At 38.8% G+C, this 57,671-nt stretch carries 48 protein-coding genes (2 of these 48 running past the window's edge); 37 read left to right on the top strand and 11 right to left on the bottom strand.

All coding sequences use genetic code 11. The features are described from left to right. Positions 1-758 carry the 3' portion of a Y-family DNA polymerase gene (locus tag G7B18_RS01155; protein ID WP_164121909.1) on the top strand. The gene continues 499 nt to the left of window position 1, outside the view, so only the last 758 of its 1,257 coding nucleotides appear in the window; its start codon lies off the left edge, out of view; the stop codon is at positions 756-758. A 200-nt stretch (positions 759-958) separates the two neighbouring features. Further along, positions 959-3,379, top strand: a complete 2,421-nt coding sequence (locus tag G7B18_RS01150; protein ID WP_164121908.1) for a S8 family peptidase — start codon at positions 959-961, stop codon at positions 3,377-3,379. Between the two features lie 24 nt (positions 3,380-3,403). Here the strand turns inward: G7B18_RS01150 and G7B18_RS01145 are convergent, their stop codons facing one another. After that, positions 3,404-4,429, bottom strand: coding sequence for an AAA family ATPase (locus G7B18_RS01145; RefSeq protein ID WP_164121907.1), 1,026 nt, complete (start codon positions 4,427-4,429; stop codon positions 3,404-3,406). A gap of 162 nt (positions 4,430-4,591) precedes the next feature. Beyond that, on the bottom strand, positions 4,592-5,773 hold the full coding sequence (locus G7B18_RS01140; RefSeq protein ID WP_164121906.1) for a PD-(D/E)XK nuclease family protein: 1,182 nt from the start codon (positions 5,771-5,773) through the stop codon (positions 4,592-4,594). A 125-nt stretch (positions 5,774-5,898) separates the two neighbouring features. Between G7B18_RS01140 and G7B18_RS18905 the strand changes: the two genes are divergently transcribed. The 16 genes from G7B18_RS18905 (at position 5,899) to tnpA (ending at position 26,373) form a co-directional block, all read left to right on the top strand. Next, entirely contained in the window at positions 5,899-6,135 is a 237-nt protein-coding gene (locus G7B18_RS18905) for a hypothetical protein (RefSeq protein WP_205601688.1), read from the top strand. A 19-nt stretch (positions 6,136-6,154) separates the two neighbouring features. After that, entirely contained in the window at positions 6,155-7,498 is a 1,344-nt protein-coding gene (locus tag G7B18_RS01135; RefSeq protein ID WP_164121905.1) for a DUF6998 domain-containing protein, read from the top strand. A 116-nt stretch (positions 7,499-7,614) separates the two neighbouring features. Beyond that, a complete protein-coding gene (locus tag G7B18_RS01130) occupies positions 7,615-9,177 on the top strand; it encodes a type I restriction-modification system subunit M (protein ID WP_164121904.1) in 1,563 nt (520 codons plus the stop codon). After that, positions 9,170-9,580 carry a hypothetical protein gene (locus G7B18_RS01125; protein ID WP_205601687.1) on the top strand — a complete coding sequence of 137 codons (411 nt, stop codon included), beginning with the start codon at positions 9,170-9,172 and terminating at the stop codon, positions 9,578-9,580. Before G7B18_RS01130 ends, G7B18_RS01125 begins: the two co-directional genes overlap by 8 nt. Next, positions 9,570-10,748 carry a restriction endonuclease subunit S gene (locus G7B18_RS01120; protein WP_164121903.1) on the top strand — a complete coding sequence of 393 codons (1,179 nt, stop codon included), beginning with the start codon at positions 9,570-9,572 and terminating at the stop codon, positions 10,746-10,748. The genes G7B18_RS01125 and G7B18_RS01120 overlap by 11 nt, the downstream gene beginning before the upstream one ends. Positions 10,749-10,752: 4 nt before the next feature. Continuing rightward, the gene (locus G7B18_RS01115) at positions 10,753-13,362 is read left to right on the top strand and encodes a TrlF family AAA-like ATPase (RefSeq protein ID WP_164121902.1); all 2,610 of its coding nucleotides are present in this window, start codon (positions 10,753-10,755) and stop codon (positions 13,360-13,362) included. A 7-nt stretch (positions 13,363-13,369) separates the two neighbouring features. Next, positions 13,370-16,576: a type I restriction endonuclease subunit R gene (locus tag G7B18_RS01110; protein WP_164121901.1), complete on the top strand. Its 3,207-nt coding sequence runs from the start codon at positions 13,370-13,372 to the stop codon at positions 16,574-16,576. Between the two features lie 8 nt (positions 16,577-16,584). Beyond that, a complete protein-coding gene (locus G7B18_RS01105) occupies positions 16,585-17,202 on the top strand; it encodes a hypothetical protein (protein WP_164121900.1) in 618 nt (205 codons plus the stop codon). A 253-nt stretch (positions 17,203-17,455) separates the two neighbouring features. Continuing rightward, positions 17,456-18,070: a GIY-YIG nuclease family protein gene (locus tag G7B18_RS01100; RefSeq protein WP_164121899.1), complete on the top strand. Its 615-nt coding sequence runs from the start codon at positions 17,456-17,458 to the stop codon at positions 18,068-18,070. Positions 18,071-18,131: 61 nt separating this feature from the next. Then, positions 18,132-19,478 (top strand): hypothetical protein, encoded by a 1,347-nt coding sequence (locus tag G7B18_RS01095; RefSeq protein ID WP_164121898.1) that lies wholly within the window; start codon positions 18,132-18,134, stop codon positions 19,476-19,478. 85 nt (positions 19,479-19,563) lie between these two features. Then, positions 19,564-21,144, top strand: a complete 1,581-nt coding sequence (locus G7B18_RS01090; RefSeq protein ID WP_205601686.1) for an Eco57I restriction-modification methylase domain-containing protein — start codon at positions 19,564-19,566, stop codon at positions 21,142-21,144. A 6-nt stretch (positions 21,145-21,150) separates the two neighbouring features. Next, the gene (locus tag G7B18_RS01085) at positions 21,151-22,791 is read left to right on the top strand and encodes an AAA family ATPase (RefSeq protein WP_164121896.1); all 1,641 of its coding nucleotides are present in this window, start codon (positions 21,151-21,153) and stop codon (positions 22,789-22,791) included. A 9-nt stretch (positions 22,792-22,800) separates the two neighbouring features. Then, positions 22,801-23,472 (top strand): hypothetical protein, encoded by a 672-nt coding sequence (locus G7B18_RS01080; RefSeq protein WP_164121895.1) that lies wholly within the window; start codon positions 22,801-22,803, stop codon positions 23,470-23,472. Between the two features lie 45 nt (positions 23,473-23,517). Beyond that, complete coding sequence (locus G7B18_RS01075; protein WP_164121894.1) at positions 23,518-24,744, top strand: hypothetical protein; 1,227 nt, start codon at positions 23,518-23,520, stop codon at positions 24,742-24,744. 3 nt (positions 24,745-24,747) lie between these two features. Then, positions 24,748-25,944: a hypothetical protein gene (locus tag G7B18_RS01070; RefSeq protein ID WP_164121893.1), complete on the top strand. Its 1,197-nt coding sequence runs from the start codon at positions 24,748-24,750 to the stop codon at positions 25,942-25,944. 162 nt (positions 25,945-26,106) lie between these two features. After that, a complete protein-coding gene (gene tnpA, locus G7B18_RS01065) occupies positions 26,107-26,373 on the top strand; it encodes an IS66 family insertion sequence element accessory protein TnpA (RefSeq protein WP_164121892.1) in 267 nt (88 codons plus the stop codon). A 280-nt stretch (positions 26,374-26,653) separates the two neighbouring features. Here tnpA and istB read toward each other — a convergent pair whose 3' ends face one another. From istB to G7B18_RS01040, 5 genes are all read right to left on the bottom strand, one after another. Next, entirely contained in the window at positions 26,654-27,385 is a 732-nt protein-coding gene (istB, locus tag G7B18_RS01060) for an IS21-like element helper ATPase IstB (RefSeq protein WP_164111992.1), read from the bottom strand. 29 nt (positions 27,386-27,414) lie between these two features. Continuing rightward, positions 27,415-28,959 (bottom strand): IS21 family transposase, encoded by a 1,545-nt coding sequence (istA, locus tag G7B18_RS01055; RefSeq protein ID WP_205601685.1) that lies wholly within the window; start codon positions 28,957-28,959, stop codon positions 27,415-27,417. Between the two features lie 484 nt (positions 28,960-29,443). Beyond that, positions 29,444-30,169 (bottom strand): hypothetical protein, encoded by a 726-nt coding sequence (locus tag G7B18_RS01050; RefSeq protein ID WP_164121891.1) that lies wholly within the window; start codon positions 30,167-30,169, stop codon positions 29,444-29,446. A 99-nt stretch (positions 30,170-30,268) separates the two neighbouring features. Continuing rightward, positions 30,269-31,489 (bottom strand): hypothetical protein, encoded by a 1,221-nt coding sequence (locus G7B18_RS01045; RefSeq protein WP_164121890.1) that lies wholly within the window; start codon positions 31,487-31,489, stop codon positions 30,269-30,271. Between the two features lie 11 nt (positions 31,490-31,500). Then, complete coding sequence (locus G7B18_RS01040) at positions 31,501-32,775, bottom strand: DUF6161 domain-containing protein (protein ID WP_164121889.1); 1,275 nt, start codon at positions 32,773-32,775, stop codon at positions 31,501-31,503. Between the two features lie 500 nt (positions 32,776-33,275). Between G7B18_RS01040 and G7B18_RS01035 the strand changes: the two genes are divergently transcribed. Both G7B18_RS01035 and G7B18_RS01030 read left to right on the top strand, forming a co-directional pair. Further along, entirely contained in the window at positions 33,276-34,010 is a 735-nt protein-coding gene (locus G7B18_RS01035) for a hypothetical protein (protein WP_164121888.1), read from the top strand. 254 nt (positions 34,011-34,264) lie between these two features. Then, positions 34,265-35,287 (top strand): DUF4917 family protein, encoded by a 1,023-nt coding sequence (locus tag G7B18_RS01030; protein ID WP_164121887.1) that lies wholly within the window; start codon positions 34,265-34,267, stop codon positions 35,285-35,287. 388 nt (positions 35,288-35,675) lie between these two features. Here the strand turns inward: G7B18_RS01030 and G7B18_RS01025 are convergent, their stop codons facing one another. Both G7B18_RS01025 and G7B18_RS01020 read right to left on the bottom strand, forming a co-directional pair. After that, complete coding sequence (locus G7B18_RS01025) at positions 35,676-36,146, bottom strand: hypothetical protein (protein ID WP_164121886.1); 471 nt, start codon at positions 36,144-36,146, stop codon at positions 35,676-35,678. Positions 36,147-36,740: 594 nt separating this feature from the next. Continuing rightward, positions 36,741-37,316, bottom strand: coding sequence for a hypothetical protein (locus G7B18_RS01020; protein WP_164121885.1), 576 nt, complete (start codon positions 37,314-37,316; stop codon positions 36,741-36,743). A gap of 609 nt (positions 37,317-37,925) precedes the next feature. Between G7B18_RS01020 and G7B18_RS01015 the strand changes: the two genes are divergently transcribed. The 3 genes from G7B18_RS01015 to G7B18_RS01005 are packed head-to-tail and all read left to right on the top strand — an operon-like array spanning position 37,926 to position 43,194. After that, the gene (locus G7B18_RS01015) at positions 37,926-38,633 is read left to right on the top strand and encodes a TlpA family protein disulfide reductase (RefSeq protein ID WP_164121884.1); all 708 of its coding nucleotides are present in this window, start codon (positions 37,926-37,928) and stop codon (positions 38,631-38,633) included. Further along, positions 38,630-41,824 (top strand): SusC/RagA family TonB-linked outer membrane protein, encoded by a 3,195-nt coding sequence (locus G7B18_RS01010; protein ID WP_164121883.1) that lies wholly within the window; start codon positions 38,630-38,632, stop codon positions 41,822-41,824. Before G7B18_RS01015 ends, G7B18_RS01010 begins: the two co-directional genes overlap by 4 nt. An 11-nt stretch (positions 41,825-41,835) precedes the next feature. After that, positions 41,836-43,194, top strand: a complete 1,359-nt coding sequence (locus tag G7B18_RS01005) for a RagB/SusD family nutrient uptake outer membrane protein (RefSeq protein ID WP_164121882.1) — start codon at positions 41,836-41,838, stop codon at positions 43,192-43,194. A 50-nt stretch (positions 43,195-43,244) separates the two neighbouring features. On the opposite strand, the gene G7B18_RS01000 is transcribed toward G7B18_RS01005, so the two are convergent. Beyond that, a complete protein-coding gene (locus tag G7B18_RS01000) occupies positions 43,245-43,559 on the bottom strand; it encodes a hypothetical protein (protein ID WP_205601684.1) in 315 nt (104 codons plus the stop codon). A gap of 217 nt (positions 43,560-43,776) precedes the next feature. Beyond that, complete coding sequence (locus tag G7B18_RS00995; RefSeq protein WP_164121880.1) at positions 43,777-44,778, bottom strand: helix-turn-helix transcriptional regulator; 1,002 nt, start codon at positions 44,776-44,778, stop codon at positions 43,777-43,779. Between the two features lie 266 nt (positions 44,779-45,044). On the opposite strand from G7B18_RS00995, the gene G7B18_RS00990 reads away from it, so the two are divergent. From G7B18_RS00990 to G7B18_RS00925, 14 genes are all read left to right on the top strand, one after another. Next, positions 45,045-45,200 (top strand): hypothetical protein, encoded by a 156-nt coding sequence (locus tag G7B18_RS00990; RefSeq protein WP_164121879.1) that lies wholly within the window; start codon positions 45,045-45,047, stop codon positions 45,198-45,200. A gap of 443 nt (positions 45,201-45,643) precedes the next feature. Next, positions 45,644-46,282, top strand: coding sequence for a hypothetical protein (locus G7B18_RS00985; RefSeq protein ID WP_164121878.1), 639 nt, complete (start codon positions 45,644-45,646; stop codon positions 46,280-46,282). Between the two features lie 74 nt (positions 46,283-46,356). After that, positions 46,357-46,695 carry a hypothetical protein gene (locus G7B18_RS00980; RefSeq protein ID WP_164121877.1) on the top strand — a complete coding sequence of 113 codons (339 nt, stop codon included), beginning with the start codon at positions 46,357-46,359 and terminating at the stop codon, positions 46,693-46,695. An 87-nt stretch (positions 46,696-46,782) separates the two neighbouring features. Further along, the gene (locus G7B18_RS00975) at positions 46,783-47,418 is read left to right on the top strand and encodes a hypothetical protein (RefSeq protein ID WP_164121876.1); all 636 of its coding nucleotides are present in this window, start codon (positions 46,783-46,785) and stop codon (positions 47,416-47,418) included. Continuing rightward, the gene (locus G7B18_RS00970; RefSeq protein ID WP_164121875.1) at positions 47,402-48,193 is read left to right on the top strand and encodes a LytR/AlgR family response regulator transcription factor; all 792 of its coding nucleotides are present in this window, start codon (positions 47,402-47,404) and stop codon (positions 48,191-48,193) included. The genes G7B18_RS00975 and G7B18_RS00970 overlap by 17 nt, the downstream gene beginning before the upstream one ends. A 28-nt stretch (positions 48,194-48,221) precedes the next feature. Further along, positions 48,222-48,500 carry a helix-turn-helix transcriptional regulator gene (locus G7B18_RS00965; RefSeq protein ID WP_164121874.1) on the top strand — a complete coding sequence of 93 codons (279 nt, stop codon included), beginning with the start codon at positions 48,222-48,224 and terminating at the stop codon, positions 48,498-48,500. A 380-nt stretch (positions 48,501-48,880) separates the two neighbouring features. Next, entirely contained in the window at positions 48,881-49,585 is a 705-nt protein-coding gene (locus tag G7B18_RS00960) for a DUF6266 family protein (RefSeq protein ID WP_164121873.1), read from the top strand. Positions 49,586-49,860: 275 nt separating this feature from the next. Further along, the gene (locus tag G7B18_RS00955; RefSeq protein WP_164121784.1) at positions 49,861-50,127 is read left to right on the top strand and encodes a hypothetical protein; all 267 of its coding nucleotides are present in this window, start codon (positions 49,861-49,863) and stop codon (positions 50,125-50,127) included. After that, positions 50,124-50,564, top strand: a complete 441-nt coding sequence (locus tag G7B18_RS00950) for a DUF5675 family protein (RefSeq protein WP_164121872.1) — start codon at positions 50,124-50,126, stop codon at positions 50,562-50,564. The genes G7B18_RS00955 and G7B18_RS00950 overlap by 4 nt, the downstream gene beginning before the upstream one ends. 300 nt (positions 50,565-50,864) lie before the next feature. Further along, positions 50,865-51,434 carry an RNA polymerase sigma factor gene (locus G7B18_RS00945; RefSeq protein ID WP_164111971.1) on the top strand — a complete coding sequence of 190 codons (570 nt, stop codon included), beginning with the start codon at positions 50,865-50,867 and terminating at the stop codon, positions 51,432-51,434. 58 nt (positions 51,435-51,492) lie between these two features. Further along, complete coding sequence (locus G7B18_RS00940; protein ID WP_164121871.1) at positions 51,493-52,656, top strand: FecR family protein; 1,164 nt, start codon at positions 51,493-51,495, stop codon at positions 52,654-52,656. 29 nt (positions 52,657-52,685) lie between these two features. After that, positions 52,686-56,024: a SusC/RagA family TonB-linked outer membrane protein gene (locus G7B18_RS00935; RefSeq protein ID WP_164121870.1), complete on the top strand. Its 3,339-nt coding sequence runs from the start codon at positions 52,686-52,688 to the stop codon at positions 56,022-56,024. A 7-nt stretch (positions 56,025-56,031) separates the two neighbouring features. Next, complete coding sequence (locus G7B18_RS00930; RefSeq protein ID WP_164121869.1) at positions 56,032-57,465, top strand: RagB/SusD family nutrient uptake outer membrane protein; 1,434 nt, start codon at positions 56,032-56,034, stop codon at positions 57,463-57,465. 68 nt (positions 57,466-57,533) lie between these two features. Continuing rightward, a protein-coding gene (locus G7B18_RS00925) for a DUF4843 domain-containing protein (protein ID WP_164121868.1) crosses the window boundary here: on the top strand, positions 57,534-57,671 show its 5' end (the start). The gene runs 672 nt beyond the window's last position; the window shows 138 of its 810 coding nt (coding positions 1-138); its start codon is at positions 57,534-57,536; its stop codon lies beyond the right edge, outside the window.

Here is a 57,671-nt window from a genome sequence, read left to right as displayed (position 1 = left end):
CACAACAGCAGATCGACAAAGCACTGAGATGGCTCGATGTCGAGGATGTATGGGGCATAGGGCGCAAGCATGCCGTTAGGCTGTTCAAGCTCGGTATAGATACCGCCTACGACTTCGTACATATGGACCCCAAGTGGGTACAGAAGCATATGTCCATCGTAGGGCTGCGGTTGCAGCGCGATCTATCGGGCGTACCCACCTTAGATCTGGAAGAGACCGCTGCCAAACAGAATATCGCCACCACCCGTAGTTTCGATAATAATCTGAGTGCGTACGAGCCCATCCGCGAGCGTGTAGTCACCTTTGCCGCCTCCTGCTCGGAGAAGCTGCGCAAGCAGCATAGCCGTTGCAGCTCCATAACCGTATTTCTCCAGACCAATAGACACCGCCAAGACCAGCAGCAGTACAATCCCAGCATCACGGTCGACCTGCCCTTTGCGAGCAATTCTGCCATCGATCTAGGGCGCTATGCTACTATAGCGCTAAAGAAGATCTATCGAGAAGGCTATGGGTATAAAAAGGCAGGCGTTATTGTACAGGACTTTAGTCCTGCCGATATCGAGCAGACCACCTTATTCAGCCAGCGGGATACACGGCACGACGCACTGATGCAAGCTTTTGACAAGATCAATCGGCAGTACGGGCAGAATAGCGTACGGCTGGGAGCACAGGGCCAGCGCATGTGGCGCATGAAGCAGGAGCGGCTGTCACCTCGGTATTCGACCGATATCAGTGATATTATTGTAGTGAGACTGTGATTGTATAATCTGGTTTCTCCGCCAAATGCCCCATCCATTCACCAATTGATTCTTTTTTAGTAGAACCAATAGCGCTACGGTTTTCCGTACAAAAGTTATCTATCAGTCTTGTATTTTTATACAATATAATTTGTTTAACTGTTCGTTTTCAGCTATATTGGAGAATAACCGATTAATAAACTATAAGCTTTTCAAAAATTATGAGGAAACCACATGTCCTGCTCAACACCCGCATCCAAAAGAATGATTCGGTAAAAATGAAATACAACTACGGCTTCGGTGATGACAAGAAAGACAACGGAGAAAATGAAAAACCTGATGATTATGTGCGGATAGGCCAAAACTTACAAAGATCCTATACAAAGTTCAATGATGATAGATCTGCACGGATCTTGCGCAGAAATCCGGCCTTAGCCCTACCTCTACATGTAGATTTCGTACGTATCAACTTTTGGGGGCAGTTTGCCGTACATGATTACTTTGGTCGGTGGTATCAAGAATTTGGACTGGAGGCAGTTGAAGTTACTAATTTCGGAACTTCTGTGTTGTTTGCTGTGACGGATAATAATATCGACAAGTTCAATGCATTTTTAACAGCGGTCGATTCTGCAATCCGTAATGGGCAAGATCATCAAGGTAGACAATACCCCAAACTCATACACTATATACAAGATTTTGAACTGCTCACTTCAGAAGACATCATAAAAACAGATGCTACAGCAGACGTCTTTATTTTAAAGATAGGAGACCTTATGGTCCACAATCGTGAACTAGAGACTTTAATACAAAGTTTAGAAGACTATCTTAACACGCAGGGGGTTGCGTATATCATAAATAAAGAAATCGGTATTATCGAGATATACAATACCGAAGCGTTCGACTTAGAAGAGATCGTCGATAACTTCGATATCTTTTTACAGGTTACCTCAGGGAGAGCCACAATAATCCGCCCTAATGCGTTCAATGCACCAGATAGAGATTACGGATTCGAAATCGCTGCCGGGGACAATCTTCCTTTAGTAGGAGTCATAGATTCGGGTATAGACGATCGTACTCCCTTAGCACCATTGATTGTGGTAGACGAAGAGCTAAATCTGACGACTACATCAGTTCGAGAAGACAACGTAGATGACGGTCGAGGCCATGGTACGGCCGTAGCAGCTCTAGTAGCTTTAGGCGCAGAAGCGGTCAGTAGCGAATATAGAGGTATCCTTGCTCCACATTGTCTATTGCTCCCTATCAAGATTATTGATAACGATAACGCTGCAATATCGATCAGCCGTACCTTAGAGTTATTGACTATAGCCAAGCAAAAACATCCCCAGATTAAGATATTTACGCTAACCATTAACTTCCATCAAAGTAAGAAGTTTAACGAACACTATTCAAGCTACGCATTCGCTCTGGACAAATTTTCCTTTGAGTACGACTGTTTAATCTTTATATCAACAGGTAATAATTCGGATGCCATCTTTCGGACGAATGAAGCTTATGATACAGCGTATTTCGCTCAAGAGGAGTCCAACCTTTGCAGCCCAGCAGAATCGCTTAACAATGTGACGGTAGGAGCTTGTTCCGATTCTTTAGGTACAGGCGAACATGTAGGTATATCCAATGGGTCCGAGTACCCCGCGCTTTATAGTCGAACGGGGCATTACCATCATGAATTGCTAAAAAGCAAAGCCAAAGTCAACAAGACTTTGTTCAAGCCAGACCTCATTATGGCCGGAGGGGACTATTGCTATGAGAGAGATAGGCTTACCGATATAGGCGAGGGAAGCATGCTCTTACTCTCGGCTGATCCTACTGAAAGCTTCTATCGCATGTTAGGTACTAGCTTTGCAACACCGTTAACCGCCAACGTAGCTGTACAGATCCAAAAGCACTATCCCAACCTTACAGCCTCCTCAATTAAAGCACTCATGCTCAACCATTGTTCAGACAAAAAGATCGATGATTTGATCGTGAACAAAAGCATGTTAGTGGGCCACGGGTGTCTACATTCAGAACGAGCCATATATTCCGATAGCGATATTATCAATTTTATCGTAGAGGATACTATAGACAATGGGGATCTGAAGGTGATACCTTTGAACTTTCCTAAATATTTAGTGAAAGACGATTTAAAGAAAAGAAATCGGATTTTAAGAGTTACAGCCACTATTTCCTACCAGTTCCTTCCTGTCAGAGAGAGCCAACTAGGCTATTGTCCCGTTTTGATAGCGTTTGGCTTCTTTAAAAATCATGAAGGAGCAGGTATTGTGATCAAAGAAAAAGATAATAAATCCAAACTGAAATCAGGACCACTATGGAGTCAGAATAGTCGTTTCAAACAAAAGCCCAATCCCTTTTCCAATACTCAGAAATTAAGTTTTGTTGTCAATGTCGATGAATTGTTAAATGAAAGTGGAGTATTTAAAATAGGAGTTCATTGTTTTACCCATCCGCAATTAAGACCAGGAGAGGATACAGCTTATCAAAAAGATAATAGATTTTCTATTGCTATAGCTATTGAAGAGACATTGAGAAAGCCAACAGGCAAACTATATGATGAGATGTCGGCGATAAATGAAATAGAGAATATCCTATCAGCAGACCAAGATCTCGAGGCCGAAGCATAAAGCGCTTTCAAAAAAAGCCTTGGCTTATTCAACGGCCAAGGCTTCTTTTTCCTGTATCAGCAGATCATACCAGATCTGCGTATCTATCGTAGGCTTTATAGTCTTCTTATCCTTCATTGCGAAGAGGCTCCTCTTTATCGCATTGATCAGCGTCTTCTGTATACTGTAGTAGGAGAGACCCTGCGCTATTTCGATAAGCTTTTCAAGAGATACCTTACGGTCAAATCCAAACTGCCCCTCTTTCAGTACCAGTCTGATCAGTTCGTGTATCTGCTTTTGATCCGGTAGCTCCAAGGAGATCGCCAGATCAAACCGACGCAACAGCGCCTCATCCAGCATATCCTTTTGGTTGGTCGCACATACTACCATACTGCTTTGTGGCAAGTAGTCGAAGAGCTGCAATATGGTATTCACCACACGCTTCATCTCGCCATGATCCTGGCTATAGTCGCGTACCTTACCCAATGAGTCAAACTCATCTATGAAGATGATACAATCCTCCTGTGCCGCCTTACGGAATATCTTCGCCAGGTTCTTGCTTGTCTCACCCAGTTTGGACGATACAATAGCACCTAGATTGACCACGATCATCATCTTTTGCAGTTCACCTGCTATCACATATGAGGCTAAGGTCTTGCCACAGCCCGATGGTCCATATAGCAGTAGCTTGTTCGATATCGGCAATTGATACTTAGATAGCAGTTCGCTGTTGCGGTGTTCTTCTAGAAAGTTGACCAGTTTATCCTTAGCAGATGGCGTACATACCAGATTATCCAGATTATAGTCCGATGTCAGCTTTTCTAGGATAAGCTCATCTGTCTCCCTGTCCTGTATCTGCTGGTAGTGCGATGGTGATCCCACCTTTTGCAGCGGGCTATGTTGCTGCTTGCGGATGCTATCCTTCAATAACGACTGCAGCTGTAAGGCAAAGTTTACCTTTTTACTATTCTTATTGTGCTCGATAAATTCGTTCAACGTAGACAATAGCTTTTCCTGGTCGTTTTCCAACCCAAAGCGTGCGATGTCTTTTATATAATCCTGTTGTCCCATTTTATCGATTGCTATCAATTCGCGACTGCAAAGATACGAAATAGTTCAGTTGTACTAAACTCATTTAAGTTTACTTAATAAATATAAACAAATTGGAATCAATATACAATAGTACGGTATAATAATTTCAATTTGCCTAATTCTCCGTCGCCTTCCGGTATATTAACACCTTTTGTCTATTACAGGTTTAAAATCTTTTTTTAGTTTATTGTAATTTTCTAAAGTAAAGCTTACTATTTCCGAAATGACTTTTTCCCTATGCTCAATGTCAATCATAAGGAAAGTATTTTCTTTGCTAAATTCATTTAATTTCACATCCACACCTTTGATGTTATCCCATTGTGAAGTACTCATATTACCTAAAGTAAGGCCTTTGGAATCACTTACGATCTGCATCGAGTTACCGTTCAGAACAAAACTAAGGATTAGCATATGCGTAGATTTTCCTTTACTATGTGCTACTTTGGTGATACTTTCCGGATCTGGTCTATATCCTACATTACAGTTTTCCAGTTGCTCCAAAGCATAGGCCAATTCGTTAAAAAAGTCATCTATCGTATGCCATTTCACATGGTTGAATATCGGAGCCATATCTCTTGTGAAAAACTTGTCACTATTTTCTAGTTGCCAAGCAATATCAATCTTATCCGAAATTATAGCCTTATTCTTTAAAACCTGAGGAACCTCGCTCGTCAGTTTTATCACCAGTTGTCGATATTGTCGGATGTCAGCACTTAATTTAGGAGAGGTACTACCAATCATTGCAGCACACTGCTCCAACCATTTACTGATATCATCTATATAAGAGATCTTTTTTGGTTTCATTGGGAGCATTCCGGTACTCTTATCTGTAGGAGAATGACCAGCTAGCGTCAAGTACGCTACTTGAATAACATTTAGTTTGAGGCCAGTCTCTTTATCATTCTTGTTAATGCCTGTAGCTACCGTATTATAATATCTTTCCAGTTGCCCTTTATAACCCTTTTTTAAAATTGACTGCTTTACAAGATCTTCTTCATCCTCGTTATGATTACTGTCACCGGCATAAATCTTGTTTTCGACGATGATAGCATCACTATCATTATGGATTAATATATCGATATACTCAAACTCTTTTCTTACCTCATAGTTGGTATAGTCAAATTCTATATTCAAGACCTGCTCCAAAAATAGTTTGAAAAACATGTCACCTACATTGTGAGACTCCTTCGGGTCTAGCAAAAACGCAAGAAATCTAGAATGTAGACGTGTTTCATCATCTTCTCTATGCAGAACAGAAAAAATATTGTACTCCTTCGTTTGCTTTATCAGTTGTTGTTCAAAATAGGATTTTAGATCATTCATCGGCTATAAATTATAATGTTTATTTGATTGGGAGCAAAGATAGTATAGTTATTCGTACTAACGCCAATCATCAGTATTGTATTTTTATACAATATTATTTGATTCATTGTTAGATTACAGGTATCTTGGAGGAGACTTCAATACACATGACACCGGGACAGACAGAACTATTTGTTATTAACCAGGATTCTTTGGAGCAGGAGTTCCAAGAGCAGCTTGCTGACATAGACAATCACCATATCTTGTTCTTCAGTCCGTTGGGGCAGGGAAGACCACATTCCTTGATGAATTATTTACGAGTGTGTGCATTCGCTATTATGATTTTTTTGAAAAGAAATAATCGTACATTTTATAATAAATAACTAAATCCAAAAAATGTATATGCTGGGACAGAAAGAATCAAAATTACTCAAGGAATTAGCTCTTGCACATGACACACTTGTCGATATAGGTATAGCATACACAGATAATTACACGGGTGAATTTGGCGAATTCTATGCCATTAGATTGTTAGGGCTTACTCGCTATGCTCGCAGCCACAAAGGTGCTGATGCTTACGATAGTAAAGGAAAGACATATCAGATCAAAGCGAAGGTTATGACCAATCCTGATCGCAGCTATACCATACGCGGATTAAACCCCACCTGCTTTGACTATTTATTAGTTGTACATCTCAATACAAAGTTTGAGTTAATTGCTATCTATCAATTTGATTCAAACCTTGGTATGACAAGTCTAATAGTCTCTCCAGCCAGTACTGAAAAATCGCATTTGAATGCTGCTAACTTATTGTTATCTAAAGAAGAGAGACTTGCTATCAGCCGATTTGGCGCAGTATATGATCAAATAAAAGCGTTAAAAGTATTTGAGTCAGGTAATTTGGTGGGGAACATTGGCGAGCTCATGGCAGCTAAACAGCTCGATTTGACATTGGCACCTACCAATCAAAAAGGTTATGATGCATTAGACAAGCTCGGGAATAAGTACGAGATAAAAACACGACGAGTCTATGATTCCACACGTCGTAATTTTGAAAATAGACGCATCAACAATCTTGTTGGAAAGGATACAGACTTCTTGGTTATTGTAGTATTGGATCATTCATTTGAATGTGCTGGAATGTGGCTATTAGATCCACAAGAGATTTCCAATCCAAAATCTGCAAACCTAAAGATAGTCAACACCACAAAAGGCGTGAAAAATTTAGTGCCTAGCAAGATATCCTATCTAAATGATAGAGATCCATTTATACACAAATTTCGTTCAGACAAAATAGAAATGACCAAATCTGTTCGACAAAAGATAAATACAGCTGGCACTCCAATAAAAAAACAAAGCAAAAAGAAGTATCCGGCCTATTACTTTGTTATTGCAGTTTTCTTCATTTATTATTGTATCATAAAGCCCAACACTAGCTCTGAATTAGGTGTATTGTTTTATGCCCTAGTAGGTCTTATTGCTTATTATCTTTATCGGCAGGCAAATGCAGATTCGCAGTCACGAGAAGGTAGGATAAAGAAACCAACAGATCATCCTAAAGAAAATGAGAAACGATTAGACGAGATCGAAGTTCCGATAGAATTGGAACCTTCTCGAAGAGTAAAACGAAATTACACGTCATTTCGTTTTAATGGCAACAACACCAGTAAACGTGAGCGAAGAGATGTTCATATAGATTGTGAGTGTGATTCAATATATCATGAAAATTGCAACTGTGATACATAATTATGTTATATTTTTGCAGTGAAGATAAATACTAATTAAAGCACTTAAAATTTTAATTATATTACCATATTGACTGACATACATTAATTACTAAAAGGAAGAAGTAAAATTATATAATGGCAAAGAAGAAAGAAGCTGTAGAGGAAACAATTGAAAAGACGCTGTGGAAAGCAGCAGATAAGTTACGTAAGAATATAAATGCAGCCGAATATAAGGATGTCGTATTGGGATTGATTTTCTTAAAGTACATATCCATTGCCTTTGAGAAGATGCATGCCGATCTGACGGCACAGATTGATGAGGGAGCAGATCCAGAAGATAGAGAAGAATACACAGCAGAGAATGTATTCTTTGTGCCGCCATCAGCACGATGGACATTTTTGCAAAGCAGTGCAAAGCAACCTAATATCGGTAAGATTGTGGATGACGGCATGGATGCCATCGAATCGGAGAATGCACAGTTGAAGGGAATCCTTCCGAAAGTATACGCCAAGCAAAATCTAGACCCGACCAGTTTAGGAGAGTTGATCGATCTGATCGGTAATATCAACTTTGGCGAGACCAAAGAACGATCCGCAGATGTGCTGGGACACGTGTTCGAATACTTCTTAGGCCAATTCGCTCTAGCCGAAGGGCAAAAAGGAGGACAGTTCTACACCCCTCGTTCGGTTGTAGAGTTATTGGTAGAGATGCTAGAGCCTTACCAGGGACGCGTATTTGACCCTTGTTGTGGCTCGGGTGGTATGTTTGTACAGTCCGAGAAGTTTGTGGAAGATCACCAAGGAAAGATTTCTGATATTTCTGTATATGGACAAGAGTCCAATCAGACCACTTGGCGCTTAGCCAAGATGAATCTAGCCATTCGTGGTATCGATTCTACGCAAGTAAAATGGAATGCCGAGGGATCGTTTCTGAACGATGCCCATAAAGATCTAAAAGCCGATTATATCATAGCCAATCCACCGTTCAACGTCAGTGATTGGGGCGGAGAGCTATTACGAACCGATGCACGTTGGCAGTTCGGTGCCCCCCCTGTTGGAAATGCCAACTTCGGGTGGTTGCAACACTTTATCCATCACCTCGCACCGACTGGTCAGGCCGGTGTTGTATTGGCCAAGGGAGCCTTAACCTCCAAAACATCCGGCGAAGGAGAAATCCGTAAACGAATGATTGAAGAAGGCCTGATCGATTGCATAGTCAATTTACCCGCAAAGTTATTCTTAAATACGCAGATTCCAGCTGCGCTATGGTTCTTGCGTCGTAAGAAAGTTGCCAATGCAAAATACCGCGATACGGCAAATGAAATACTTTTTATCGATGCTCGTAATTTAGGGCATTTGATCAACCGTCGTAATCGAGAACTATCCAACGGCACTGTAGATCCTAATGATAACGATATTGCGCAAATTGCTTCTACCTATCACAACTGGCGCAATGTCGATAGTACCTATCAAGACGTTGCAGGATTCTGTGCATCTGTTCCGGTTAGTAAAGTAGCCGAGTTAGATTATGTCTTGACACCAGGCCGTTATGTGGGGCTGCCTGATGAGGAGGATGATTTCAATTTTGTAGAGCGATTCACAGAACTTAAAGCGACATTGGAAGCACAATTGGCCAAAGAGGCCGAGTTGAATGCTGTCATTGCGGAAAACCTATCTAAAATCAATATCCATGGCTAAAGAGTCATCAAATAATACAAACACTACATTCCAATATTTAGACTATGCCATCTTTCAAAACCATGGTTACATGGGATTGTATGGAGGGCTCGATGCTAAAGGTATATATGCTAAGAAGGGGTTAAAGAAGAGCCAGCAGATACTGGACCACATGGGCAGTACGGAGTTAGCGGCTAATCTCTTCCGTGCTACCCAAACAGAAGATAAACTACGCCGAGAGAATATTCAAGGCAAGCACAATGCCAATAAAGCTCATTTTGAGGTAGGTAAAAAAGTCCATAAAACCATTGAAGAATTGGGGGGTACCATGCCCGAAGATCTACCAACGGTAGATAGTGTGAAGAAATTAGAAAGACAGCAGGCTAAGCAGTTGAAAAATAGAAAGGACGAGGATGGAGAATAGAGATTGGTATATTAAAACATTAAATGAAATTTCCTCCAAAATTGGCGATGGGTTACATGGAACTCCAAAATATAGTAATAATGGAGAGTATTTTTTTATCAACGGGAATAACTTAGTTAATGGAGCTATAGTATTTAAGCAAGACACAAAGAAAGTTAATAAGGAAGAGTTTTTGAAATATCGCAAAGAACTTAATGAGAGTACAATATTTGTTTCAATTAATGGGACTTTAGGAAATCTGTCGTTTTATAAAGAAGAAAAGGTTGTTTTAGGAAAAAGTGCGGCATATGTTAATTTACTCGATACAGTTGATAAAATTTTTGTTTACTATAATTTCAAAAGTAAATATTTTCAAAATTATTTAATAGATATTGCGACTGGTACTACAATACCGAATGTACCTTTAAAAGGGTTAAGAGAATATGATATTCAACTCCCACCATTATCCGAACAAAAAGCTATTGCAGGGGTATTATCTAGTTTAGATAATAAAATAGATCTCTTACATCAACAAAACCAAACTTTAGAAGCTTTAGCAGAAACGTTGTTTCGTCAATGGTTTATCGAAGAAGCGAAAGAGGATTGGGGGGATTGTTTAATTGGTGATTTAGCAACGCATTCAAAGGTATCAATTCATCCAAAGAAAAATTTGGATACTTTGTATCACCATTACAGTATTCCATCATTTGATGCAAATAAAACACCTGTAACCGAATTTGGAAATGAGATTCAAAGTAATAAATACAAAGTTGGAATAAACTCAATATTATTTTCAAAACTTAATCCTCATAAAGATAAAAGGGTTTGGTTAATTCTTGACGAAATAGAAGATAATGCTATTTGCTCTACTGAATTTCAAGTTGTAAAGCCTACTAATGATAAGTATTTATATTTTTTATTTGGTTGGCTAACAAATTCAGCTTATTACAATGAAATTGCATCTGGTGTTGGAGGAACTAGTGGGAGTCATCAACGAATAGATCCAAAAGCAATTTTTACAGCGCCATGCGTTAAAATTGAGGAACAAATCATTATAGATTATAATATTCAAGCCGAGCCTTTATTTAGAAAACAGTTTGAAAATCAACAGCAAATCCAAACTCTAACTCAAATTCGCGATACTCTATTACCAAAGTTGATGAGTGGCGAGGTAAGAGTGAAATATTAAAATTATGAGCGAGCATATCAATAAATACCATAAAGGATCGGAATGGCGCAAGTGGGACTTGCACTTTCATACACCTACATCATATGATTACAAGAATAAGTCTATTACTAATCAAGAAATTATTGACAATTTAATTTCTAATGATATTGCAGTCGTTGCAATTACTGATCACCATGTAATTGACGTTGAAAGAATTCAAGTACTTCAAAAATTAGGGAGGGATAAAGTTACCATTTTACCAGGGATTGAGTTTTTGTGTGAATCTAGGGGAAGCGATCCTATACATTTTATTGGGATTTTTCCTGAAAAATGTAATCTTCAGTTTATATGGGAACAGATAAAAAATCAAACTAATATTAAGCGGATTTATGGTGAAGGAAAAAGTGAAAATGAGGTCTATTGTGAATTAGAAGACACAGCTAACTTAATACATGAATTAGGTGGCATTACAACCATACATGCTGGATCGAAAACTAATACATTAGATAATATAACACACTCACTTCCTCATGGAGTAGCTCAAAAAGAAGATATCTCTCGCCATATAGATGTTTTCGAACTCGGTAGTGAGAACGATATAGAACCGTACAATAAATATGTAAACCCCCATTTAAAAAAGAGTATTAATAAATCACTTCCTTTAGTTATTTGTTCTGATAATCATAATGTAAAGGATTATATTGTAAAGCAAAATCTTTGGATAAAAGCAGATCCTAATTTTGAAGGATTGAAGCAGGTTATTTATGAACCTGAGGATCGAGTATTCATTCAAGCAAATAAACCTGAAGAAAAAGCGGGCTATCAAATCATCGATCATATCGAGATTGTAAATGAATCAATTTTTAACGATAAGCTTCATTTGAATCAAAATCTCAATTCCATAATCGGTGGTAGGTCATCTGGAAAATCTGTTTTATTGGGCACTATAGCAACCAAGTTAAAGACAACAAGACCTATTGAGTTTTTGGATAAAGACTATCAAAATTATGTCCAATCTATCTCTGATACAATTAAGGTCATATGGAAAGATGGGCAGGAAGAAAATAATCGAGAGGTTGAATACTTCGAGCAGGGCTATATGCATAAAATCGCTCGAGACGGATCTCAACTTAATAAAATTGTAAACGACATACTAATTCAGAAAGGTAAAGAACCAATTCTTGATGAGTATAAGCGATTTGTGACAGATAATACAAAGTCAATAGCTGGTTCTGTAAGTGATTATTTTTCACTGCTAGCAGATATTCAAGAAAAAGAAAATAAAGCTAGAGACAAAGGCGACAAAAAAGGAATAGAAGATGAAATTGCAAAACTTAAGGAAGAATTGCAAAAACTATCTATTACAGCTATAACAGACGAAGAAAAGGCCCACTATGAACAAGTCAAATCTTCTATTTTAGGTCATAATCAACACATACAATTTATCGCTAGGGAGACCGGATTAATAGAAAGACTTAAGTCAGTTAGTATAATCAAAGATAATCTGGACTATGAATTGACATCTTTATCTGGAGAAGTGAAAAATCAACTTTCTATTTACCTAAATGCGATTAAGGCAGATGCTCAAAAGAAATGGATAGACGAGCTGGATAGAATGTTGGGTTTAGGGCAAAATGCAAAAATGGATTCGGATCAAAAGATAGCCGATTTTGAAAATGATGTAGTGTATTTGAAGGTTCTTCAAGCTTATAAAGATAATTCTCAACTCTCCGAATACGAAGCCAAAATCAAAATTCAAACAGATAAGTTATTTGAAATAACGAACTTATTAACAGAGATTGATAATCTTAAAACTCAAGTAACTGAAACGAAAGGCAAAATTATTGAAGCTCATAAATCATTTTACAATAACATTAATGATATTTTATCAAACCTTTCAGATCATCAGGACGGCTTAGCTATTAACGCGAAATATAAATTTGAGGGTGAACAATATAGAGGACTTTTGAATGCTGGATTAAACTTGCAGGGATATGCGAATAGAGATTTAGCCGAGTACCAATATGATGACTTCACTGGATTTGAAAGACATCAACTTAATCTGTTTGAGAAATTAGAAAATAGACAATTGACCTTAAAGGGGGGATATGATAGTCAAAGTCTTACATCGGCATTGTTATCGACAAATTTTTTTAGCTTAAGTTATGATATTGAGTATGAGGGGGACGACTTCAAAAAGATGTCAGATGGGAAAAAGGCATTTGTTGTACTCAAGTTGCTATTGGATTTTAGTGACAAAAACTGTCCTATTTTAATTGACCAGCCAGAGGATGATTTGGATAACCGTGCAATTTATAATAATCTCGTTCAATACCTACGCAATAAGAAAAAACTTAGACAGGTCATCGTGGCCACGCATAATCCAAATATTGTTGTGGGGGCAGATAGCGAATTGGTTATTTGCGCCAATCAACATGGAGAGAAGAACCTAAATAGTGAGGCAAAGAAGTTTCAGTATGTAAGCGGTAGCTTAGAACATACGTTCCCACGTACTGTGAAAAAGGATGAAATTATTCTTGAAAATCAAGGTACGAGAGAACACGTGTGCGAGGTTTTAGAAGGGGGAAATATTGCTTTCAAGTTGCGTGAGAAAAAATATTCGATAAAGGAATAAATATAAAATGACCGAAAACGAAATTGAATTGCTAGCGCTTGACCTGTTACAGGGTCAAGGATATGAATATATAAACGGGGTCGATATCGCACCGGACAGTGTATCGCCAGAGCGCCATACTTTCGAGGAGGTAATCCTGAGAGAACGCTTAGAGAAAGCGGTACGTCGGATAAACAACACTATTCCGGCAGATACCCAACAGGATGCCATAAAACAGGTGATGCGTATTGCATCGCCGGATCTATTGGCCAATAACGAAGCCTTCCACCGATTATTAACGGAGGGTATCCCAGTAACGAAACGTATAGACGGGCAGGAGCGGGGCGATCGCGTATTCTTAGTGGATTTTGATAATCCATCGCACAATGAGTTTTTGGTCGTCAATCAGCTTACCGTTATCGAGAATGGTGTTAATAAAAGACCCGATATCATTCTTTTCGTCAACGGCTTGCCATTAGTAGTGATTGAGCTGAAGAATGCTGTCAACGAAAAGACTACTGTTGGTGCGGCTTTTCGACAGATAGAGACTTATAAAGCAATGATACCTTCATTGTTTACCTTCAATTCATTTTCGGTTATATCAGACGGATTAGAGGCCAAGGCAGGGACGATATCCGCAGGACTGAGTCGTTTTATGGCTTGGAAATCGGTAGATGGAACTATCGAAGCATCCCATCTCATCAGTCAGTTGGAGACATTGATCAAGGGTATGTTGAATCCAACTACCATGTTGGATTTGATTCGTCATTTTATCGTTTTTGAGGAATCAAAAAGAGAAGACGCCGATGGTATTGTCTCGGTACAAACCGTTAAAAAAGTAGCAGCCTATCATCAGTACTATGCCGTAAACCGTGCTGTTGAATCCACAAAACGAGCATCCGGTTTTACGAACAAGCAACATTATTCTGGCGCTAAAGAAGCTCCCGAGAGCTATGGACTGCCCGGGGTAAAACAACAGCCAGCAGGAGACCGTAAAGGCGGTGTGGTATGGCATACCCAAGGATCCGGAAAATCCTTGTCCATGGTCTTCTATACTGGTAAGATTGTACTGGCTTTAGACAATCCGACCGTACTTGTGATTACAGATCGTAATGACTTGGACGACCAGCTGTTTGACACCTTTGCTGCATCAAAACAATTGCTACGCCAGGACCCAATACAGGCGACCGACCGTAAGCAGTTAAAAGAACTTTTAAAAGTCAATTCAGGAGGCGTCATCTTCACGACAATACAGAAATTCCAGCCCGAAGAAGGCAATATATATGAGACACTTTCCGAACGCGAAAATATAATCGTCATAGCAGATGAAGCGCACCGTACGCAGTATGGATTTAGCGCCAAGACGGTAGATGATAAAGATGAAGAAGGAAATGTCATCGGTAAAAAGATTGTCTACGGTTTTGCCAAATACATGCGCGATGCTTTACCTAAGGCAACCTATCTTGGATTTACAGGTACACCTATCGAAAGCACTGATGTCAATACACCAGCAGTATTTGGTAATTATGTCGACATCTATGACATAGCCCAAGCCGTAGAAGACGGAGCGACGGTACGTATATTTTATGAAAGCAGATTGGCTAGAGTCAATTTGAGTGAAGAAGGCCGTGAGCTAGTAGAAGAATTGGACGACGAGCTGGATCAGGAAGAACTGACTACCACCCAAAAAGCCAAAAGCAAATGGACACAGCTAGAAGCCCTGATAGGCGGTAAAAACCGTTTGCAAAATATTGCTTCAGATATCGTGACACACTTTACCCAGCGTCAGGAAGTTTCTCAAGGAAAAGGAATGATTGTCTCCATGAGTAGACGCATTGCTGCAGAGCTGTATCAAGCTATTGTGGCTATAAAACCCGAATGGCATTCGGACGATCTGAAGAAAGGGAAGATCAAAGTGATTATGACTTCTGCATCCTCGGACGGACCTGCGATGGCCAAGTTTCATACGACCAAAGACCAACGTCGGATGTTGGCCGAACGTATGAAAGATCCGAATGATGAATTGGAGTTGGTTATTGTGCGTGATATGTGGTTGACAGGATTTGACGCACCAAGTATGCATACCTTGTATATCGATAAGCCGATGAAAGGACACAATCTGATGCAAGCTATTGCTCGCGTAAACCGTGTCTATAAGGATAAGCCAGGAGGCCTTATTGTCGACTATTTAGGTATTGCCGCAGACTTAAAGAAAGCACTGTCCTTTTATTCCGATGCCGGCGGTAAAGGTGATCCAGCTGTTGCTCAGGAGCAAGCGGTGTCATTGATGCTCGAGAAAATCGAAGTACTATCTGCCATGTACCACGGCTTTCCTTATGAAGACTATTTCGACGCAGACACCTCTACCAAACTATCTTTGATCCTGGGTGCCGAGGATCATATTTTGGGATTGGAGGATGGTAAGAAACGCTATATCGATGAAGTGACAGCTTTATCGCAAGCATTCGCCATCGCCATACCGCACGACCAAGCTATGGATGTCAAAGATGAAGTGGCCTTTTTCCAAGCCGTCAAAGCCCGATTGGCCAAGTTTGATTCTACAGGAACAGGTAGGACAGATGAGGAATTGGAGACGACCATTCGGCAGGTCATCGATCAGGCACTTATTTCGGATCAGGTCATCGATGTATTTGATGCCGCTGGGATTAAGAAGCCAGACATCTCTATTTTATCCGATGAGTTCTTAATGGAACTCAAAGATCTGCAGCACAAAAATGTTGCATTAGAGGTCTTGAAGAAATTATTGAACGACGAGATCAAAGCCCGAACGAAAACCAACCTAGTCCAGAGTAAAAAACTTTTAGAGATGTTGGAGTTATCCATCAATCGCTATCATAATAAAATTCTGACTGCAGCTGAGGTAATCGATGAATTGATCAAGCTAAGTAAGGACATTGTGGAGATGGATAATGAGCCCAAGAAAATGGGCTTGAGCGATTACGAGTATGCATTTTATACGGCAGTGGCTAGCAATGACAGTGCAAAGGAGTTGATAGAACAGGACAAGTTGAGGGAGTTGGCAGTAGCTTTGACGGAAACAATTAAAAAGAACACGTCTATAGATTGGACTATCAAAGAAAGCGTACGTGCTAAATTGAAAGTGGCGGTAAAGCGCCTTTTAAGAAAATATGGCTACCCGCCTGATATGCAGCTTTTGGCTACTGAAACGGTGTTGAAGCAGGCGGAGTTATTGGCTAAGGAGTTGACTTCATAAATGTAATCATGGCTATAGATTTGAATTCTACACTTATATACAATCAAAAATCTATTGACTATGCGAGAATTTGCCTACATACAGCTTGGCAAATCGCGACTGCAGGTTATTTTGATGAATTATTTGAACGTAATGGCGGAAGGTATGAGAAAATATTATACTTGGAAAAAAGATCTAATTTTGTTCATCAAATCGTATTTACAAATTGGAGGATGTTTGTGATCGAGGTATGTAAGCTTTTTGATAAAAATAGCTCGCAAAGTATACAGAAATTAATCAACAAACTTTTACACAAAGAACAAGGATTTAAACTTGTTAACTATAATCGTGAGAAATTAGAAATAATAAATAACAAATTCAAAGATCAGTTAGAAAGTAATCAGGGGCTTTTTGAAAGAATTAAGCATTTGAGAGATAAATTTTATGCTCATAGAGATGATGAGTTTTATACACAGCTAGACATTGAAGTAAAATTTAATGAAGGGAATGTGATATTAGAAATTGCTAAAAATACTTTAGTAGAAATTGCAGAATTCTGTAATGAAAGAGTCGTATTTATTGATTCAGAGGGCCTTTTTAAGAAAACAGGAGTTAAGGAATTGATATTTTTAAGTGAGCAGCAATGATATATCCCTTTTTTTGCTCACTATGTAAGTTTCAAATGGAATTTGCGAAACGATTACAAGGAGGAATTTAGAAATATTACTCTGCGTTATTTGGATAGGTAGTGAAGCCTCCGTTTAGATTATCCTATAACTAAGAAAAAATATCAGGTTTAAATCAAAATGATTTTAAGAGCAATTGAAGGAAAAATTTTTAATTCTAGATATTAATTAGATGGTTTGTATTAATTAGGTGTGATATTTTAAGTGAATCAATATGGATAAATTTACAGCCGATTTTTTAAACAAGCATAAGATTGATAAAAAATATGTTATAGATGCGAAAGGTGTTACGATAAATGATATCAAAGCGCAAATGAAGACCAATAATAAATATTTTGCCTACAATAGCACTAAATGTAAACAGGGGGGGCACACTATAAGATCAAGATCAGGGCATTGCATTGTATGTGATGTAACCCGTATTGCATTTGTAAAGAGACAATATGCTGTAGGTAAAATTTATGTTTTTGGTTCTAAATCCAAGCAGTTTGTCAAGGTAGGGATGACCACTGATCATATTACATCCAGATTGCAAAAATTAAATAGCAGGAAGGTTGGGGGGGCAAATGATTGGGAGGCATTGTGTTCTTTAGATGTAGAAGACCCTAATAATATGGAGTTAAGTCTTCATAAATTGTTAAAAGACTACCGGGTTACCGGCGCACTTTATGAAGGAACTGAAAGCAAAGAGATATTTCGATGCAGTATTTTTAAAGTTTTAGATCTCATCAATGATTATTTGGTATCAAAAGGAGTAGAGGGGGTAATTAGCAAAGATTATTCAGGTATTCTTAGTGATTTTAACTTTAAAAACTTGAGGAGTATTTAGTATAGAATTAATTGCTTTTTAACGGCAGGATATTATATGCTATCTTATCAACCATACAATTATGCACTCAAGTAACGACCATGAAAGAGAACTAGTAGCTAGTTTGATAGATTTTTCTTTAGAGGTGGATCTCATTGCTATTACCTTAGTCAACAATGAAAATCCTGATGACCAATATCAGGGCAAGGGCGTTCTGTATATGAAAGCGGATGGCCAATTCTACCTGAAATTCTTCAACGACGAATATTTGAGCCAGAGCCAAACTATGAGAAAGTTATTTGCTGAGCCTAGGACATATCCTATTTATAGCATGGAAGGGAAAGATTACAATGGCAAGAAATATTCGTGCAACTACCTCTCTACAGACAGCCCTATACTTAATGTTAGCGAACTCGAGTTAAGCGGTAAAATACACGCAAAACATTCTATGAGCTTCAACTCAAAGATAATATTTGCTGGGGAATATCAGTTCCCTATGGATAAGATATCAAATATTGAGACTAGCTATGATGGAGAGTTATGGTATACTGATTATAAGAAGATATGGGAAATACCATTAAATGAAGGCCTTTCCGTATTGTTCAGTAAATTTAACAACTATACAGAGGCTCTTCTTGTCGGAAAATCTGCTGACACAGTAGATAACGATATACTGGAAAGGGTAGTGGCCGCATTTGATTTTTTAACAGGAAAGGAAACCGAGCCCGTACTGGTAAGTCTGGGGATGCGGAGCCATTATTTTTATGGACGTAGGAATATGCTGTTGGCCAACTCTACATTTGAATCGCCTTTGCCCATGAGTCATAATAGAGGAGCAGAATTTACTACGAATCACAATAGTTTATTTCGATTATACTACGACTTCATAGGCACGCCTGAAGGAGTAATATTAACAGATATTCACAAAAGGATAGTCTCTGCTAGTCGAGGCTATATGTTCGCTTTAGGGTTAGTCGTCAGTATCCAGATAGAGAATCTCTGTAAACTATTTTACTCCGATCGATACGTTCCTGACGAAACCTACCGTGCTCAAGTTCTACAAGCTATCGAAGTACTCAGCAAATCAGAGAGCGGCCCCTTTCCAGAAGTTATCAATAGATTAAAAAATTCCATCCCTACCAAAGGCGGAATAAACATAAGGAACATCTTAAGTCAGCTAAGCAAAGAGGAGATCATCAATACAGAACTAATCAAGCCCTGGGTGAAAATCCGTAACAGCACGGCTCATGCAGATAATATAATGGACGATGGTTGGATAAAGTTTCTTGACGAGACTTTCTTATGTATCAATTTATATTATACCCTTGTGTTTAACATAATTGGTTATAAAGGCGTTATACAATATCATAAAGACTGCCATAGTAGCGAACTAATCACACCTCAAAATGTCATTTTATACGAAGACTAACAGAGTAAACACCATAATTCACTGTAACTCTGCAGCTTGAAAAACGATTGAGATAGCAACCAAAAAAATGCTATTTTTGCTAGCTATGGCGGTTAAAAAAAACTACAGCTTATTACCTTCAGCATATGCAGATGATCTGGGAGAACGGTATTCAAATACTGTCGAAAAGGAGCACAAGAAGAAATTAGGACAGTATTTTACCCCCAGAGAAGTTGCCACCTATATGGCGACATTTTATAGAGTACCGGCAGACAAGACCTCTATCCGTATCCTCGATCCAGGCTGCGGACTTGGTATTCTATCCTGCGCCCTGTGTGAGCATATTGTCAATTCCGGCCACATCCGGGAGATACATCTAGATGTATTTGAGACAGATTTGCCCTTGATAGAACTAGCAAAGAAATCTTTAGCATATTTACAAGAGTGGATGCAGCATCGAGGTGTCCAATTCAATTATCACGTCTGTGCCAATGATTTTGTTCTGCTTAATACCTCTGTATTACTAGGAGATGTGCCTACAGACACCTACGATATAGCCATATCCAATCCACCATATTTCAAGATACCCAAGGATGATCCACTACGGAAATTAACCAAATCCATTTTGCACGGACAACAAAATATCTACAGCATTTTTGTTTTCTTAATGACAAAGTTGCTGACCGACAGAGGCACGATTATCTTCATATCACCAAGAAGTTTTACATCCGGTGGATACTTTAAAACATTTAGAGATTTTGTATTTAACGAATTAACTATTGAAAGCTTGCACTTGTTTCATTCCAGAAAAAAAGTATTTAAGAGAGACAAAGTATTACAGGAAAATATTATTGTATCCGCTAAAAGGCTTCCTTTAGAATTTAGACACCAGGCTGATCTATTTGGAGGTATGGATGACATTGCTATTTATCAATCCTCTGGAATAGATGATATAATTTCCTGTTCAGTCAAGAAATATCACATATCTGAATTGGTCAATCTTTCGTCCGATCAGAAGATTTTTCACATACCAATGTCGGAACAGGATGAGAATGCTATCGCCATATTCAAGAGATGGACAAATTCATTCAGCAAATCCGGTATTAAAATATCTACTGGACCCGTTGTTTCTTTCAGGGCCAATGGGCATGTGGTTAAGAAGCCAGCTGATAATACAGTACCTCTGATATGGTTAAATAATATTAACAAGATGGGTTTGAAATGGCCGATATTGGAGATTAATGATGAAAGACCCCAATATATAGTTCAGGGCGATAGTGCAAAGTCTCTTTTTGTCCAGAATCAAAATATGGTTATCATAAGACGATTCAGTTCAAAAGACGATGCAAGTAGATTGGTAGCAGCACCACTTTTCAAAAAAGATTTTAAATATAAAAACATTGGCTTGGAAAACCACGTCAACTATATTTATGGTAAAGAATCGCACTTAACCGCGACTTGCGTATGGGGAGTCGCTGCTTTACTTAATAGTACCCTATTTGATGTTTATTTTCGTACATTTAATGGTAATATTAATGTCAGCGCTACCGAATTGAGAGATTTACCATTGCCCGATATGGATATTATCCTTAAATTAGGAGAATCAGTCAGGAAAGTGGTTGATTTAGATCAGGACAAACTGGACAAAATTGTTAACAAGACTTTTAAAGTAACCAAATATAATTAATTAGTAATGAGTATTGAATCTCGTTTAGAAGAATGCGAAATCATTTTAAAAGATTTAGGTCTGCCAGAGTCTGTTTGTAAAAGGAAAGTGGCTAAACTAACTTTTCTTGCGCTTTGTAATATCAAGCCCGAGTCGATTTGGCGAGATGCTAGCAAGCAAAGCATGACTGTCAATAATGATATAATGGCTTTTGCCAATGATTATTATGACGAGGAGTATGCGACTGGATCTCGAGAATCGTTTCGTAAATATGCTATACATCCATTTTTAGAACAAAATATAATTTTGTTGAACCCAGATAATCCCAATCTTAGACCCAATAGTGCAAATACCCACTATGCAATTACCGATCTTGTACTAGAAACTGTGGGCCAGTATGGAACTCCTGAGTGGGAGCAAGCCATTAATAATTTTAAGCTTAACCAATATCCTAGCAATAAGACAACAGATTTTCAAGTTACGAAAGTTACTATAAAAAACTTTAAATCAATTATCGACAGTGAGATAGAACTGGGCCGTGTTAATGTTTTCATCGGAGAAAATGGTTGTGGTAAATCTAATGTGCTCGAAGCTATCGCACTATCTTCCGCTAGTATTACTAATGATTTAAACTTTGATGGTCTTTATAGTAAAGGCGTGCGGATAGCACGACCAGATTTGATGGTCAATTCCTTTGTAGAAAAAAAGCAGGCATTACATATAGATCTAGCTATCGACGGACGCGTTGATTCGAATATTGTCGAACTGAAAAATAGTTTATACCCATCCAATATCGAAGAGTTTTATCCAGATTGGAAAGATCGATTAGTAGAAGAGCATTTGGAGAAAATTATTCAAGAACTAGGTAAAGATATAGATATTGATACGGAGGAATTTGAAGATAATATCGACATGTTTCGTTTAATAGCGAATAGCATATCAAGAGTTAATAAGCAAAAGCAGCACTTTCAAAATACCTTTAATAATATACTAGCTGATTATGCTATTTTTGATTTAAATACCAGATCCCTTAGAGGGATAATTCCAGTAGATAGTCGAAAAACTCCGTTGGGTATTAATGGCGAGGGATTAGATTTATTGATTTCTACATTCAATACTTATGAAAGGGAACAGCTAATGAAAAGCTTAGAATTGTTCTCTTGGTTAGATGATATTAAGACAGACAGAAATGACCGCCTTAAGCTTGAAGGTTTAAAGCTAGGAAGGAGTACTTCTGTATTGTACTTTGTAGATCGTTTTATGCAAAAGCAGAACAATACATTGTCTGCCGAAAATTCTAACGAAGGTATATTGCATGTGTTGTTTTACTTAGCATTATTTATTAGTAACAAGACGCCGAATTTCTTTGCTATCGATAATATTGAAACAGCTCTGAATCCAAGGCTTTGTCAGAAGTTGATTAAAATATTAGTGGTATTGGCAAAGGAGAGAGGTAAACAAGTATTAATCACTACACATAATCCCGCTATTTTAGACGGGCTTAATGTGACTGATGAAGATCAGCGGTTATTTGAAGTTTATCGTACATCTGAAGGCAATACCCGTACTCGGAGGATTAAATTCAAGTCTGATTTGAGTGATAAAGGACTTAAGCTTTCCGAAATGTGGATGAATGGTGCACTAGGAGCTGTTCCGACCAATTTTTAGAATCAAATTATGAATGATAATACTATTATTGGCGTTATTTCTGAAGGCCCAGCAGATCGTGCTGTTATTGCCAATATCTTGAAAGGCACATTAGGTATAGACGAATCTAACATTCGCGCATTATTACCCATTAATAAAATCGATGAGACAGATCGGGCTAGGGTAAAGGGAGTTGAAGAGTTCGGAGGATGGACATCAGTAAAGAATGAATGTATTGAAAAGAAGATTATCAATCAGTTTCTTTCAATGGATGGTCAAGATTTTATTGTTATTCATCTGGATACTGCCGAGGCCAGTCAATATGGTGTTAGTTCCATTCCGACAAAAAATGACGACTATGCAGAGAATTTGAGAGCATTAGTTGTGGAGCTCATAGATGGTTGGTTAGAAGATCAAGACGTTATAGATAGTACCCTACATGCTGTAGCTGTAGAAGAGATCGATGCTTGGCTATTGACCATATATGATGGAGGTAAAGATTCATCCCAGTCATCCGACCCCAAAAAGAAGCTGGGTTTTATATTAGGAAAAGATGGAATAAATACGACCTCGGATTATAATAACTATCTTAAATTGAGTAAGCCTTTTTCGAAACCCAAAGAAGTCAAAAGATTTAAGTTTACAGAGAGAAATGCTAGTTTAGCCACGTTTGTTGACGAAATACTGGCTATTGATAATTAACAAAAGTACATTCATTGGAATGCACTTTTTTATAGAAGAGAAAAAATGGTAGTAAAATCGATTTTACGAGACGAAAGAATTGATGCTTTCAATGCGTCAATGGAGATATCTATAGGGGAATATCTTGAATTTGCAAAATCAATCATAGATAATAATGAATTTCAAAGAAAAAAGGTAATAAAATCTAAAATCAAGGAGATTCTTAAAGAAGACCTACTGAGAGGATGTCTAATTCCACCAATTGTTTTAGCTACTACAAATAGTTTAGTAACTGAGCTGAATGCAAGTCAAGATATAAATGTATGTCAATCCATCATTGATAAATCTGTTGAAAATCTAGAAATCTTGATAATCGATGGTTTGCAACGAACCTATGTAATGATGGAATTGGAAGAGGAATTGTCAAAATCAATCTCCGATTCCAAAGTGAAGGAAGAAAATCTCAAGAAATTGGATGTTTTGTATAAACATAAGTTTCGGGCGGAAGTATATCTTGGTCTTAGTCGTGTTGGTTTACTCTATCGAATGATTACTCTTAACACCGGCCAAACGACAATGTCTACCCGACACCTTATGGAGATCTTATATTTTGACTACTCCCGAATTGGTATTGATGGCATAAAGCTGACTACAGATAAAGAAGAAACAAGAGTAAGCGATACATTAGACGAGTTTAATTTTAAGACTGTATTAGATGGATTTAACTCTTATTTGGAAAGAGATGAATCTTTGATTGAGAAAACAGAGATTTTGGATAATATTAAAAGTCTAGAGGTCCTTAATAATGAAGAGGGAAAAAAGGATTTGTTTAAAGAGTTTGTTTTAACTTTTAGAGATTTTTTGCAAGTTATGCAGGGAAATCTTAATTATTGGACTTTTGATGCAACTCAAGTTGATGATGCGTTAAAACTTAATGCTAATCCTTTTGGAAAGACCGTTTTGGATATATTTAAAAAATCTCAAGTTTTAACCGGTTTTGGTGCAGCACTAGGCTCTATAAAGGAGAGGGAAGGCTGTCGTTTAGGCGAAATTAATAGATCTTTTCAGTCAATTAAAGTAGACGGTGCAGACTGGCAGTATGCAATATATCAAATGCTAAAACATCTTGATTTAATAAAAGAGAAATCAAAAAAAATAGGGAATGATCAACGGTTTTATTTCAGAAGCTTTTTTAAAGGACTTTTTGATAGAGATGGAGAAGTATTTCTTAATTTTAATAAAGCTTCAGAATACGCATATAATCGGACGAGAATAGAGAAAGATTATAAGTAAGAAATGCTAAAACTTCAAGAATCAACGACTAAAGAGGAGCATTTATTCTCCCTGCAAAGCTCAGTAAGTAACGGTAGAATGCAATATCAGTTGTCTAGTACAACCTACTCTGGATATACTTTAGATTTCGTACTTCAACATGATGAAAAGAGGTTTTATAAGGGCTATTCGGTAAAAGTATACCTGTTTAAGAATCCATATTTCTTACAAGGTGATGTCGTTGAACTTAGGGTTGGCAATGATATTCCAATAAAAAGTAGAATTGGATATTTTTTTCGATTAGATGCGTTGTTTGAAGATCAAACTGTGGAATTATCTGACCATACATATTGTTTTGCTCGTTATGGAATAGAGTATATTTTCGGTCAAGCAGAATCATTACAAACTAAGATTCCAACTATTTCTGCCACGCCTCCGAAGATTGGAGATTTTTTTGAAGATGATACCGTAATACTAGTAGTTTGTGACCAGTTAACTGCAGGAATTTCAAACTTTTCTATCGAACACCATTTACCAAGTCTTTTTCTTTCTGGATTCACTTTTTTTTCAAATATAAATCCAATAGAATATCTTAATAATTCTAACCTGATAGAAACTAATTATCAGAAAGTTAAACAGAACACGCCAATTGATAGTCATTCGATTCTTAAAATAGCGGCTTCCAACATACATTTAGTTGGAGAGTATTTTCTCTATTATCTTTTTAATTCTTTATTACAGCGTAAAAATGAAGTTATTACCAGATTTATTATTCTCTATCAAGTCGTTGAAGTTTTAATCGATAAAATTATAATTTTTGAAGTTCAAACCAAGGTCTGTGAAAATCTATCGAATATGACGGGAAAGAAAGTGAAAGATGTTCTTTCAGAGCAAAGCACTGAGAGGAAGAGAATTCAACTTTTGTTTAACACCTATACTAAATTAAGTGATCATCAGAAGTCAGCTTTGAAACAATCATTGCTAGATTTCTTTTTTCATGTTGGAGATTTAGAGTATTCTGAAATAGAAGAACATGAAAGTTTGCAACTGGCAAATATATTCTATGATTTTAGAAATAAGTTAGTCCATAATTATCGATTGTTACACGACCCAGGAATTGATGTTGCAACAACAGTTCAGATGATGGAAAAAATTAATTTAGAGGCAGAAGTGGTTATAGCTAGTTTTATTATTAGTTTTTCTCCCCGAGAAATGGCATAAGGCTATTTCCCCAATGCAACCAAGTAGGGGTATTTCCTAGGCTGGCAATTTTTATCGAATCATGGCTAAACTTTAGCACAAAGACACTGAAGCCTTCCCCGTTTGGTAGACTTACCTGTTTTTCAGACAAATTAAAAATGTTAAATTAGTTTGTTATATAATATGAAAAAGAGCAAGTTTTCAGAACATCAGATCGTCAATATTCTCAAAGAATATGAGTCAGGTAAGTCTACAAAGGATATCTGCAGAGAGCACGGGATCTCAGCAGCTACCTTCTATAAATGGAAGCAAAAGTACGGAGGTATGGATGCTCAGCACCTTAAAGAGCTGAAAGCTCTGCAAGAAGAAAACGCCCGTCTAAAGCGTATGTTTGCAGACTTAAGTCTTGATCACCGTATCTTAAAAGATATCATTAAAAAAAAGCTCTAAAGCTTTGTGAACGTAAAGAGCTGGTGAACGGGGTTATAGATGAGCAAGGAATCAGTATTCATAGGGCATGCAAGATTGTCTGTATGAGTCGTAGTATGTACTACTATGACCACAAAAAGGACGATCAAATAGTTATTTCAAAATTAATGTATATGGCCTCCAGATATCCCACATGAATATTCCGACAAAAGTACACCACGGATTCCGGACGAAAGTACACCAGATTTAGTGACCAATAACCCGAGCTATTTTACAACTGGATTGTATTAACTTTTCAAACTTAATTATTTTTTTTCTTTCTCAAAGACTTACCCTGTAGCGGGAGTCTGTGTGCGGAAGCTGTCAATCTGTCCATTATCGCGTCCGCAAGTGTTGGCTCATCAATAAAGTTGTACCATGCTTCAATAGGTAACTGAGAAGTTATCACAACGGAACTGTTTCCATATCTGTCTTCCAGTATATCAAGCAGTGCGAGCCTAGTGTCGGCGTCTATAGATTTTAACCCGAAGTCATCCAGTATCAACAGTTTTTGGTTTGCAATACCCTTTATCCATTTCAGGTAGGTTCCATCAAGCCTGGTCTGTACAACAGTATCCATAAAGCGGTTCATACTGAAATATAAAGTTCTAAAGCCCAGCAGACAGGCAGATCGTCCCAGCGCGCATGCCAGGAAGCTCTTGCCCGATCCTGTTGCTCCTGTGATAAGAACATTTTCTCCTCGATGTATAAAAGAGCCGTCTGAAAGTCGAAGTACCTGTTCTCGTGTGATCCCCCTTTCTGCATTGCAGATGATCTCTTCCGGAAGAGCGTTATACCTGAGCCGGCTGGCTTTGAGATATTTCTGGGTTCTGGTATGGTCTCGGTATTCGAGTTCTGCCTGTACCAGAGATCCCAATAGTTCATGGACATCCTGGGTTTCGTGTACCGGTAAGGCGGCGACTGCTTCATAGCGGCGGGCCATGCCAGTCAGGCGCATTGATCTGAGCTGTTCGATAGTTTGATCTGTGTTCATTTCTGTTTTTGGTTTATGTGTCTGTTTTTTTATTTGTATTCATCGGCACCCCGGATGTTCCGGTGCAGCGGAATGGTATAACCGACAGTGGGCCGGTCATCTTTTTCCAGCATATCCATTTTGTTGTCCAGGATATTTTTTATGGCCATATAATTAAAGCGGTGACCTTTCAGTCCCCTTTGACAGGCGGCTTCTATCCGGTCAGGGTAAAGCGAGGCCAAGCGGAGTAACCCCAGACAGGCCTGATAGGACTGGTCTATGATCAGCTTGCTGTCCATCACCTTTTGAAAGTATTCTCGGGTGGCAACGCCGTATTTATCAGCCCTTGAAAGATAGTCATCAGGGTTCCAGGCCAGGCGGTCACGCAAATGGCGGTGATGTGGTGGTTCATGATTTCTGTCGGTCGTATAACCGTGTTTTTTATAGCTGCGCCTGTGAAGGGCTACACGGGTGCTTCCGATGTAGATTTCAACGGTATCAGTACAATAAATGATATTTACCGTGCTTCCGATATGTTTGGAAGGTACACTGTAGAAGTGCCAATCCTCTCCAAGTACCACATGATAATCACGCTGCACCTTTGCACGTGTATAGTGTTTCATTATGAAAGAACTTTCCGGCAACGGATTTAAGATCGGTTTTTCACTACTCTCAAAAAGCTCTGTTCTGCTGAAAGTCTTGCGCTGGAAGTTTTTCTGATGGTGTGCCCCAAGCTGTAGTCGTATAGCCAGGTTAAGTTCGTTCAGACTGGTAAACACCTCATGTCTAAGTGGTGCGTATATCCGTTGATAGGTTATATTTACAGCACCTTCCACTGATGCTTTATCCCGTGGCTTTGCAGGACGTGTGGCAAGAAGGGCTATGTTGTTGTGATTGGACCATTGCTCCAGCATATCGGTGAACTTTGGTTCGTAACGGTTGCTGCGTACGACCCATTGTTTCATATTATCCGATTTTGCCGATAAGGGTACACCTCCAAAATAGTCAAGGGCATTGTTAAGCGCCCGCAATACCTGTGGTAGAGATGCATTAATGAGTGCTTCCACATAACTATAGCCACTGAAAGGCAATACGGCGACCAGAACGGGACAAGCTATCAGTTCACCACTGTCTGTATCCACATAATGCAGCATATCACCAGCAAAGTCTACTTGCAGCAGCCTGCCCGGATCATGTTCAAAACGCATGGTGGCTCCCTGTTTGCGGATATGTTCCTGAAGAAGCTCGCAGAATCTCGAATAACCAAAGCCACCGGGATATTCATTGATATATTCCTGCCATAAAAGCTGACGCGTAACACCTACCCGCCGGAGTTCAGAAAGCAGATAGGAAAACTGTGATTCGAGATGTATCCGACGGGGATCTTTTTCTATTGATTCCGTTTTGCCCGCATTAAGGTAAGCCGCCAGCTCGGCATCAGCAAACAGGAGAAGTTCCGCAATACTTAGTCCGCTATCTGCAAAGCGTTGTAAATAACTCGCAATGGTACGTCTATTGATACCGGTCTCCCTTTCGATGGAACGCTGGGAAAAGCCGCGTTCCAAAAACAGCAATATCTGTCTTATCTTCTGCATATTTAGAGGTCTGTTTGCCATATCGTTAGGTCTAATACAGGCCCAACTTAGCAGTCTTTTTTTCTTAAATATCCAGTGGTGTAGTTTGCTGCGGAATTATTGGTGCACTTTGTGTCGGAATGGCAGTCTTTCTAAAACAGTTTAAAAGACCGTCAACTTATAATTAGGCTGCTGAAAATTTACACCAAAGTGGTGTGTTTTGCAGCGGAATCACTGGTGTACTTTGCAGCGGAATCACTGGTGTACTTTGCAGCGGAATGGTGGTGTAGTATGGTGCGGAATATGCAACCGATATCAAAGATATTATTGTAGTGAGGCTGTGATTGTATAATCTGGCTTAGAAAGCAGGATTAGGGGCACCTTAAACATTGAGGCACCGGCAGAGGATATTTCTTGTTTGATAAGGAATTGATTTTTGTCTTCGAACAAATATCTAATTCCTTCATTACATGTTATTTGATCAATCATCTCTCTATTTCCAGATCTAAGCATAACTTAGATTTTTGTTATTATAATCAACAATGTCCTTATCAGTCTTATGTATCATAGAAAATTTGCTGAATTCGTTATACATATTCTTGATTCTACCTATAGTTGATATGATATCCTCATGAGGACGTACAAATGGTGAATTGAGAGGAAACTGATGCGTGAATTCTTCAACTAGAGTTTCTATTTTTTCGTCAGATTCTTTAAAGAAAAGCTTCAAAGAATAATCTACAATTTTATAGTCTCCAAGTAGATTTACGTTGATAATAGATGTGAAATTATTAATTTCAAACGTTGAAAAATGAGTGTTTTTATATAAGAGAATTTTAAATGGTTCTATTTCCCTTAAAAGTGCGTACATAACATAACTGCATTGTTGATGATTGTTAATTATAAACGTAGGAGATGTCGTGTTTTTTGCTTTAGAAATATCATGAAGAAAATTTGTTACAGTCTTATCCTTTTTTAAGCGCTGGTTCGAAATATCTAATTGTCTGTAGATGATATCTATTACTCTATTGAATTCAACTTCTTTTTTATTATTTTCGATTTCTTCTTTTTGAATTTTTATCTGTTCCTGTTGAGCTTTATAAGCATTATACACATAAATAGAACCAATTAATGATAGCACGATTCCACTTAAGCCCGTAATTACTTCAAAAGTTTTAAATTGTTGTTCTTCTGCTTTCTTTTCTACAAAAGCAAAAGCTAGTACATACATAATTACTATGAATAATATAAGAAGTACTATTTTTATCGATTTTGTGGTATACATATTAAATTATTATCCTTTCGTATAATCAATTATTTTAATAACTATCTAATTAAGTCCAAAACGAGTTACTCTCTGGTGAAGATATTGATGGCGGTCGATAAGATTATCGTATGTTATTAGTTTTACTTGTTTTTGACCATATATTAGAGCTTGGTTGATTAGCTCTTGGTTTTCTTGTCTGTATTCTTCTCGACCCATTAATAAACTCAGGTTGAAATCTAATGAGGACGTATCTATTCCTTCATCTTTTAAACGTTTAGCTATCTCATTCATGTTTATATCATAAGAAAAGTAGTTGTTATATTTCTTACCTACTTGATTAAAATAACGTTGGGCCTGTTTTAATATTCTAGGAATTTTAGTCTTAGCGACAAATCTTTCATTAGGGAGCTTTACTTCAAATATTTCGTTTTTAGCTAGACTGTATTCATGTTTGAAGTTTATGAAATCACTCTCTACATATTTTTTACTATGGGTATAATAGAAATGCTTTTCATAAAGCGATTTATAATAATCTTCACCTTTAAGGAGGTGATTATTTGAGTTCAATAAATCATGAATTTCCTTTTCATTTCTAAGTGATGGGTTTCTTTCGTATTGCCTAAGCATTTTAAGTATATCATCTCCCGTAGCTTCAACGATATTGGTGCTGTTTCCTACCCAGATATAATCTAATCTTTTACTGTTGTGTTGGAATTGGTCCGACAAGACACGTAATTTATAGGATCGTGTTTCAAATATCTTTAAATCTAATGGATGTTTTCCTTCACTATCAATATCGAGGTCATCTAGATCAGATTTCAAGTCATCTAACCATTTATCTAGCCCACTAGCCAATTTATTGTTACTAATACCGATTCGACTAAAATCATCGGGTTTTATTATAATTCCATTGTGATACTTCAGCGTATCCGACCGAGATGGAAATAGCGTAAAAAAATCTTCGCTTATTAATAGATTATTGTTCATTAAAAAGAGGGGGATAGCTTTTAATTTGAAATTCTTTATCGAATAAACTGCTTTTGTCTTTCGAAGCCATTCAGTTAGCTCATTTATCTCTTTTTCGAATTCAATAGTACTATAATCTATAATAATAAAGTCTAAATGCTTCTGTCTTTCTATAATTGTGTCTGTAAGAAAGTCTTTTGCACTATCTACGGTGTATTTTACAATAACATCCTTTTTCGATTCTATATAATCTCCCTCGAACATTTTAAAATAGGCCGGAGGTAGCAAGCTATCTTCGCTAATTAGTAATATCTTCACAAAAAAATGAATTAAGGCTTAGTAATCAAGCTAGAAATATTAGGCATAGTTGGGGATGAGTCCTCTTTTAGTAATCCGGTATCAGACCTGCTGAATAAAGATTGTAAGATAATCTTGCGTTCTTCTTTATCAATTGCACCTTTCTCTATCATCGATAGGTATAGATAGGTGAGTTTTTCCCTTTCTTCTGCATCCCGAGCTAGGTGGTAGTTGCTGAACATAAATTTCAGAAGTGCTCTGGCCACAATAAAAAATATGGAAACAAATATTACGAAGACTAAGGACCAGCGTATTGCAGCGCCTTTATCTCCATCAAAAATGGACGTCATCAAATCTGCTGGCGTGTGCCATAGTAATAAGTATACTGCAGCTGCAAACAGCAAAGAAATACCAATAATGCCATACAACAAATTATTTCCTTTTGTTCTCAATTCTGTAGCACGTTTAGACCAGTATTTAATAGGTTCATCTAATTCGACTTTACTGCGATAGCTAGATTGAATGTTATCTATATCATCTTGTGACTTTTTTCTGAACTGCTCAACGGCTCCTTTTTCATTAATGAACCAATCTGTAACCGACTTTTCTTTTGTAGTTTTAAATTCAATAAGCTGATCTGTATGGGTTTCAAAATCTTGTTTCAATTTAGAAATATGAGTCGTTAACTCATTCTCATAGTCATTTGAAAGTTCTTCAAATCTGGAGCGCAATCTATCAAATGATACTTTTTCTTTTAAACGCCTATTGAATATATGTGAGTTGTCCTGATTTCGAAATTCATACGCCATGAATAATCCATCGATAGTTTGTGTCGAATTTATGGATTGATTGATGCCTGCTAAGTAATAATAGGCAGGATCAACTAGGCTTGAGTTTTTAGAATTGAGAGCTATTAGAAAGTCTACTTCCGGAGTGTCGAATGGAAAGGGAGTAGTATTTCTAATGTTAGTTATAGTGTTTAGTACATTGCTGTTAAATAGAGAAATAATAGATTTTTCTGAGTGGTTCTGGTTCTGAATATCTTGATTTATAAATTGTTGTAAGGAAGTTAACGTGTTCCTGAAATAATTATGGCTATTGTTAAGGAGGTTGCTTGGGATTGTATTTTTTAACTTATCCCATCCAACAAATTGGCTATAAAAATATTTATATATATTAGACAGCCCTTTTAGCTCAAACTGCGTGTTCAGGTACGGATAGGAAATTGTACAGGTAAGCTCATTTAATTTAGCCACGAAAACAGAGCTACTAATTAAATTTCGAGCTTCATCGAGGGGTAAGGCCATAGTTAAGTTCTTTGGAATAATATTGTTTGGTAACACTTCATAAATTTACTGAAAGCAATTATTTAAAGCAAAGGAATAAAAATACTTTAAAGGATATTATAGAAAATCCCATTTATCAATAGTAGACGACATCATATAATACCTTTAAGAGATTGGTTAAAATAAATATCCTGAACCAAGTCACGGTTTTCTTTTCAGAGACTATCTGACAGTGAATTTTTTTTAACAGACATATTTTTCTACCTTGTCACATGTAAAGTAATCTTATATTATGAAGTATTTATTAACCTTAATTTTAGCTGTCTGCATATCATTAACTGGTTCAGCACAAACCAAACCTTTAAAATCTAGCAATTCAAAGCAATATAGAAGTGCAGAGACGGGGAGGTATGTTATGAAAAATACAGCAACGAAAAGTCCAGCAACGACTTATAGTACACCGAGAAAATCCAGTAGGAAAAAGTAGAGACTTACTAATCATAGTCGTTATTTGTTAAATAATGAAAATAATAAAAAAATATTACTTCAATTCAGTGATTGTTATCGTTAGTGTATTGATAGTTATTCTTTTTTTGTCGCCATTTAACACTGAGGTATGGGGAAACGTCGCGGACTGGATTCAAGCAATATGCGCAATTACTATGGTAGCGATAGCTTTCTTAGCGTTAACTTCCTGGAAAAATGAAAAGAAGCTTGAGTACGAGGCTGAAGCTATAACAAAATCTTTTGAATCCTTAAAACTCTGTAAAAGAATTTTAGATATTGGTAGCTTTAAAGACGAGTTCTTATCCTTTAAAGAGCAAGATTCTATCGCAAAAGATTACCCTATCGCTGTTAAGGCTTTGTTTTTATCTATTCCCTATGATAGAATGGTAGCGAAATACGATGATGATATCCAAAATCTAAGGACTCTATCTTTAAAAATGAAAAAGCTATACAATAATGAAAAGGCATCTGTATTTTACAGATTCTATGATGAGATAAACGAAATAATAAAAAATGAATATGACAATACACATAGATGGTTGAAAATGAACACTAGTCTAGTGTGCTTAAGTTCGGAGGAATACTATCGTTGGGTGTATAGAGGTGTTGGGACGATAACTCGTTCAGAAGTTGATGCTTTTCTGCTTAGATATCCAGAAAAAAAAAGGATAGAAAAATTAGAAAGATTATTTGTAGACGTTCACTTTAATGAAGGCGTTGAAGTTATTTCTAAGGCACAAAAAGTTTAGGTTTATGGATGATCTATCCATGTACTTAATTAAGCTGTAATTTGACAATAATTGGTTTTGGCCTATTAGGTTGTCCGAATTCGGAGGCTTAATTATTATCGTAACGGGGCCATTTCTGAATTATTGGAATTATGGAGACACGAGCTTAAAGCTCGCGCCGGACGGGAATTGGCATCCGTTGTTGGGTTCCGAACTAGATTAACTCAAAGTGGTATTTACATAAAATTCTTTTATAAACTTTAAATCTTTTTATTATGAATAAAGATATGTTAAATAGGAATGGTATTGTAGATTGGGCATATTATTCTGATTCATTTGATTTATGTAATATTTTAATTGGCAACGGTTTTTCAATTAGCTTGTGTTCACGACTGAGTTACACTTCACTTTACCAAAAGTTCTCAAAAAATATCAGCAACGAATTAAAAAGTGTGTTCGAGAAGTTTGAAACTACAAATTTTGAATATATCTTGGAAGCGTTGGAGGTAACAAAAAAAATTAATAGTATTTATAATATTGATTCTACAGTTTTAGAACCGATAATTACCGAACTCAAAGAGGGATTAATTAAAGTTATTGCAGAAACGCATCCTAGTTACAAAGATATATCACCTTCCATATTTAGATCGCTATCTATTGATTTCGAGAGATTCAACAATATATATACGACAAATTATGATATTTTTATCTACAAAATAATCTTAGCATATAATGAGTTGTTAGACCGTGGTTATGTTAGTAGAAACAGATATAAAGATAATTTTTGCGACGAGATTACAAAAGGAAAACTTGGGTTGGATTTTTTTTCTGATGAAAGTAGAGTTATAAAATATCTGCACGGAAGCTTATTCATTTTTCATCAGAACTATACCTATAAATTTGTGAGAGGTTCTGACAGCGACGAGTATATCACTCTTTTAAAGCGGGAAATTCAAAATAACAATTTCCCACTTTTCGTAGCAGAAGGAAAATCGGAAGATAAGTTCAATGCCATTAAAAACAATTATTACTTACGTTCTTGCTATGAAGATTTGAAAAGGGAAAAAGATAGTTTGGTTGTCTATGGTCTTTCATTTCAAGAGTCTGACAAACACCTTGTAGATGCGCTGAATTCATCAAAAATTGATAACATCATAATATCAATTTACGTTGGCTCAAAAAATGAAAAAGAAATCATTGATGAAACCTCACGCTATAACTTGATGTTTCCAAATAAATCTGTGACTTTCTACAATTCAGAAAGTTTATTTCATTTTACTAATTATCATAAATTCTAATTGGATACTTCGTAGGCAATGTATCGAAGCATGGTATGGAATCGAAAACAGTTTGGACAAAGCGTACATGTCGAATGGGGGCTTTTCTTTCATGACCATGTCGTTTGAATAATTGAATATAAATAATCTTATTGAATTATTCCTCTGACACATTTTACGTTACAGTCTCGAAATCATTGGTATCATCACTTCGAAATACCCATTTAGATCGTCTTTCTGAGCATAGCTATAGACTGTACTTACGATCAATAACAGAAGAAAAGTTATTTTTCTTTTCATAATTGTAAAATCTAAAAATTTCCTGGCAACTCTATCTCTGGATTTCATTTGTGAAGAGAGTAGGAGTGCGTCAGATTACATCTTGTTTGCAGAAAGATAAGTTTTTTTCTTATTTTTTATTTTCACTTTCATCATAAACATAATTATTATCAATTTTGTCTTCTAACTTTCCACTAGGAGCATTTGGGTTGTAAGTCATTGTCATTACTCCTTTAAACCCTTTCTTGTCAGTGGATATGATGCTCTTATAGAAAATCTTAGCTAATACAATACTTGTTATAAAAGGTACAATAAGTGACGTAGAAACAGTCAATATCTTTGGATATATTTTATCTAAGCACAAAAAATCGTTAATAATTTTATCAAAATTAAAAAGCTGAATTAAATAACCAATTACAATATATAAAAATCCAAGAATATTCATGACTTGTCTTTTTAATATTTGTATTGCCTGGCTGACACCTAAATCGTTAGATAACGGAAGTGTTTTTTTGTATTCTAGAATTAAAGATTTACGTGATCTAAATACCTGATTTAAGACTAAAATTAAAGAACCTATTGCTTGTAGTATGATAGACATCTTAAATATATTTATATGCTATGAATTTACTCTAGAAGTTTTGTTTTCAAACATTCTATTTGTATTAATTGTCATCTAAGTTGTTAGTTACATATATATTTACAACACCAGGAAACCCTTTTTGGTCTATTTTCAATACTTTTTTGTAAAGTAATCGTGATAAAATTTTTACTATGCAAAATGATATGGTTAAAATAAAGAAAACCATTGAAGTTTTAATCCATAATACGTTTAAATGCAATATCAAATTAATCCTCTCATCCACATTAAAAAGTTGGATTATATAACCGACTAATAAATAGATGAAACCTAATGTATTAACAGTATGATTCCAAATTATACTTTTTGCTTGAGTCGGTGTTAAATTCGCAGATTGTGGCATAATAGATTTTTGTTCTAGAATTAGTGATTTTTTACTTCTAAATACTTGATTTAGGACAAGCAAAAGCGATCCGATGAATTGAAATATTATTGACATATCTGTTAATGGTTTTTAGTTGATTACGAAGCTAATTGAGACGTGTTTTTACTATACGCATCCTTCATATTATCCTTGTTTACCTTCAAAGCAAATGCTGGATCGGCTTTGGCTACTCACTTGTGAGGGTTTTTCCAATAAACATCGACCATTCTTTTTCCGAAATCACCATTCCTAAGTTTAATAGGTTTCTTTTCACTCTTTAAAGTTTGTTTTGATACGGCATATCTAAGAGCTTTTGACAGTTTGTCTTTAACGAAGCTTTTATCATACTTCGATGCAACGAACTCTTCTATTTCAGATAAGTACCGTGGTATTTCTAAGAACTTTGATTCGACAAGAACATCTGAAACAAATGCATTTATACTGCGATCTGTTTTTGTATTTAGAAAGTATTCGGGGTTGGCTTTATTGTTTTTTCTAAATTCAACTATACTTTCGCATTTAGAAATACTAGCTGGAATTTCTGTATTGATGTTCTTAATAGTAGCTCCTTTAATTCCCGTTAGTTTGCCAATATGTTCTGCTAACGCATCACTGAAATCCCTAGAAACATTTAGTATTCCGTAAATATGAGAAGCATCTCTATTAATAAAAGCCGCAAAACCCGCTACAGTAAGATCTAAATGATTCATAATTTGTTTTAATCGAATAGCCATCTGTTGACTATAGGTGTTTGTTTGATTAGTCATCTAACAAATACCGAGTTTATTTTACGCTAATAATTATCATTAATTTACTTTTATTGTAAAATTTATTTTTATATTTGCTTATCATAGTTAATTGCTATGCAATTATTTATGTATTTAGTGCAAATTATAAGTCTCGGTTCCTTAGTCTCACAATACAATCAAACCCGAGGACGATAGGTTGCACCCATATGCCTTTATTTTCTATATTCGCTATAGTTAAAGGCGTGGGTACTATCGTTTGATGCTGAGTTTGATGGCGTGAGACCCAAGGAATAAAGCTAGATAGTAACCCACGTTTTTACTTTCTTAACGAGACTTACCGTGAATAAACTAGGTAAGTTATGAGATTAAAACAGTTACAAAACAAAATCAAAGAACCTCCATAATCCTAAAGGAGTAAAAGTCATTATTGATGACTTAGATCGACGTATTTGCCAATTATTTACCGAAGAGATACCAATTATAAACGTCAAGGCATTTTCGCGATTTCATTCAGTTAATTTTTTATTTAAAACAGTGTGGCCTGATCGAGGATCAGGTACGTGTAGGTTGTTGATAAAAGTAACGCTCTGACCCGCCCTCATTAGGTCACACCTAATGAACCTTAGAATGATAAATTTTAATAGGGGTGGAAGAGAACTGCCCTTTGGGAAAGGTGAACAAGTTAACGTGTTAACGAGTTATCAAGACCGTTCGGGTCGTCCAATAGAACAAAATAATAAATATAGACTGCTTCTTCCGCTAGGGCGGTATCGCAGTGACGTAGTGTTTATAGTATTCTGTGTGTTGTTTAGTTGGTCTTTGGTTTCTCCTGCCTACGGGCAGGAGGCCAAAGGCCTTAATGAGGTACAGTCTTTACATATCGGACAGCAAGTGCCCGATGAATTTTGGACCAAGGAACACCTTTTCTTTATTAATGGCGATACGATACGCCGGACACTCGAAGAGCATAAAGGTAAGATGGTTGTGTTGGATTTCTGGTCCTCGGGCTGTGGCCCGTGTCTGTTGCATCAAAAAGAGATAGATATTTTCAAAGCAGCATATCCGAATGATTTGGCAGTAGTAATGGTCAGTAGTAATCAAAGTCGGGAGAATTATCAAAAACTGTACAACTTTATGAAACAAGGACGATTTGAGAAAGCAGGAATAAATCACCTAGTTTCTATTATCGAAGATGGTTATCTCGAAAAGCTATTTAGGCACTACGCATATCCCAGCTATTTCTGGATTAATAGGAGTGGTATATTACAAACTCATACCTTCCGTAATCTTTTAGACCACAATTATCAGGCACCATTTACGATTAATCCGAAATGAGAATTGCCACAATAATTGCATGTGTACTGATTGGAATCAGTGCACATGCACAATCTTTACTTCGAGGTAGGGTTTTAGACACATTAAATAAGGGACTTGAAGGGGTTACGATCCATGAAAAAGGAATGGAAAAAAAAGTTTTTACAGACAGGATGGGCAACTTTCAGATATATACAGCGGCAAAGGAAGGTACTTTGATTGTGCGATGCTTAGGGTATATCGATACGATGAAATCGTTTGACAGTAACAGCACGTTTCTATCCATTGTAATGCAGAATGTTGATGTGAAACTGGAACAGGTAGATGTTGTTAATACGGGCTATCAAACTCTTTCGCGAGAACGCTTTACGGGGAGTTTTGAGCATATAGACAATAAAGCGCTTCAAACGCGTACAGGGTATGGTATTTTTGAAAAAATAGAAGCTCTCGCACCTGGCCTTTTATTTGACAATAGATCCAGTACACCTCAACTGAATATACGGGGAATTAGCACATTGTCTACTGGTAGAATGGATCCTTTGGTCGTGCTTGATAATTTCCCATATCAAGGAGATATTGATAATATTAACCCGGAAGATATCGAAAGTGTAACCATATTGAAAGATGCTGCAGCAACTAGCATATGGGGAGCGCGTGCGGGAAATGGGGTAATCGTGATCACGAGCAAAAAAGCTAAAGAAAATGAAAGACCACAGCTATCTTACTCCTCCAACCTAAACCTTACTCCAAGACCTGATCTCCAGTATGACCAGCGTATCAATACTTCAGATTTTATAGATGTGGAGTTGTTTTTGTTTGAACGTAATCATTACAATGCCACGTATACAGGTAGTCGGAAGAAATCGATAGTTTTTTCACCGCTTATCGATATGTTGTATGCCAATAAGAATGGTGACCTAAGCGATGATGAGCTAAATTATAATATACGGGAGTTTAGAAAAGTAGACTATCTAGAGGAAGTAAGCCAACTCTTTTATAGGCCTCCTTTCGCTCAGCAACATCATATGTCTTTGTCAACAGGAAATTCGAGATTACAAAATAGGTTTTCTATCGGCTATGATCAAGGAAATGGATCAGAGATAGGAAATGCTTATAATAGGCTCACGGCTAAGGTCGTTAGTAGGTTTGTCTGGGGCGATAAATTTGATATGGACTTAGATCTATCATATAGTGATCAGTCTACAAAAGGATACGCCGATTTGATTAATGAATCCTACGCACCTGGAGGAAGTAGGGTTGGTATGTATCCCTATGTGAGCTTCAGGGATGGTAACGGAGAGGGACTCAGTATTCCCAAAAACTACAATCAGCAATATATAGAAAGCCTCTATGGAGGTCCACTGCTGGATTGGCGTTATATACCACTAGCGGATATTGGTAAATCCACAGTTAGTTCTTCGTCACAACATGTGCAGGGGGGGATACGTTTTTCTTGGAAACCTATTTCCGGATTAACTCTGGCTACGACCTATGGGGTTGAAAAACAATCAAGCTCAGGAAACAATATAAGAAGCGTAGAATCCTATTATATGCGTGACCTTATCAACCGGTTTACCCAAATAGAAGGTGATAAAGTAGTGCGTAAACTACCGCTTGGAGGGAGAAGGGATGACCAGAAGGGAGCTATGTTTTCACATCATATACGTGGGCAGCTAGGATATAACAGAACCTGGGGACTAGATCACAATGTATCGGTTATTGTAGGTAGCGAACTTTCGAATACCCAGAGCGCTAATAACGGAAACTTAGTCTATGGTTATGATATCGATCGTATGTCGAGCCAGCTTGTCGATTTCGAAAATACATACCCTATTTATGACGGTTTGGGGCCCAATTCAAGAATTCCAAGCGCAGGAGAGTTTTCACATTCATTGCGTCGCTTTGTTTCTTTTTATGGTAATACGGGTTACTTATTAAAGGAGAAGTATGGCTTCAGTATTTCGGCCAGAAAGGATGCCGCAAACATATTTGGGGTGAAGACCAATGATCGCTGGAATCCCTTATGGTCTTCTGGCATAAGCTGGCAGATGAGCAATGAAAATTTCATGAAGCAGATACGTTGGTTGGATAGGCTCAATTTTAGGATTACCTATGGGCATAGCGGTAACTCGGGTGGAGCCGCGAATTATCTGCCAACGATAAGATATATAGCACCATCGACGTCAGGAACCACGCAGCTACCTGCGGCGGCCATAGCTAGGCTTTCCAATCCCGTGCTTCGATGGGAGGATGTCGCTACAACTAATATAGGTGTTGATTTTTCACTTTTAAAGCGGAGTATCATCGGAAGTATCGATGTTTACAGGAAGAAATCTACCGATATACTATCGGATGATCTTATTGATATTACAACGGGTTTTAATACGATATACCGCAATGTCGCTTCATTGACGGGGCATGGGGCAGAGATGCGTCTGTCGGGTAGTTATCAATGGGGCGGTCTGTCCGGCAAAACTACCATTAATGCATCTGTAAGCCGAACTAGAGTAAAAGAGATGTACGGTACGATAGGCCTAGGTAGGACATATGTTCAGAATGCAGGCAGACTGATGCAGCCTGTAGTTGATAAGGAGCTGTATCCTGTTTATTCCTATAATTTTGCGGGTCTTAATCCTGATAATGGAAATCCAAAAGGTATTTATAAAGGCGAGCAATCCGAAAATTACACAAAGCTTATTAATGACTCTTTGCAAAATATGGTCTATCACGGCACCGCATTGCCCCCTTACCACGGTTCGCTGATCCAAGAGCTCTCTTTTGGAAATTGGAGCCTTTCCTTGTTGTTTGCCTTCAAGTTTGGACATTATTTTCAGAAGCAGACGATACGTTACAAGGATCTTTTTGATAGCTGGGTAGGCCACAGCGATTATAGTAGTAGATGGCAAGCACCGGGTGACGAGGCATTTACGAATGTCCCTTCTATGATTTATCCCGCAGTTGCAAACCGGGACAATTTTTACGCAAACTCTTCTGCAAATGTCTCCAGAGGAGATATTGTCAGATTGCAGGATGTGAGCTTGTCGCACAATTTTCGAATAAAAGTGTCGGGGAGGACAATTACAGGCCGAATGTACGGTAAGACAAATGGGGGCACGCTAATATGGGCAAAAAACAAATATGGAATTGACCCTGATTATTTGGGCAGACCACCAGAACGTCGTTATAGTTTGGGGCTACAGTTAAGTATTTAAAATCTAGAATTATGAAGATTATATTAATATTACCGTTATTACTATTGGTAGCAGTGATGTTATCCTGTGATAAGTTTTTGGACGAAAGATCCTCCAATTCCGTCGGAATACCGACGGGTGTTTCTGATCTTAGGAGGTTACTGGATAATGAATTTGATGTAAACCAATTCTACCCGGCACAATTGGAAGCCTCCACGGATAATTATTTCCTTAATGAACAGGGCTATGCAGGGCTTCAGGATATTCATCAAAGTGTTTATACCTGGGAAGATCAGGGCATGAATCAGATGAATTGGACTCGCCCTTACAGGGCAATCACAGTTGCAAACGTTGTTATAGAGACTTTGAATAGAATGGAAGGAGGTTCAGCAGAACAACGTAAAGAGCTGGAAGGGGAAGCCTTATTTTTAAGGGGCACCGCATTATTTTACCTGGCGCAGGTATATTGCAACCATTATAGTTTACTAAACTCGGTTGAAGGCCTTGGGCTTGTACTACGATTGGATTCAGAAGTAGATATTAAATTGGGTCGAGCCTCCCTTCATGATACCTATAGTCGTATTTTGGATGATCTGACTAAAGCTTTAGAATTGCTGCCCAATTCAACCCCTTATATAACACGCTCCTCAAAACCAGTCGCAGCGGCTATGTTGTCCAGAATTTACTTGGTGACAGAACTGTTTGATAAAGCGGAGGCAATGGCTGATATTGCCTTGGGATATAATGATAATCTGCTGGATTTTAATAGCTTGGATTTGTCTGCACGTTATCCATTTTCATTATCCAATAATGTAGAGATAATGTATCTTGGTGTTTCTGCGGCAGCAGCCTATAATACCGCTATTTCTACTGCGTTTATCCCGGATGATCTTTATGAACAATATGAAGAAAAAGACTTAAGAAAGCAAGCCTATTTTCGCACGTCGGGTGCAGGGAGGAGGTTTAAAGGGTTTTATAACGGTGTAACTTCAGGGTATTTTGCTGGTGTAGCAGTGGACGAGCTATATTTGATAAAGGCAGAATGTATGGCCAGAAGAAACTCGCTGGATGAAGGGGCGGAATACCTCAATACGCTATTGCGGCATCGATATGAAGCAGGTAAATATACCGATCGCGTATTTGCAGATAGTAAAGAGTTATTGGATAACGTTCTTATAGAGCGCAGGAAAGAGTTGCTATATCGAGGGTTAAGATGGATGGATCTGAGGCGGTTAAATATATATCCCGAATATGCCATAACACTTAGTCGAGTAGTGAAGGAAGGAAATGTATCTAGCGTATATACTTTGAAACCGGGCGATTTGAAGTACACTTTCTTGATTCCTTGGATAGCGGTTAGTAGCAGTGGATATCAACAGAATCCTAGGTGATAATAACAGAAATGGGGGCAGAGGTATTTGTCCCCACTTCTGTTAATGGTTTAATTTGCCCTAAAATCTGATACTACTGCGTTTGTAGTTGGAGTACTGCCAAGTGAGCTCAATGCATCTGTAATAAACTCAGAAACGGTTTTGGTCTCATTTGAATTGGGATCATACACGTCTTCATCCAGCATTGGATTTCCTAATGCATCTACCGGCGTCTCAATCTTGCAAATAGTTTGCTGTGGAAATCCACAAGGTTTGTCTAGATCCGGGTTTGCACTGTAGTGATTCGGATTTAATGGGTCTGTTCCCACAAAATACCGCGTAGCTGTTGTTACTACATTGGCTTTAGTTGGGTTTTCTTTTTTCATCACTTCTTTCGTAATTGCAATCGCACCGATTGCAAAGAAAGCCAAGATTAGAGTGAGGAGTGATGCCCACACTTTTTTGTTTTTTCTCATAACATCTGTTATAAATTAAGTTCCTTATAATCTTCACCTTGAAGATCATAATCCAAAGGTAGGAACGAAGTGCGGGTTGATTGTTGTAAGAATCCGGAAAATAGCTTGTGAAAATCCGTAGACTTGGCTACCCGCGGTACTGGCTGGGACGTACTCCGTATTTTTTCAAAAATGCATTGCTAAAGGCGGGTATGTCGTGATAGTGTAGTCGGTAAGTCACTGCAACGATACTTATACCATTTTTAAGGAGTAGGGCGGCACGTTCTAGCCTTTTGTCGTTAATATATTCTTGTAGGCTTTTCTGATGTAATTTTTTATGCATTTTGCTCAGATGGTCTTTGTCTATATAATATAGATCGGCGATTCGAGCTATCGTAGGGATTTCCTTCTCTTTGTCCAATAAATCCTCGATATACTGACGTACAGTTGTTGTCACTTCTTCTTTACGGTATGGAGATGGGCTAGCGGCTGCTTTTTGCCGATCGTGAGCACTCTGCAATCGTCCCACAGCCGCATAGATATTGGTATCCTGTTGGATGCCGGCTATCTGGGGATGCTCGAGTATGTAGTAGAGCTCGGTGCGCATATCGGCCGTGATGGGGGCTGGCTCGCTACGGTATAGTTGGTCCGGTAGTAAGATCTGGGGGAGGTCTTCCAGATCGGCAGCCGATGGTTCCCTGTGTTTGTCCAACCAGTCGGTCACGATAGTATAGCCTACGATCAGATGCCGTCCGATGGGTACATCGCACAGGAATTCGCCACAAGCGGCATAGATCTGATGCTGATAGCCTTCGGTCAGGAGAGGCCCCTGATCCGCGACCTCGCTAATGCCGTAGCCGCCCTGTAGCATATACTGCCAGTGTATATCGGGATACCTGATCGATACCGGTAGGTATAGGGGCTCTTTGGCTTCGATCTCGATGCAATAGGGCAGGATGTACTTGCTCTTGTACCATTGTATACTGCACCAGCTGTCGTCGATCTGCCAGCTCTTGGCCTCGCCATAGGCCATACGGTAGCTGCTACCTCGCGGTAGTTCGCTGCTCTCGCGGGCATGCGGGTAGTAGCGCTGCGGCTGGATAACAAGGCTTCGTATCATAGCTCTCTCTGGAATAAGGAAATACCTCATCCCAGATACGAATATAATTTAGGAGGCTTTTGGTTCCCATTTATGGGATGAAAAGGTACGTTTTAGGGATGAATGCCTACAGAATAGGGATGAAGCAGCATATTTTGCGCTATGAGGGGCGAGATAGGATATCTGGACTATGTATCCCAAGGCTTGTAAATTTTTAACGAGACGACTGACCTTAGTGTTGTATTCCGCAAGGGATATGGGCTTACAGCTCCGCCCGTCTGTAAAGGGAGCCATTCAATGTTGTAAACACTAAACAAATGAAAGCAACACACAAAAGCCGCCTATGGCGCAAAAGAGAAATGTCGCTTGCAGTTACTGGCGAGAGACCTATGGTCCAATTGATCGGGGTATTCAATGATCAATCTCCAACGGATAATGATCACGAACCGAAGTGTTTTTTTACGGGCCTCTAGCTGATCTGTTTTAGCAGTCAAGGGATGCGATAAGCTGCATCCCTTGTTCGCAGCGACTTAAACTTATGGATATGAATGATCAATTTACATTTAATACGATCGCAGCAGATTGCAGGCAGATCTACCGACGGGAGGACTGTATCCAACAGTTGGACTACCTGTTGTTTGCGGCAAACTGTAGGCAGTTTTTACCAAAATTGCCCTGGGCAGACTACCATAGCTTGTACCTGGGCGTACAGCTCAACCGGCGCAAAGCGGCGTGGGATCAGTTGCAGCAGGATCAACTATTGGATTTTGCCGATCGGGAGGGGCTCTTTAGACGCTTGGAAACGTATAGAACAGCGCCGGGAATGATCCTGACCTTTCACTACGGTTCGTTTCGGCTATTGCCACGCTTATTGTGCGGTATGGGCTTCAAGCTGGCGCTCCTGATAGCAAGGGAGGTGCGTGCCAAACAAGAAGCTCCGCTACGCGAACAGGCATCGCTGATGGATACCGGAGGTGATATCGTCTTTATCGATGCCGAGGATCCGCACTGCTTCAGGGCGATGATGCGTCTTCAGGCCGAAGGCTATCATATACTGGTCTATATGGATGGCAACACGGGTACGCAGCTACAGGTAGATCCGGCAAAGGCGATGCGTATACCGTTTCTCGCAGCGGTTATTGCGCTGCGTAAAGGGCTGGCCGCATGGTGCCACCGCAGGGGCTGGCCGGTATACATGATCTGTCCCGCTACAGTCTGGGATGAACCGCTGGACTTTGCGGTAGAGTGCTTGAGAGCACCCGTAGACTGTACACTCGAACACTATACCAGACTGTTCTACAGTCGCTCCTATGCGCTACTGGAAAAATCCATACGGAGAAGGCCCGAGGGCTGGGAGGGCTGGCTGTATCCGCACGCGTTGGCATACCCGGTACAGTCCGCGGTTAATGCGGCTTCGGATGTACCTAATTGGCTCATTTATAGTAATGAAAAGTTGTTTTTGAAGCTGGATTTTCAGAAGTATGCCTGGAGCTATATCACTAAAAGGCAGTGGTTCAAATTAAATAGAAAGCTGAAAACTAGGTTGTTTGAGTGAAAAATAATAAATAATTTAATTAACTTAGGGTACTTTAATTGTTTTTAACCAACTTATTGTCCTTTTTATCTACTATGAGGTGCAGAAATATCGGCAATTTTGGAAAGATCCTTTTATGGAACCTGCTGCTGTTGATCGGCTTATTCGTCTTGGTCCTAATGCGAAACGGTGGCAATTATAACGGCAATCTGTTCAAAGGTTCCTTGTATTTTATCCTGATGTGCTCCCCCGTTTTTTACCTGATGCGATGGTTTATCAAGGAAGGGTTGTCGGATCAGCCTGCAAGGAAATGGATCTATGCCGGTTGGGCTGTGCTATATCTTTTCAGTATCCCATATGCTTTTTTATTTATCTATTGGATCCTACCGTCGGTAGAAGTCTTTTTGTTCAATCCGAAGGGGCGATTTACATGACTGACATTTATCGGTAATGTAGCTGCCCAGTTCATCCTACTGGCGGCTATCACATTACTGATTGAATTGATACAGAGATATTTACAGATGCTGGTCGATTTCGTACGGCTCAGGATAGAGCAGAAGAAAGCAAAGGCAAGAGACTCCCAGTATGAGATGAATGCGCATCTGGAAGGCATACTGCTGGGCTTTGTCGCCAATGTAGAGGCAGAGCAGGGCAATTGGGACAATTATGAACTGATCTGTAAAGTGAATGACATCAAGAGCTATGCACGCCGTGTTCACCAGGGAGGGGAGGATTTGGTAAGTCTGGAGGAAGAGTGGGCCATGCTGTTGGTCATGATAGAGATCATCCATATCCGTGAAGGCCGTTCGGACCTGCTGCGCATCGAGATCGAGGGCGATTGGGACGGGCAGCTGATCCCGGGGGGCGTCTTGCTCACCCTGATAGAAAACATTGCGCAGTATGCGCGTTTTGACCGTCCGAATGCGGTTTATATCCGTCTGAAACTGTATTCCGGTGGATTTGAATACCAGAGTGAAAATGAGGTGAATGCGAAGCGTAAGCCTGTATTTGTAGCTTCTTCGGAACGAGGAAAGGGGCTGAAGTTGCTCCAGGAACGCCTGGAGCTGGTGCTGCCAGGCAAGTATCAGTTTGCTGCCGGCAGACAGGGCGCACTGTATCGGGTCCATTTAAAAATAGACTATGGCACACAAATCTAATCTGCCTAAACTAAAGATGCTCGTCGTCGACGATTCTCCGGCAGATCTAAAGACGATCTGTATGCTGCTATCCAGGCTGCCCTTTGTCCGTGTCGTCGCTAAAGAAACCTCCTCGCTAGGGGCTTATGACTATGCGCTCCATAATCCGATCGATGTCTTGCTATCGGATATGGTCATGGACGATCTGGATGGGATCAATCTGATCGAAGCTTTGCCTTGCCGACCGGAGGTGATATTTGTCTCGGCATACAGTGAAGAAGCAGCAAGATCTTATAAAAGCAGGGTGAAATACTGGCTGCAGAAGCCGGTATCATTTGCCCTATTGAAGCAAACCTTGGAGGAGATCTACGAAGTTTTTTCGGCGCAGTATCTTACAGGGCTACAGGACAGTATCTTCCTGAATATTATACAGGTCGAAGATGAAAAGTTGAAAATAAAGAGGAAGCTGCGCATGCGGTTCCGCTTTGACGAGATTTCGGCTTTTACAACAAATGAAAATTATACCCTATTGATCAAGACAGATGGAGAGCAATATTCTTTTCGCTCGACGCTGACCCAGCTCTTGCCTTTACTGGACGAAGCCCGGTTCAAACGGGTACACAAGGGCTATGTGGTCAATGTGGACAATTGTCTGTCGCTGGGGACGGAGGGTAAAAATAACATCGTATACGTAAAGGGCTATGATACGGCCATAACACTGAATGAATATGGCCTGAAGGTGATGAAGGTGGTTTTTGGGATGCCCGATGAGGAGTTGGATGCAGGAGAGGAATGAAGAGATAACCAATTAAACTTTAAGAACCATGAAAAATGTATTAAACAGGATCTGCTTGGCTATAGAAGCGATCTACCAATTATTATTGCGGAATGCCGATGCCGATCGGAACAAGCCTTCGCTCAGCGACCAAAAGCTGCTTGACATCGAGCAGGTGCTCCGCATACTGCGCATAGGCCGTACCACCTACTACCGCTTGGTAAATGCAGGCAAACTGGTGCCCCGAAAGATCGGCGAGCGGCACTGCTACTACCTCGAAGACCTGGAGGATATGATCCAGGAAAGTAAACGCCGCGGTAGGATCTAAGCAAACTTTATAGACTTTTTGTTCGACAGCTGTTCGACAGTTGTTCGACTGTTGTTCGACTGTTGTTCGGGACTGCTTCGGGACAGGTTCGGGAGCGCTTCGACTGTTGTTCGACTGTTGTTCGACATGCAGTCGAAGCCCACTCGAAGCCCACTCGAAGCGTTGTCGAAGCCCACTCGAACAAGGGGATACCCAGAGTCGGCCACGTCCCGTAGCGATGTGCATGCGCAGGGCATCCCTGATCGAAGCCCGTGGCATGAATCTACTTGCTGAGCCACTTTTTTTTGTGTTTTCTGGGACAGTCTGTTCCATATCGTCCCATCCAGTCCCATGTTGTTCCATTACTTTATGTTTTAGGTGATAAGACCCTAGTTTCGCTGTTGATATCACGAAATAGTTTACATGTAGACGATGGTTTAACAGTTTTAAAAAATCAAAAAATGGCAAGATTTTTAAAAGGAATTACAGGCGCTTATTCTGGGAAAGTAGGAAGCGTAATCGGCTCGAGTTGGCGTAATGTGGATTACGTACGTTCGCTTCCTAAACGGAGCAATAAGCCGGCTACCGAAGATCAGCTGGCCCAACGGGCACGCTTCGCACTAGCGGTGAGTTTCTTATCACCGATCAAGGATCTCCTCAAGTTGGGCTACTCGGATGCGATGCAGCCTCGCGCTACAGGCTACAACAAGGCGCTGCAGCATCTATTGGCTTACGGTATTACAGGGGCTTACCCAAGTTTCGAATTGGACTACGCTTCCGTAGTGATCGCTAAGGGTGGTCTGGCCAACCTGATGGGGGTGGCATGGACGGAGTCCGCTCCGCAGGAGATCAGCGTGACCTGGACGGTCGAGGAGAACCGATTCAATGCCTTTGCCGATGACTCGGTGATCCTCCTGATGTACAACAAGGAGAAGCAGTTTTTTAGCATCCTGGAGTCGGCAGTACGCAATGACGGCACCATGAGCTTTACCTTTCCAGCTGTCTATGCCGGTGATCATGTGGTCGGCTGGGTATTCACAGGACACCGGGATGGCGTAAAGACTTCGGTTAGCTATTATCTGGGAGAGATTGAAGTGAGTTCATAGCCACAGGGCCTAGTTCTTTTCTCTTGACAGAAAAGAACCAAAAGGTCAAGGCTTGGACGATTACGCTGAAAACACTTCTTAAGTCCTAAACAGCCCGGAGTCGTTTCACTTCTTCGGGTTGTTTTATACGGACTCGTCAAACTGTTTTCTGAACGCGTAACAGTCCTAGGCCAATGGAGCTATCAAGTTAAGTAGTGAACATGTTATCTAGTGAACGAGTTATCTAGTTTTTCAAGATAACAGGTTAACATGATAACAAGATAACAGAGAAAAACATGTACAAAATTCTAAAGAAAATAAGCGCAGTGGTACAGTTGGTGCTGCTGGCTCCGGTCAAGCTGCCTGGAAAGGCGCTGGGTATTATCAAATATGTCGCGCTGGGTCTGGGGATATTGGAGACGGTAATCAGTGAGGGGGTGGATAAGGGTGATAAGGGTGATAAGGTTGATAAAGGTGATAAGGGTGAGAAGGTTGATAAGGTTGATAAAGGTGAGGGGGTTGATGAAGTTGATAGGGATGAATTAGCTGAAGGAGAACCATGAAATTAACGGTTAAACGTATCAGGCAGGGGAAGAACAGTACCCTGTCTGAGATTTATAGGGATGGGAAGTTTTTGTGCTATGGGCTGGAGGATTTGGTGCGCGACAACAAGATCAAGGGGGCGACGGCTATTCCGGTAGGCACCTATCGGTTGCAGCTGAATACATACGGGGGGATGAATGCGCGCTACAAGCGGCGATTCCCGAAGCTACACCGGGGTATGATCGAGCTTATTGATGTGCCTAACTTCAAGTATATCTACATCCATATCGGCAACAACTTTGGCGATACCGCAGGCTGCCTCTTGGTCGGAGAGAGCTATGAGAAGGACGGTGATGGTGATTATTTGCTACTCCAATCTACTAAGGCCTATAAGCGCTTGTATGCGCTGTTGGTGGATGCTGTAGCGGAGGGAGAAGGGGAGGTCGCTATCAGATGACCAAAGGAAGCCTGGAAACTTTTCAGGCGAAAATTACCCAGGCTTCCTCTGGTCAATTGCCTTCAACGCTTCCGATTGCTCTTTGTTATTGGGATGGATTATAATGGGCCCATAATAGCGAGTTTACGAATTATTCTATCCACATTTTATGCCTGCTCAACATTTTGCTTTGGTGTAATAAAACCCTCGACTATCCAGCGATTATGTTGTTAAATAATATATTGGTTAATATTAGATCCGTTAATGTTGTTAACATTGTCCCAATAATATCTTATTTTTGTCCTACATAGGACCTCCCTAATGAAAGATCAATTGGATATACTAAATGATGTTGCCTTACTGCAGGAAATGGCGAGAGGCAGTACAAAAGCTTATGAACAGCTGTATGAACACTATTTTGATGATATTTACCAGCATGTTTTTTCTAAAATTGGAGAGGAGGAAGCTACTAAAGATATTGTTCATGAGATTTTTCTTAAACTCTGGGAAAAAAGAAAATACCATAATAATGTAGGGAATGTTAAAGGGTATCTATTTATGATTACCAAGAATCATATCTTAGATATCATAGCGCGCCACAAAGTACTTCAAAAATATTATGATTCTTTTAGAGGTTCTATAGGACTGACCGAAGGTACGGATCATTTGATACAGGAAAAGGAAATTAATAGGTATTTGGAAGAAGCAATCGATGCCCTTCCTGCTAAAATGAGAAATATATTTGAATTGAGTCGTAAAGAATTTCTTAGTCATAAAGAAATAGCAGATAAACTTGATATATCAGAAAAGACGGTCAAGACTCAGATTAATAATGCTTTAAAGGTGCTGCGTAAAAAACTTCATCCTTTTTTTCACTTTTTTTTATTTTAATCTACACCCTTCGCACGGTTACTTCGTCTTTATTACGTAACTGACCATAATATTTTTAATGAATCTAACGAAGGACGAATTTAGGGAACTTTTGCTGCGCTATAAGGACGGACTGTGTACCCCGCAAGAACGTCAATATATAGAAACTTGGTATCATAGCTATATAGATGATGCATTTGAAAATATTTCCTACGGTCGTATGCAGGCTCATAAGGCTGAGATATGGCATAAATTGGAAAAGCAGACCAAATCAAAATCAAGAATAATATTGTTGCATCCTTTTTGGAGGATGGCCGCTGCTAGTATCATAATTGTAGGCATCGCTTTAATAGGTTTGAGGCTTTATGAGGATGCACAATGGGTAGACTATCAGCAGGTCAATGCCATTGCGCCGGCACAGGAGGATGGGCAACTTATACTGGCTGATGGCGAGACCGTAAATCTCAATAAATTGGACAGTGGATCTATCCACACAGAAGATGGGATCATAATTGAACGTCAGGCGGATGGAGCTATATCTTATAGACATGAGGCAGGAAGTGATGTCGTTTTGGAAAATGAATCGAAGTACAACACACTGATAACGCCAAAAGGTCAAAAGTATACTTTATTGCTGACCGACGGTACTAAAGTGACCATGAATGCGGGTTCCCGTATTCGTTTCCCCAATCATTTTAATAATGACCAACGTAAGGTTTATGCACAAGGGGAGCTTTTCTTTGACGTGGCGCATAATGCTGCGCAGCCTTTTGTGGTAGAAACGGACAACCAACAGATACAGGTGCTAGGTACAAAATTTATAGTAGACGAGTTTGAAGAAGGGCAGATGATAAAAACATCATTGATTGAAGGTCGTGTGCGTTTGTCGGCATTGAATAGTAATAAGTCCCTTTTACTTGCTCCGGGCCAACAAGGGAGATTGACTACAGATGGATTGACTAAATCTAACTTTAACCTTGATCTGGAAACAGCTTGGTTAAATGACGATTTCTTATTTATCGAGGATAGCCTCTCAGAAATATTTAAGGAGTTGGAACGCTGGTATGCTATAGATACAAAATATGAGGAAGGCCTGGGCAAACTTAATTTCTCTGGAGCTATCTCACGAAAAAAATCTTTGCAGGAGGTGCTTACAATAATGTCATCGACCGGAAAGATAAAATTCGAAATGCGCGGCAATACGCTATTGGCTCGTCTTGCTGATCCTGTAGATATAAAATAATAAATAAATAACTAACCTATAATATCGTAATGAAAACTAATCCAATTGACTTTAAAAAGGTCTTGGGGTCGGTGGTGCATTGTGTAATAAAACGACCACTTTTGACCCTACTGTTAGCTATATCTCTTCAGGGATTCGGCTACGCACAGATAACATTAAAAACTTCGGGCTCTCTGGAGTCGGCTCTTTTTTCAATCCGAAAGCAGTCGGGTTATGATCTGTTCTATGAAGCGAAGGATCTCAAGGGGATAGGTAATATTCGTGTTGATTTACAAAATGTGTCCGTAAAAGAATCGTTGGACTATATTTTTAAAGGGCTTCCGCTACAATATCGTATTACCAATAAAAGTATCACCATACTCCGCAAACCGGTGGATAACAATGGAAAATCGGTTGTATCGACACAAAAGCACATCGAGGGAAAAGTAGTCGATGAAAATGGTAGACCGATCAAAGGTGCATCGATCCGTGAAAAATCGAATCCAAGAAATGCTGTCTTGAGTAATGAAGAAGGTAGCTTTATCCTACCCATTACCTCGCTAAACGAGCAATTGATTGTATCCTACATAGGGTTCGATTCTCAGGAAATAAAGGCTACCATGGATTTAAATAAAATGACGGTACGTTTGGTGCCCAAGTCTAATGAAGTGAGTGAGGTAATAATAACGGGTATGATGGAACGTAAAAAAGAAAGCTTCACAGGGGCTACTTCTACATTTACGGGCGAAGAGTTAAAAATGGTCGGAAACCAGAATATTATCGCCGGTTTACGCGCACTAGACCCTTCATTTATTCAAGTAGAGAACAATAGCTTAGGATCAAATCCTAATGCGTTGCCTACACTGGAACTGCGGGGGCAAACCAGTATTACTACAGAAGGTTTGCGGGATGAGTTCTCCCATGATCCCAATCAGCCCTTATTCATATTAGATGGTTTTGAGACCAGTCTACGTACTATTGTCGACCTTGATATGAATATTGTACAATCTGTTACTATTCTTAAAGATGCAGCATCGACCGCGACTTATGGATCGAGAGCATCCAATGGGGTCGTGGTAGTCGAAACCATCAAGCCTAAATCTGGCAAAATTAAATTGTCGTACACGGCTGACTTAAAATCAGAATTTCCAGATTTGAACAGCTACAATATGATGAATGCTGCTGAAAAATTGGAGTTTGAAAGACTATCAGGTAGATATTATTCTAGTAAAGCAGACGAACAGCTGAAACTGGATGCACTCTATAATTCACGCCTCGAAAATGTATTAAGAGGAGTTGATACTTATTGGTTGAACAAGCCTTTACAAACAGGCTATTCCCACCGGCATTCCATCAGCGCAAGAGGTGGTGAAGGGGCTGTAGTTTTTGATGTAGGTGTTAATTATAAAAATACGCAAGGTATAATGATAGGCTCGGGGCGACAAGATTATGGCGCTAATATGAATCTTTCGTACCGCAAAGGTAAATTTAATATCTCCAATAGAACTTTTATTGTAGGTTATTCTTCTGAGGAATCTTCTTATGGAAGCTTTGCAACTTGGGCAGAGGCAAATCCCTATCATGAATTTGCAGATCCATCGGTTCGATTTTTATCCCAAGCTGTTGGTTTTAATCAAGGAAAATCTATAAATATTTCGAACCCGATGTACAACGCAGCACTTAATAGCTTCGACGAATCTTCCAATTTTAATATTAATAATAATATTCAACTGCAATACACCATTGACAATAATTGGAAAATAACAGCTAGTGGTCAGATAAGCAAAGCAAATACGGTGGATAAGGTCTTTATATCTCCTTTAAATACTTCGTTTGAACAGATCGAGTATAATCTAAAAGGTAGTTTGGATCAAACACAAGTAAGTCTTTTTAATTATACAGCGAATGCGATGCTTACCTATGCGAAGCTATTTGGTGCCAAACATTCCGTGACGACAAACTTACGGGCAGAGGTAGCTAATAATAAGGGGGTTTTAGACGGATTTAAGGTCTTAGGGTTTCCTTCTGCTTCAAACGGTAATCCCGCATTTTCGTATGGATACGGAAGCGGGGCTAGACCTCTTGCCTCTACCAGCTTATCTAGACGTCAATCTTTTACAGTTTCTGGAAATTATTCTTACGATCAACGCTACAATATGGATGTTAACTATAGTGTAGATGGATCAACCAATTTTGGTTCTGATAATCCCTATTCTTCTTACTACTCCTTGGGTTTGAGCTGGAATGCGCACAAAGAGTCTTTTTTACAGGATATCACTTGGCTACATAATTTAAGAGTACGTGGAAATGCTGGTTTGACCGGAAATCAGAATTTCAATAATTCGAGTGAGACGATATTTCAGTACAATAGCGGGATCAACCGCTTCGGACAAGGAATTTATTTTTCTACACTGGGCGCTCCAGATCTTAGACAGCAAAGGACCATACAGACAAGTGTAGGGCTAGACGCATCGTTGTTTAAAAATCGTTTCAATATGCAATTAAATGCCTATAATAAGAAGACAGATCCTCTTGTGGTTGCTATTACTCTACCTTCATCAACAGGTTTACGATCATATCCTTACAATGTAGGAACATCTACTATCAAAGGACTGGAGATGATTCTTAACTATTCACCTATTTTTAAACCTGCCGATCGAGCTGTATTGACTTTCGGTGTTACAGGTGCGGTTTCGGATCAAAAGTATAGTAATTTTAATAATACGCTAAGAAGTCTGAACGAGAAACTTTTGACCAGTAATTCCATGGTGCGATTCCGTGATGGGTACAGTCCGCGGGATTTATGGGCTGTGAAGTCATTGGGGATTGATCCAGGAACTGGCCAGGAGGTTTTTTTGACCCAAAATGGGGAAAAAACGTTTAACTATAGCCCGGATGATATAGTCGTGGTCGGAAATTCGCAACCACTTGCTGAAGGAGTGCTTAGAGGATCTTTGTTGTATAAAGGCTTCTCCGCAAACGTATTTGTACGGTTTATTCTTAACAGAGATTTTATGAATACAGCCTTGTACAATAAGGTAGAAAATATTTCGAATCAAGGACTAGAGTTAAACCAAGATCGTAGAGCTTTATATAGTAGATGGCAAAACCCTGGCGACCATGCACAGTTTAAGGCTATTTCAACAACTTCTACCACACCTATATCTTCTCGTTTTGTGCAGAAGGAAACGACATTCACCGGTGAGTCTATTAATCTAGGTTATGAATTTACTGATAAAAAATGGTTAGATCGGATGATGTTATCCAATGTGAGGCTGTCTGCCTATATGAATGATATATTTTATAGCTCTACTGTACGCCGCGAAAGAGGTATAGATTATCCTTTCGCTCGTTCTGTATCGATGAGTTTATTTGCAACATTTAAGTAGAATACCAATGAAAAATATTAGAATATTATTGTCTCTAGCTAGTTTGTTTTTTATACTTTCTAGTTGTTCGAAATGGCTGGATGTGAAGCCAGAGGATAAGTTTATTGAAGAGGATGTGTTTAGTACGCCGCAAGGGTTTTACGATGCATTAAATGGTATCTATATGAACTTGGGCAAATCAAGTTTATATGGTAGTACGCTTACATTAGATGTCCCAGATGTGCTTGCTCGCATGTATGCAATTAATTCATTGCGGCCAGATTTTAGAAGGCCTTTGAATGCATACAATTACGAAGAGGAAAACGTGCAAAAAACTATTGATAGAATATGGTCTGAGATGTATGCAAATATTGCTAACATTAATGTGTTTATTAGCAACCTGGAGCGTAAGGGAGCAGTATTGGATAAGCAATCTTTGGCAATTATGAAGGGGGAAGCCTTGGCAGCCAGGGCATACCTCTATTTTGACCTGCTGCGTATGTTTGCTCCGGCATATGCTGTCGATCCACTAGCCGAAAGGTTACCATATTACGATAAAGTAAGTAGTGAGATTGTTTCATATTCCACGACTAAAGATGTTCTTGAAAAGATTCTGATTGATCTCGAACTGGCTGCAGGCATATTGCAAGCATCAGATCCTGTAATGGATTTGCCGCTAGTGGATTTAACAGGAGGGAAGGTCGAGTTAGGAGAGAAGCCCTTCTTGACATTCAGAAACTATCACTTTAATTATTATGCAGTTAAAGCTTTAGAGGCGAGAATTCATTTGTATAAAGGAGACAAAGCTGATGCATTAGCAGCAGCCGAAACTGTAATAGGTGCAAAATCAAAGTTCCCATGGGTGACGGTTCAAAATTCGACTTCAAACAAAATTTTCTCTACGGAAATGTTATTTGGCTTTGAAAATACTGATTTATATAACAGATATAGGGCTTTATTTGCTCCTTCGCTAGACGATAATACCATTTTAGCAGCCGGAACTAATGATAATTTTTTAAAGAATATTTTCGAAAATTGGGAAAATGATCTTCGGTTTGGTAATCATTGGGTGGAGTCAGGAGGAAAAAATTATAAAGTTTTCATTAAATATCAAGAACCATCTGGCTTTCTTTTAAATTATAAAAATACCGTACCGGGGATTGGTCTGGCAGAGGTGTTTTTAATAGCAGCTGAATGTACACCGGATTCTAATAAAGCATTGACCTATTTGAACGAACTATTGACCAATAGAAAATGTGATGTTATCGCAGATCCTAATGGGGTAAATGATCGTATTGGAAAAGAATATAGAAAGGAATTTTATGGTCAGGGACAACTTTGGTTCTACTATAAAAGAAATCAAGCCTCCTCCATATTAGATGCGACTAACAATACAAATTATTCGATCAGGGAGTCTGTATTTACATTCCCTATTCCATTATCTGAAACAGAACCAAGATAAGGCATGATGAATCTTATATTGCAATTGAAAGTAAATAAATCAGTCAACTGAATGATAACTAAATTAAGATGAAAAATATAAAATTTCTATATAGTCTATTGCTCGCTGCAGTCTGCTTGTCATCCTGTAAGGAGAAAGAGTTGGAACTTTATAATAGTTCTAGTACCATATATTTTGAAGGTAAATTCGTTGGAAAACGATACCAG

Source organism: Sphingobacterium sp. xlx-130 (assembly GCF_011007405.1).
Classification (GTDB): Bacteria; Bacteroidota; Bacteroidia; order Sphingobacteriales; family Sphingobacteriaceae; genus Sphingobacterium; species Sphingobacterium luzhongxinii.
Note: the sequence above shows the minus strand (reverse complement) of the source record. Positions and strands in the feature narration are given on the sequence as shown.

Excerpts from the sequence above, each read along its gene's own strand:
- G7B18_RS01150 (WP_164121908.1), top strand. The coding sequence starts at position 959 with ATGAGGAAACCACATGTCCTGCTCAACACCCGCATCCAAAAGAATGAT.
- G7B18_RS01145 (WP_164121907.1), bottom strand. The coding sequence starts at position 4,429 with ATGGGACAACAGGATTATATAAAAGACATCGCACGCTTTGGGTTGGAA.
- G7B18_RS01140 (WP_164121906.1), bottom strand. The coding sequence starts at position 5,773 with ATGAATGATCTAAAATCCTATTTTGAACAACAACTGATAAAGCAAACG.
- G7B18_RS01135 (WP_164121905.1), top strand. The coding sequence starts at position 6,155 with ATGCTGGGACAGAAAGAATCAAAATTACTCAAGGAATTAGCTCTTGCA.
- G7B18_RS01130 (WP_164121904.1), top strand. The coding sequence starts at position 7,615 with ATGGCAAAGAAGAAAGAAGCTGTAGAGGAAACAATTGAAAAGACGCTG.
- G7B18_RS01125 (WP_205601687.1), top strand. The coding sequence starts at position 9,170 with ATGGCTAAAGAGTCATCAAATAATACAAACACTACATTCCAATATTTA.
- G7B18_RS01120 (WP_164121903.1), top strand. The coding sequence starts at position 9,570 with ATGGAGAATAGAGATTGGTATATTAAAACATTAAATGAAATTTCCTCC.
- G7B18_RS01115 (WP_164121902.1), top strand. The coding sequence starts at position 10,753 with ATGAGCGAGCATATCAATAAATACCATAAAGGATCGGAATGGCGCAAG.
- G7B18_RS01110 (WP_164121901.1), top strand. The coding sequence starts at position 13,370 with ATGACCGAAAACGAAATTGAATTGCTAGCGCTTGACCTGTTACAGGGT.
- G7B18_RS01105 (WP_164121900.1), top strand. The coding sequence starts at position 16,585 with ATGGCTATAGATTTGAATTCTACACTTATATACAATCAAAAATCTATT.
- G7B18_RS01100 (WP_164121899.1), top strand. The coding sequence starts at position 17,456 with ATGGATAAATTTACAGCCGATTTTTTAAACAAGCATAAGATTGATAAA.
- G7B18_RS01095 (WP_164121898.1), top strand. The coding sequence starts at position 18,132 with ATGCACTCAAGTAACGACCATGAAAGAGAACTAGTAGCTAGTTTGATA.
- G7B18_RS01090 (WP_205601686.1), top strand. The coding sequence starts at position 19,564 with ATGGCGGTTAAAAAAAACTACAGCTTATTACCTTCAGCATATGCAGAT.
- G7B18_RS01085 (WP_164121896.1), top strand. The coding sequence starts at position 21,151 with ATGAGTATTGAATCTCGTTTAGAAGAATGCGAAATCATTTTAAAAGAT.
- G7B18_RS01080 (WP_164121895.1), top strand. The coding sequence starts at position 22,801 with ATGAATGATAATACTATTATTGGCGTTATTTCTGAAGGCCCAGCAGAT.
- G7B18_RS01075 (WP_164121894.1), top strand. The coding sequence starts at position 23,518 with ATGGTAGTAAAATCGATTTTACGAGACGAAAGAATTGATGCTTTCAAT.
- G7B18_RS01070 (WP_164121893.1), top strand. The coding sequence starts at position 24,748 with ATGCTAAAACTTCAAGAATCAACGACTAAAGAGGAGCATTTATTCTCC.
- tnpA (WP_164121892.1), top strand. The coding sequence starts at position 26,107 with ATGAAAAAGAGCAAGTTTTCAGAACATCAGATCGTCAATATTCTCAAA.
- istB (WP_164111992.1), bottom strand. The coding sequence starts at position 27,385 with ATGAACACAGATCAAACTATCGAACAGCTCAGATCAATGCGCCTGACT.
- istA (WP_205601685.1), bottom strand. The coding sequence starts at position 28,959 with ATGCAGAAGATAAGACAGATATTGCTGTTTTTGGAACGCGGCTTTTCC.
- G7B18_RS01050 (WP_164121891.1), bottom strand. The coding sequence starts at position 30,169 with ATGTATGTACTAGCTTTTGCTTTTGTAGAAAAGAAAGCAGAAGAACAA.
- G7B18_RS01040 (WP_164121889.1), bottom strand. The coding sequence starts at position 32,775 with ATGGCCTTACCCCTCGATGAAGCTCGAAATTTAATTAGTAGCTCTGTT.
- G7B18_RS01035 (WP_164121888.1), top strand. The coding sequence starts at position 33,276 with ATGAAAATAATAAAAAAATATTACTTCAATTCAGTGATTGTTATCGTT.
- G7B18_RS01030 (WP_164121887.1), top strand. The coding sequence starts at position 34,265 with ATGAATAAAGATATGTTAAATAGGAATGGTATTGTAGATTGGGCATAT.
- G7B18_RS01025 (WP_164121886.1), bottom strand. The coding sequence starts at position 36,146 with ATGTCTATCATACTACAAGCAATAGGTTCTTTAATTTTAGTCTTAAAT.
- G7B18_RS01020 (WP_164121885.1), bottom strand. The coding sequence starts at position 37,316 with ATGACTAATCAAACAAACACCTATAGTCAACAGATGGCTATTCGATTA.
- G7B18_RS01015 (WP_164121884.1), top strand. The coding sequence starts at position 37,926 with ATGATAAATTTTAATAGGGGTGGAAGAGAACTGCCCTTTGGGAAAGGT.
- G7B18_RS01010 (WP_164121883.1), top strand. The coding sequence starts at position 38,630 with ATGAGAATTGCCACAATAATTGCATGTGTACTGATTGGAATCAGTGCA.
- G7B18_RS01005 (WP_164121882.1), top strand. The coding sequence starts at position 41,836 with ATGAAGATTATATTAATATTACCGTTATTACTATTGGTAGCAGTGATG.
- G7B18_RS01000 (WP_205601684.1), bottom strand. The coding sequence starts at position 43,559 with ATGAAAAAAGAAAACCCAACTAAAGCCAATGTAGTAACAACAGCTACG.
- G7B18_RS00995 (WP_164121880.1), bottom strand. The coding sequence starts at position 44,778 with ATGAGGTATTTCCTTATTCCAGAGAGAGCTATGATACGAAGCCTTGTT.
- G7B18_RS00990 (WP_164121879.1), top strand. The coding sequence starts at position 45,045 with ATGAAAGCAACACACAAAAGCCGCCTATGGCGCAAAAGAGAAATGTCG.
- G7B18_RS00980 (WP_164121877.1), top strand. The coding sequence starts at position 46,357 with ATGAGGTGCAGAAATATCGGCAATTTTGGAAAGATCCTTTTATGGAAC.
- G7B18_RS00975 (WP_164121876.1), top strand. The coding sequence starts at position 46,783 with ATGCTGGTCGATTTCGTACGGCTCAGGATAGAGCAGAAGAAAGCAAAG.
- G7B18_RS00970 (WP_164121875.1), top strand. The coding sequence starts at position 47,402 with ATGGCACACAAATCTAATCTGCCTAAACTAAAGATGCTCGTCGTCGAC.
- G7B18_RS00965 (WP_164121874.1), top strand. The coding sequence starts at position 48,222 with ATGAAAAATGTATTAAACAGGATCTGCTTGGCTATAGAAGCGATCTAC.
- G7B18_RS00955 (WP_164121784.1), top strand. The coding sequence starts at position 49,861 with ATGTACAAAATTCTAAAGAAAATAAGCGCAGTGGTACAGTTGGTGCTG.
- G7B18_RS00950 (WP_164121872.1), top strand. The coding sequence starts at position 50,124 with ATGAAATTAACGGTTAAACGTATCAGGCAGGGGAAGAACAGTACCCTG.
- G7B18_RS00945 (WP_164111971.1), top strand. The coding sequence starts at position 50,865 with ATGAAAGATCAATTGGATATACTAAATGATGTTGCCTTACTGCAGGAA.
- G7B18_RS00940 (WP_164121871.1), top strand. The coding sequence starts at position 51,493 with ATGAATCTAACGAAGGACGAATTTAGGGAACTTTTGCTGCGCTATAAG.
- G7B18_RS00935 (WP_164121870.1), top strand. The coding sequence starts at position 52,686 with ATGAAAACTAATCCAATTGACTTTAAAAAGGTCTTGGGGTCGGTGGTG.
- G7B18_RS00930 (WP_164121869.1), top strand. The coding sequence starts at position 56,032 with ATGAAAAATATTAGAATATTATTGTCTCTAGCTAGTTTGTTTTTTATA.